Genomic DNA, 55,712 nt, shown 5'->3' on the forward strand with positions numbered 1-55,712 from the left:
GGGGAGGTGGGGGGCATGGGGGGCGTGGTGTTCATACGGTCGCTGCCTCCTTCCGCGCCGCCGCCTCGGCGGCGACGTCGTCGCGCAGTGCCGCCAGCGGCCCGCTCAGTCGCTCCACGACGTCGGGGTGCAGGGCGGCGAGGTTGTAGGCCTCCCGGACGTCGGCCTCGACGTCGAACAGCTGGGGCATGTAGGCGGTCTGGCCCGCGCCGAAGGCCACGTGGAGCTTCCACCGCCCGCTGCGGACGGCGTTGGGGTGCTGGTCGAAGAACAGGTAGACCGGCCCCCGCTCCGGCGCGGCGCCCCCGGAGAGCAGGGGGGACAGGTCCTCGCCGTCGAGGTCGTCCGGCGGGTCGACGCCGGCGAGCGCGCACAGCGACGGCGTCAGGTCCAGCAGGGAGCGTGGTGTCCGGTCGCGGGTGCGCCGGGTCACGCCCGGCCAGGAGGCGAGGAACGGCACCCGCACGCCGCCGTCGAAGACCTCGGGCTTGCGGCCCCGCCGGTCCTGGGTGCGCCCCTCGTAGCGCGGGCCGTTGTCGCTGGTGAGGATCACCAGCGTGCGGTCGGTCAGGCGCCCGCGGTCGAGGTGGCGCAGCAGCACCCCGAGGTAGTGGTCGAGCTGCTCGACCGCGTCGCCGTAGGCACCGGCGGCCGAGGCCCCGTGGAAGCGCGGCTCGACCCGGTAGGGGGCGTGCGGGGCGAGGTGGGAGAGCACGGCGAGGAACGGCCCGTCGCGCTGCTCGTCGACGAAGTCGAGCGCCGCGTCGGTGAGACGGCGCGCGGCCGACGCCGAGTCGGTGTCGTCCTCGACGACCGTCCGCCCCTGGTGCCAGGCCAGCGGTGCCACGTCGGTGCCGTGGAGGGTCCCCTCGAAGCGGTCGAAGCCGTGGTCGAGCGGGTGCTGGCCCGCGCCCGTGCCGAGCCGCCCCTGGCCGAACAGCCCGGTCGCGTAGCCTGCCCGCCCGAGCAGCCGGGCGACGGTGGCCGCCTCGGGCGGCAGGCCGGCGTCACCGCCGGGCTCGGTGGACGCGGGGAGGCCGTAGCGCGCCCCGTAGCGGCCGGTGAGCAGGCCGGCCCGGGAGGGCGTGTCGGTCGCGGCGGCGGCGTACATCGCCTCACACACGACGCCCCGGCGCTCCAGCCGCGCCGCCGCGGGCGTCCGGATGAGCCGCGACCCGTAGGGGCTGAGGTCCCCGATTCCCAGGTCGTCCGCCAGAACCACGACAACGTTCGGTGGCACCATGGCCCCGCCTCTCTCTTTCTGACAGGAACACGGCGAACGGTAGGTGACTTTCGTCAGGCACCCAAGACCTTTAACAAAGAATCAATGCACTTTCTAAACTACGCGGCGAAAGTGCTCGTGACTCCCCGTCACCCCGGTGCGCCCGTGCGGGGATCGCGTTCCTGCCGATGCCCCCTCGCGGTCGCCGTCACGGTCGTCGCCACCGGCACCGATTCCCGCACCCGCGCGTGCCCGGCCACGCGAGCAGCGCCGGGGCTCCCGCCCGCACCCCGGCGGTTCACGCGCTCCCGGAACCGGAGGTCGCCTCGGCCTCGCTCGTCCGGCACAGCGCGTCCTGAAACCCGTCGGCCCACGTGACCAGGAGCACGCCCACCGCCTCGTCGCAGCCCAGGATGTCCCACATCGATCCGGCCGACGCGGGCGCGGGCTCGACGGTGGCCGTCCCTCGGTACGTGTCCTGCGGACCTCCGAGGTCGGCGAGGCTGCTGCACTCCAGCTCCACCCGGAACCGGCCCGCCCCCGCGCCCGCGCCCCCGCTCTCGTCCTCGTCCTCGTCCTCGATGGAGCCGAAGCAGACCTGGTCCTCGCCCAGGGCGGAGTAGGGACCGGGACTGCCCACCGAGTCGGCGTCACCGTTCCTGTCGACGAGGAGCGTGTAGACGGCACCGTGGTCCGACTCGGCCGGCATCCACCCCCCGGCGAGGTCCTCCACCCCGACGTCCGTCGGGGTGGGCGTGGGGCTCGGGCTCGGCGGGGGAGATGGTCGCTCTCCCGCCGTGGGCGTGGGGGACGGCGTCGCGGCGGACGGGTCATCACGCGCGGCGCCGTCGTCGTCGGAACATCCACCGAGTGCCAGTGCGGCGAAGGCGACGGCGGCGGCTGCGGCCATGGACACGGGTCGTCTCATGACTCCGTGATAACGGGACCCGCCGGGGAGGGGTCCCCCACGCCAACCGCCCGTCACGCACGGGGTGCGGTGGGCTCAGCCGCCGTGGACGACCTCCACCTCCCAGTCCGGGCGCTCCTGGGTGTGAAGGCGCCAGTAGTGCTCGGCGATGTCCCGCGGATCGAACGCCGTGCCCGGCGCGACCGGTCCGGCCACGGTCACGGTGGCCACGTGGACGCCCGACGGCCCGTACTGCGTGTCCAGGAGCGCGACGAGCGCGCGCACCCCGGCCTTGCCGAGCGAGAGGCTCACGTACTCCGGCCTGGGTTCGGGCATGCCGCCGGTGACGATGATCGAACCGCTCCCGCGTCGCGCCATGGCCGGTGCGACGTGGGCCGCGGCGGTGAGCGCTCCCACCACGTTGACCGCCCAGGCTTCCAGGTGGCCTCGCGCGGACAGCTCGCCAGGCCGGTCGGGGCGGACGAGCGCCGCGTTGTACACCAGGGCGTCCGGCGGGCCGAACTCCCGCGTCGCCGAGTCGAGGGCGGCCCGCAGCGCCGTCTCGTCGGTGCTGTCAGCGGTCAGGGCGAGGACGCGCGGGCCGACGGTCTCCACCGCTTCGGCAACGGCCGCCGCAGTGCGACGCGTACGAGCGACGAGGGCGACGGGAAACCCCTCACGCGCGAACCGGCCGGCGACTGCCTGCCCGATCCCCGGCCCCGCTCCGATCACCACAACTCCCGACATCACTGCTCCCTCGTCCGTCATCGTCAGCGGTCTCGGGAGCAAGCTAGGGTCTCTCATCGATGTGAGGGTCAAGAGCGGGACGGGACCGGATGAGAATCGGCGAGGTGGCACAACGGACCGGGGTCAGCCATCGGCTGTTGCGCTACTACGAGGAGCAGGCGCTGCTGAGGCCCACGCGGCGTCCCAACGGCTACCGCGACTACACCGAGGCGGACGTCGCGACGGTCCACCACATCCGCACGCTGCTCGGAGCCGGCCTGAGCACGGCCGTCATCGCGCGCCTCCTGGACTGCGTCCACCAGGCCGGCGAGAAGATGGTGCTGTCGTCGTGCCCGGGGACGGTCGACCGTCTGCGCCGCGAGCAGGCCCGCATCGCCGAGGTGGTCTCACAGCTCCAGGCCTCCCAGCGAGCCCTCGGCGCCCTCCTGGCCACCGTCGAAGAGCCGCTGCCGACGCCGTCGACCAGCTAGGGACCCGCCACGCGCACCGGCGGGATCGCCGTCACGAGACGGCACGCGAAAGCCCCCGCTGGTGATCACCAGCGAGGGCTTCGACCTTGGGTGGACCTGAGGGGATTTGAACCCCTGACCCCCTCGTTGCGAACGAGATGCGCTACCGGACTGCGCTACAGGCCCGAAGGACGCTGCAAACTCTAGCACCCGGGTGGTGGCGGGCAGAAATCCGTTACTCGCCGGAGGCGCGACGGCGGGGGCGGTGGTCGTCGGCGTACTGGTCGAAGAGGGGGGTGCGGCGCGGGGTGGCGTCCTGGGAGGGCTGGTCGGGCGTGGCCGGCTTCTGGGTGGCGGAGCCGGCCGTGGTGGAGCGTGCGGCGCTCCAGGTGTCGGGCGCGTCGAGGTCGACGCCCCGGGTGGTGCGGGGGGCGACCGGGGCGTTGACGTACGTGGGCAGCGGCACGGGCGCCGGGTCCCACGTGTCGGGCTCCTCGCCGGGCGCCGCGCCGCCCCGGGCACGCTGCTGGTCGACCCACTCGGCGTGGTCGGTCTGCTCCACGACGGCACGGGCGGGCCGCTCCGGGGCGGGGCGGGCCGGCCGGGCGGGCCGCTCCGGGCGGTCCAGCCGGTCCGCGCGGTCCGGCCGGTCCAGGTGGTCCGGGCGGGGCTCGGGGCGGGCGGCGGCGCTGGCCTGGGTGCGCTCCCGCAGCCGCCGCGCGGCCTCCTCGGCGCGGCGGCGGTCGATCGCGACGGCGTAGCGGCGGCGCTCCTGGCGGCCGATGTGGACGAGGTAGGCCAGGAGCAGGACGGCCGGGACGCCCGGCAGCCACAGCAGCCCCGGGCCGGAGGAGAGGGCGACGATGCCGCCGAGCGTGAAGGCGAGGAAGAGCACCATCGTGGTGCGGCGGCGCCGCGCCAGCACCCGGGCGCGGGCGGCCGTGCGCGAGGTGTCGCCCGAGGCCGGGCCGGACGGGCCGGTCCCGCCGGACCCCGCGGACCCGCCGCCGGTGGCGGGGCGGACGTTCGTGACCGGCTCGGCGAAGTCGCGGACGTCCGCCGAGACGTCGACCGGGACGTCGACCTGGTGGTCGGCGGGCACGTCGGCCAGCCCGTCCTCGACGTCCGCCCCCTCGGGGAAGGCGTCGCTCGGCGCCGGCGCGTCGTCGTCCGCGTCGTCCCCGGGCGCGGCGGTGCCGCCACGCCTGCCGCGCGTCAGCAGCCGCAGGGCGGTGCTGAAGCGCTCCGTCGGGCGGGCCTCGTTGAGCTCGTCCTGCCGGCGGAGCCACATCGGTACGAGATACGCGGCCCACGCCCCGACGATCACTGCGAAGATGAGGCCACTGCTGCTCACGCTCACACGGTAGAGCGATTCCCGCCAGCGCATAGGCCAAATCGGGCGGTGTGTCGCCCGAACCGGTGCTCAAGACCGGTGATTCTTCGAATTGTTATCTGGCGGCTCCCTCGCTCGAGCGACGCTTGAGTGCGGGGAGACGGCGGGCGGGAACGGGCCGGAAGGCGGGGAATCCGGCGGCATATCGAACAGATGTATTATTTCTGCTGGGTCTGCGGCCGGTCCGAGATCCGCTGGTGCCAGCGTGTGAGCAGGCCGTCGGGCACTTCCTCCGCCGTCAGGGCGAAGACCAGGTGGTCACGCCAGGCGCCGTCGATGTGGAGATAGCGGGGGCGCACGCCTTCTTCACGAAATCCGAGTTTTTCCACCACGCGGCGACTCGGGCCGTTCTCCGGGCGAATACAGATCTCGATGCGGTGCAGACCGAGCGTGCCGAAACAGTGGTCCGCGGCGAGCGCGACCGCCGTCGGCATAACGCCGCGCCCGGCCACCGCGCGGTCGATCCAGTACCCGATATGGCCCGCGCACATCGAGCCCCACGTGATTCCGGCGACCGTCAGCTGACCCACCAGCCGCCCCTCGTAGGTCACCACGAACGGCAGCATCCGCCCCGCCCGCGCCTCGGCGCGGAGGTGCCGGGCCATCTGGCGGAACGTGGGGCGGCGCGGCGGCAGGTGCCCGGGTGGCGGGGGCGGGATCGTGGCCTCCCAGGGGCGCAGCCAGTCGCGGTTGCGCTGGTTGATCTCGCGCCAGGCGCGCTGGTCGCGCGGCCGGATCGGGCGCAGCCGCACCGGGCCGTCGACCAGCTCCACGGGCCAGTGTGAGGTCAGGGGATGCATCGGTCTCCCGCGCGTCACGCCGTGCGCGGCGGGTGGTCGCCGCCGCGCAGCTGGTCCACGGCGTGCCGCAGCAGCGGACGCAGCACGGCGAGGCCGTCGCGCACGCCGCCGGTGGAGCCGGGGAGGTTGACGATGAGGGTGCTCCCCGCGACGCCGGAGACGCCCCGGGAGAGGGCCGCGGTGGGCACCTTCGCCTGGCCGGCGGCGCGGATCGCCTCGGCGATGCCGGGCACCTCGCGGTCGAGGACCCGGCGGGTCATCTCCGGGGTGCGGTCGGTGGGGGAGATGCCGGTGCCGCCGGTGGTGAGCACCACGTCGTATCCGGCGGCGACGGCGGCGCGCAGGGCGTCGAGCACGGGCTCGCCGTCGGGGACCACCTCGGGGCCCGCGGTGTCGAAGCCGAGCTCGGCGAGGGCCTCGGCGAGCAGCGGGCCGGTGGTGTCCTCGTACACGCCCGCGGCGGCGCGGTTGGACGCGGTGAGGGCCAGCGCGCGGTAGGGGCCACCCGGGCCCGGGCCGGGGCCGGTCGGGCCCGTGGGCTCCGTCGGGCCCGCGGGCTCCGTGGGGTCCGTCATGGGGCGGCTCTCCGCCACGTGCCGGAGGCGCCCCCGGCCTTCTCCTCGACGCGGACGTCCGAGATGACCGCGCCCCTGTCGACCGCCTTGACCATGTCGACGACGGTCAGGGCGGCGACGCTGACGGCCGTCAGCGCCTCCATCTCCACCCCGGTGCGGTCGGTGGTGCGCACGCTCGCGGTGATCTCGACCGCGTCGTCGGCGACCGACAGGTCGACCGTGACGCCGGAGACGGCCAGCGGGTGGCAGAGCGGGATCAGCTCCGGGGTGCGCTTGACGCCCATGATCCCCGCGACGCGGGCGGTGGCCAGCACGTCGCCCTTGGGCACGTCGCCGCTCCGCAGCAGGGCGACGACCTCGGGCGAGACCAGCACCCGTCCCGAGGCGGTGGCGGTCCGCGCGGTGACCGCCTTGTCCGAGACGTCGACCATGCGGGCGGCCCCTGCCTCGTCGAGGTGCGTGAGTTGCGGGCTGCTCATGACGGCTTACGTTACTCCGCGTCCGGCTCGGGGGTGAGGGCGTCCAGCGGCAGCACCGTCAGCTCGTCCCCGTGGGCCACGGCGGTGGTGTCCTCCGGGACCTCGACGAGGGCGTTGGCCTGCGCCAGCGCGGCGATCAGGTGCGAGGAGGCGCCGCCGACCGGCTCGACGGTGCCGACGGTCCCGCCCGGCGCGGGCGGGGTGTACCTGCCGCGCAGGAACTGCCGCTTGCCGGCCGGGGAGGAGGCGATGGCGCCGGCCAGCCGCGCCCTGACGCGGGGGCGGTGGATGCGCTCGGGCGGGTGCCCGGCCAGCAGGAGCAGGGCGGGGCGGACGAACAGCTCGAAGGAGACGTAGGCGCTGACCGGGTTCCCCGGGAGGGCGAAGAGCGGAACCGGTGGCGTCGCCGGGGTGGCCGTGGGGTCGCCGACCAGGCCGAAGCCCTGTGGCTTTCCCGGCTGCATCGCGAGCCGGCGGAACGACACCCCGCCGCCGAGCCCGTCGAGGCCGGGCTCGGTCAGCGCCTCCTTCACGACGTCGTACGCCCCGACGCTGACGCCACCGCTCGTGATGACCAGGTCCGCGCGGGCGAGCTGGTCCGCCAGGGCGGCGCGGAACGCGGCCGGGTCGTCCGCGACGGACGCGGCCCGGTACGCGACGGCGCCGGCCTGGCGGGCGGCGGCGGTGAGCATCGGACCGTTGGAGTCGTGGATCTGGCCGGGGCCGAGGGGCTGCCCCGGGGCGACCAGCTCGCTGCCGGTGGAGAGCACGACGACCCGCGGCCGGGGCCGTACCGTGACCGCGGCGCGCCCGACGGCGGCGACCAGGCCGAGACGCGGCGGGGTGAGGACGGTGCCGGCGGGCACCGCGAGGGTGCCGGCGGTGATGTCGCTGCCGCGCGCACGGACGTGCTGCCCGGCGGTGACCGGCCGGAAGACACGGACCTCCACGGGGCCAGGAGAGGGCGAGCCGTCGCGGTGCGGCGTCATCGAGCCGTCGGTCCACTCGACGGGCACCACCGCCTGCGCGCCCGGCGGCAGCGGCGCGCCCGTCATGATGCGCGCGGCCTGCCCCGGGCCGACGGTGGGGGGCGTGCTGCCACCGGCCGCCGACTCGCCCACCACGGTGAGGACCGAGGGGAACTCCTCCGTCGAGCCCTCGACGTCGGCGGTGCGCACCGCGTACCCGTCCATGGAGCTGTTGTCGAAGGGCGGCAGCGCGTGGGGCGCGGTCACGTCCTCGGTGAGGACGCAGCCCACGGCGTCGGGCAGGTGCAGCTCGATCGGGTCGAGCGGGCGCACGGTGCGCAGGATGTCGGCCAGGTGGTCGTCGACGGACCAGACGTCGCCGTCCGCCCTCCCGCCACGCGCCGCGTCCCGGCGGCCCGTGCCGTGGCCCGCGCCGTGGCTCGTCCCGTGGTCCGTGCCGTGGTCCGCGGGGTGATTCGTGGCGTTCGTGGTGGTGTCACTCAAGGCGGGGCAGCTCCTCCGCGACGTAGTGGCGCAGCCAGGCACGGAAGTCGGGCCCCAGGTCGGGCCGTTCCGCGGCGAGGCGGACGATCGAGCGCAGGTAGTCGCCCTTGTCGCCCGTGTCGTAGCGGCGGCCGGTGAAGATCACGCCGTGCACCGGACCACCGAGGGACGGGTCGGCCGCCATGGCCTGGAGCGCGTCGGTGAGCTGGATCTCGCCACCGCGCCCCGGCGGGGTCTTCCGCAGCACCTCGAAGACGCCGGGGTCGAGCACGTACCGGCCGATGACCGCGTAGTTGCTGGGGGCGTCGGCGGTGGACGGCTTCTCGACCAGGCCGGTGACCCGCCGGACGCCATCCCGGTCGACCGGCTCGACGACGGCGCAGCCGTAGAGGTGGATCTGCTCGGGCGCCACCTCCAGCAGCGCGATGACGCTGCCGCCGAACTCCTGCCGCACCTCCGTCATCACCGTCAGGAGCGGGTCGCGCGGGTCGATGAGGTCGTCTCCGAGGAGGACGGCGAAGGGCTGGTCCCCGACGTGCGGGGCGGCGCAGAGCACGGCGTGTCCCAGGCCCTTGGGGTCGCCCTGCCGCACGTAGTGCATGGTGGCCAGGTCGTTGGACTCCTGGACGAAGGAGAGGCGCTCGTCGTCACCCTTGCGGTGGAGCGCCTCCTCCAACTCGTGGTTCCGGTCGAAGTGATCCTCGAGGGGCCTCTTGTTCCGGCCGGTGATCATCAGGACGTCGGTGAGGCCGGCGGCGGTCGCCTCCTCCACCACGTACTGGATGGCCGGCCGGTCCACCACGGGAAGCATCTCCTTCGGAGTGGCCTTGGTGGCCGGCAGGAAGCGCGTGCCAAGACCGGCCGCGGGAATGACAGCCTTGGTGATCCGGGGGCGAGGAGAGGTCATGCTGGTCACTGTAGCCAGCGGGGCCGACAGCGCCCATGAACGCCGTGGCAGTGCGTCGTGAACGAGTCACCCGGCCCGTCGGGAGACGTGTCACGGGCGAGACGCGGGTCGGGGCGCGTGACGGGCCGTGCGACGGCTCCGGTGACGGGCCGTGGGACGCGCCGCGCGAGGAGTCGTGTCCGAAACGGGCCGGTCGGCGGTGTCGGGCGGGACGTGTGGACAGTAGGGCCGAAGGAGAGGGACGACGGCATGGGCGAGGGCACACACGCCGGGTCGGCGGAAGGTGGCAATCCGCTGGGCGAGGGCGGAGACGAGGCCGCCGCGGCGGTGCGCGGCCGCAAGCGGGAGGTGCGGCGCGACCTGCTGGCGGTCAGGGCCGCGATGACCGACGACGAGGTGACGCAGGCCGCGGAGGCGTTGGAGCGCCGGACTCTCGGGCTGCCGGAGCTGTCCGGGCTGGCGCCGGGCTCGACCGTCGCCGCGTACGTGTCGATGGGCAGGGAGCCCGGCACCCGTGGCCTGCTGGCGGCCCTGCGGCAGCGGGGGGTGCGGGTGCTCCTGCCGGTGCTGCGGGAGGACCTGGACCTCGACTGGGCGGTCTTCGAGGGCACGGGACGACTGGTCGGGACGGACCCCGCGTTCTACGGCGGGCGCGCGGGGCTGTTGCAGCCCAGCGGGCCACGGCTGGGGCGGGAGGCGGTGCTCGACGTGTCGGCGCTGCTGCTGCCGGGGGTGGCGGTGGACCGCCACGGGGTGCGGCTCGGGCGGGGCGGCGGGAGCTTCGACCGGGTGCTGGCCCGGCTGGCGGCGGCGGGGGCGCGGCCGGCGGTGGCGCTGCTGGTGTACGGGCACGAGGTCGTCGACGAGCTGCCCCGCGAGGCGCACGACCGGCCCGTGGGCCTGGCCGTCACCCCGGAGGGCGTGCACCGCTTCCCCTTCGCGGCCTGATCCCGCCCGCTGGCCGCTTCGCGGCAGGTCGCCTGCCGCCGGGCACGTCCCACCGGGCGCTTCCCGGTTCCTTCCCGAGCCCGCACCACGGCGGCGTGCGGCGGCGGCCGTCGGCCAGCGGCGGCCTGGGACGGCGGCGGTCAGGGACGGCGGCGGTCAGGGACGGCGGCGGTCTGGGACGGCGGCGGTCAGGAGGACGGCACCAGCGTCAACGTCTGCTCCGTCCGCCCGTCCACCGCCTCGGCACCGTAGACCCACGGCAGGTACTCGCCCCGCGCCCACAGGTCCGTCTGGTCGGTGTAGTTGTCGTGGTACGCGTGACCCGACGCGCCGCCCAGGTTGATCCACAGCGACTCGTCGAAGTCCGCCAGGCTCACCACCATCCGCATCGACGGCACCCACGTGATCTCGTAGTTCCCCGCCGCGTTCCAGCCGCTCGCGTCGACCGCGTCGGCGCCGCCGGAGAGGTTCCACGGTCCGCGGTTCAGCAGCCACTGCACCGGCCCCGGGCCCTCGGTGCCCAGGGTCTGGTTGTTGAGCATCAGCCGGTGCAGCCGGCCCCAGTTCCAGGTGTCGACGTCCTTGCCGAGCTCGGCCGTCATCTCCCACCTCGCGTCCCGCATGGCGCGGCGCAGCAGGTCGTCGCGGCTGTTGACCTCGTCCAGTCCCATGGCCGGGTTGGCCGGCGCCTGCCACCAGTGGTTGTCCGGGTCCTCCAGGATGCCCCGGACCACCTGCATCCACCGGTCGCCGCCGTCGGGCTGCGCGGTGTCGGCGGAGCGCTGGCCGCACTCCTCGACCAGCCGGGGGCGCCCGTTGGCGTCCTCCAACGGCAGGGAGTCGTCGGCCGGACGGACCATCAGGCACTGGCCCTCGACGCGCAGCTCCTTCGGCAGCTTGTTGCCGAACGCGAGCTGGAGGACGTTGGCCCAGACGGCGTTGAAGTACGCGGCGGCGGGGGAGTCGGCGTCCTGGGAGTAGTCCCAGCCCACCAGCAGGTCCTGCGCCTCGCGGACGTACTCGTCGTGGACCTCCAGGTCGAGGAGGTAGGGGGTGAGGACCTCCGCCATCTCGTTGTGGTTGTCGAGCTGGATCTCCTGCATGTCGGTCATGGAGACCTTGCCGCCCTGACCGATGGTCTGGAGGATCAGCTCCTCGATGCGGTTGCTGCGGACGCCGTAGGTCCAGTCCTCGGTCAGGTGGTGGTCGTACGTGTCCGGGTCGATGACGGCCTGGTTGGCGGTGACGATGTATCCACGCTCCGGGTTGTACTCCCAGGGCAGCTCGTCCTGCGGGATGAAGCCGGTCCAGTCGTAGGAGGAGTCCCAGCCGGGGGAGGGGTAGCGGCCGTCGCCCTCGCCGCGGATGGGGATGGCGCCCGGGGCCTGGTAGCCGATGTTGCCGGCGGTGTCGGCGTAGACCAGGTTCTGGGAGGGGACGGCGAAGTCGCGGGCGGCGGCGCGGAACTCGTCGAAGGTGCTGGCGGTGTTGATCCCGAAGACCGCGTCCATGGTGTTGGACGGGGTCAACGCCGTCCAGTTGAGGGAGACGGCGTAGCCGCTGCCTCGGTCGGGGGCGTCGACGTCGACGGGCGCGCTGCCGCCGGCGTCGGCGATCTCCTCGTCGCGGTCGGAGATGATCGGGCCGTTGACGGTGGAGCGCACGGTGATCTCGTGGGAGCTGCCGCCGGCCACCTCGATGACCTCGGTGCGCGTGTCGTAGGGGATCCACTCGCCGTCGCGCAGGTAGTTGCCGTCGTCGAGCGACTCCAGGCGCAGGTCGGTCACGTCGGCGGCGAGGTTGGTCATGCCCCAGGCGATGGTGTCGTTGTGGCCGATGACGACGCCCGGCATGCCCGAGAAGGTGAAGCCGGCGACGTCGAACGGGCACGCCTCGCTGACCTCGTTGCAGTGCAGGCCCATCTGGTACCAGACGGAGGGGAGCGACGGCGCCAGGTGCGGGTCGTTGGCCAGCAGCGGCAGGCCGGTGGTGGTGTACTCGCCGGAGACGACCCAGGAGTTCGATCCGATGCCCGCGCCGTTCGGGCCGAGGAGCGTCGGGATGTCGCTGATGGTCTCGGAGACCTGCGCCAGCTGGGTGGAGACCCCCTCGTAGGCGTCCTCGCCGGTGGGCGGCACGGTGGAGGAGGACTGGGCGACGTCGTCGCCGGGCTCGGTGACGATGGGGCGGTGGTCGTCGTAGGGGTAGTCGGGGTAGAGCTCCTCGATCTCCTCGGGGCTCAGGCGGCTGGCCAGCAGGGAGCGGTCGATCTCGTCCTGCATGTTGCCGGTCAGGTCCCAGGCCATGGCCTTCAGCCAGGCGACGGAGTCGACCGGGTGCCAGGGCTCGGGGGAGTAGTCGTTCTCGAAGCCGAGGGCCGCGTACTCCACGGACAGCTCGGCACCGCCGCGCTCGTCGAGGTAGGCGTTGACGCCGGCGGTGTACGCCTGGAGGTACTGGCGGGTCTCGGGCGACAGCTCGTTCTCGTACTCCTGCCGCGCCACGTCGTGCCAGCCGAGGGTGCGCAGGAACGCGTCGGTCTCGACCTGGCCCGAGCCGAACATCTCCGACAGGCGTCCGGCGGTGACGTGCCGGCGGACGTCCATCTCCCAGAAGCGGTCCTGGGCGTGGACGTAGCCCTGGGCGCGGAAGAGGTCCTCGGCGGAGTCGGCGTACAGCTGGGGGATGCCGTTCGCGTCGCGCTTGACGGTGACGGGGGCGGTGAGACCGTCGAGGGTCAGCTCGCCGCTGACCTGCGGGAAGGACGCCCGGACCGTGCTCACGCTCCAGTAGGCGCCGTAGCCGAGGCCGGCGAGCAGGAGCATGACGACGACGATCACGATCAGACGAGCGCGTCGCCTGGGCCTTGGCTTCGTGGCACGAGGCATCGGGTGTACGTCCTTTGGGTGCTTCCCGGGCGGCACGGCGGTTGAAGGCAACCATAGACATACGCCCTGAGGGGTGAGCCTACGGGGAGTCACGCGGCCAGGTCACAGCGTTCATATGCTGGTAAATTCTCCGCAAAGCAGGCGAATTTGATCGAGCCCGACCGGGTTCGTGCGTGACCACGCGGCACGGTCCGGCGGCGCGTGACGTGACACGTCACGTGGCCACACGTGGGACCGCGGGCGCGGACGCGCGCGCACGGGCCCGCGCGCGGGTACGCGTACGGGAAGGAGTGCGGGCAAACGTGCACACGTGCGGGCACACGTACCCGTACGGCCCACCCCGAGCCCCCGAAACCCGAGCCCCCGAAACCCGAGCCCCCGCGACCCGAGACCCGAGGGAGGAACGCCGCTGACCGTCGAACGCCTCAACGTCCTCCTCCTCGCCGGCGCGCTCGTCCTGCTCGTCGCGGTGGTCGCCGTGCGCGTGACCACCCACAGCGGGCTGCCCTCCCTGCTCCTCTACCTCGCCATCGGCATGGGCCTGGGCGAGGACGGCCTCGGCGTGGAGTTCGACGACGCCGAGCTGACACGGGTCCTCGGCTACGCGGCGCTCGTCGTCATCCTCGCCGAGGGCGGTCTCAGCACCCGCTGGCGCGACATCCGCCCCGGCATCCCCGCCGCGGGCCTGCTCGCCACCGTCGGCGTCGGCGTCAGCGTCCTGGTCACGGCCGCCGGAGCCCACCTCCTCGTCGGGCTCAGCTGGGAGACGTCGCTGGTGCTGGGCGCCGTGCTCTCCTCCACCGACGCCGCCGCCGTCTTCTCCGTGCTGCGGCGGGTGCGGCTGCCGCGCCGGCTCTCCGGCGTGCTGGAGGCCGAGTCCGGCTTCAACGACGCCCCCGTCGTCATCCTCGTCGTCGCCCTCTCCGAGACGCACCCGCGCGGCGAGGAGTGGTGGGTGATGATCGGCGGGATGGTGGTGGAACTGGCCATCGGGCTGGTGGCCGGGCTCGTCGTCGGGCGGCTCGGCGTGCTGGGGCTGCGGCTGGTCGCCCTCCCCGCCGCCGGCCTCTACCCGATCGCCGTGCTGGCGCTGGCCGTGCTGGCGTACGCGGGCGGCGCGCTCGCCCACGGCTCCGGCTTCCTCGCCGTCTACGTGGCCGCGCTCATCCTCGGCAACGCCCGCGGCCTGCCGCACCGGCCCGCGGCGCGCGGCTTCGCCGACGCGATGGCGTGGGTGTCGCAGATCGGGCTCTTCGTGCTGCTGGGGCTGCTGGCCGACCCCTCCGAGCTGTGGCCGGACCTGTGGCCGGCGGTGGTGGTCGGCACGGTGCTGTCGGTGGTGGCCAGGCCGGTGGCGGTCATGGTGTGTCTGGTGCCGCTGCGGTGGAGCTGGCGGGACCAGGCGATGCTCAGCTGGGCCGGGCTGCGGGGCGCGGTCCCGATCGTGCTCGCCACCATCCCCGTCGTGGCGGGGGTTCCCGAGAGCGAACGGATCTTCGGGATCGTCTTCGGTTTCGTCGTGGTCCACACGATGCTCCAGGCCCCCGCCCTGCCCTGGGTGGCGCGGCGGCTGCGCCTCGTCGGCGAGCTCGACGAGGCGGAGGACGTCGACATCGAGTCCGCGCCGTTGGAGCGGCTGCGCGGACATCTGTTGTCCGTGTCCGTCCCGCGGGGGTCGCGGATGCACGGCGTGGAGGTGGCGGAGCTCAGGCTGCCGCAGGGAGCCGCGGTGACCCTGGTGGTGCGGGACGGCAGGAGCTTCGTGCCGCAGCCCTCGACGGCCCTGCGGCGCGGGGACGAGCTGCTGGTGGTGGCCACCGACCCGGTGCGGGACGCGGTGGAGCGGCGGCTGCTGGCGGTGAGCCGGGGCGGCAAGCTCGCGCGCTGGCTGGGACAGGGCGGGGGCAGCACGGGGCTGCGGGGCTGAGCTGGCGGTGTGGACGTCGGTGTGGCCGACGCTGTGAGGGGGTGGGCGGCCGGCGTGAGTAGACGCAGGGGGTAGGAATGTTGCACGATGGAGCGTCGTTAGCACTCCCACACCCAGAGTGCCAGGAGGAATGACGTGCCGACGTACCAGTACCAGTGCACCGCGTGCCAGGAGGGCATCGAAGTGGTGCAGAAGTTCACCGACGACTCCCTCACGGAGTGCCCCAGCTGCCAGGGGCGGCTCAAGAAGGTGTTCTCGGCGGTCGGCATCGTCTTCAAGGGCTCCGGCTTCTACCGCAACGACAGCCGTAACACCTCCTCCTCCCACACGGGCGGTTCCGGCAGCAACGGCAAGGCGTCGGACAAGGCCACGGGCAAGACGGGCGACAGCTCCTCCTCGGGTTCGTCCGGGTCCTCGGGGTCCTCCGGGTCCGGCAGCTCGTCCTCGACCTCGTCCTCCTCGTCCTCGTCCTCGTCCTCGACCAGCACCGCCTCCGCCGCATGAGCGCGCCCGCCGCGCCCGCCGAGGGCGCCGCGGCGGCCGACATCGGCGTCATCGGCGGCTCGGGGTTCTACTCGTTCCTCGACGACGTGACCGAGGTCACCGTCACCACGCCCTACGGGCCGCCGAGCGACTCGCTGTTCGTGGGCGAGATCGCCGGCCGGCGGGTCGCCTTCCTCCCCCGCCACGGCCGCGGCCACGGCCTGCCGCCCGCCCTCATCAACTACCGCGCCAACCTCTGGGCGCTCCGCTCGCTCGGCGTCCGCCAGGTGCTGGGTCCCTGCGCGGTGGGCGGGCTGCGCCCCGAGTACGGCCCCGGCACCCTGCTCGTCCCTGACCAGCTGGTGGACCGCACCCAGGGCCGGGCGCAGACCTTCTTCGACGGGTTGCCCCGCGAGGACGGCCAGCGTCCGAACGTCGTGCACGTCACCTTCGCCGACCCGTACTGCCCGGTCGGCCGGAAGGCCGCGCTGGGTGCCGCGCGGGACAGCGGCTGGGAGGCGGTCGACGGCGGCACGATGTGCGTGATCGAGGGCCCTCGCTTCTCGACCCGCGCCGAGTCCCTCTGGCACGCGGCGCAGGGCTGGTCCGTCGTCGGCATGACCGGCCACCCGGAGGCCGTCCTCGCTCGCGAGCTGGAGCTCTGCTACACCTCGCTCGCCCTCGTCACCGACCTGGACGCGGGCGCCGAGGAGGGGGAGGGCGTCTCCCACGCCGAGGTGCTGGCGGTCTTCGCGCAGAACATCGACCGGCTGCGCACCGTGCTGTTCGACGTGCTGGCCCGGCTTCCGGAGAACGGCGACCGCGACTGCCTGTGCGCGACGGGTCTGGGCGGCCAGGACCCGGGCGTCGAACTGCCCTGACGCCCCCGAGGCCCGGCGCCTGACCCTTGACGGCGGCGACGGCCGGACGGCCGTTTCCGGTCCGCCACCGACCTCGCCACCGACCCCACCCCGCCACCGCTCCCTGTCGCTGCCGTCGTTCGGCTTCCGGTCTGTTCCCGAAAGCCCGGCCGGTGGAGGCGGGGCTGGGCGGGGTTCTCACCCGTCGGGGTGACGCCGTTGTCCACAGCCGCGGCCCCGTCCACGGGCCGCTGCGGTCCTCGCCGCGTCACGGCAGGGTGGGGGCATGAAAGCCGTCCACGCGCCGCGGCGCCCCGCCTCCCCGCCCCCGCCCTCCCCGAGCTCCGCCCGCACGTCGCCCGCGTCGGCGGTGCCCGCGTTCCGGCCGGTGACAGCCTCCTCCTGCATGGGCGGCGGGTGGCTTCGGCGCCGCGTGCGGCGCGCGGTGCGGCGCGGCCGGCGCACCCTGGCCATCCCTCTCGTGCTCGCCGCTGTCACGCTGGTCGTCGTCGGTGCGCACTGGAGCGCCGGCGAGCCGCGGCGAGGATCCGCCGGCGCCGGGCTCGCCGACGGATCGGCGCGTGACGGCGCGCGCCCCGCCCGGTCCGAGCCCGCCGGAGGCGAAGGTCCCGGCTCCCTGGTGGCGGCGCCCGTCCGCATCGGCGACCCGGCCGCGGCGCGTCTCGTGCGGCCGGGAGACGTCGTGGACGTCCTCGCGGCCTCGCCCGAGCGGGCGGCGGCGCGCGTCGTCGCACGTCGGGCCCGGGTCGCCGAGGTCCCCGACGGGCGGTCGGCCCCGGGTGAACGGGGCGCGTTGCTGGTCGTCGAGGTGTCGCCCGCCACCGCTGCGAAGCTCGCCGGAGCCGCCGTCAAGGAAGAGCTGACGATCACCCGATGGGGGGCATGAGGTGGACAGGGGCGACGTCGCTCAGGCAGCGTGTGCGGCGATCGCACGCCCCCCGGCGCCGCCCGGGGCGAGAAGGGAGACGAGACAGCACGGTGAGCGAGCAGCAGAAAGGGTTCGTCGCGGGCGTCAAGGGAGTCCTGGGGGGATTCCAGGCGTTCCTGACCCGCGGGAACGTGGTCGAACTGGCCGTCGCCGTCGTGATCGGCGCCGCCTTCACCAGCATCGTGAACTCGGTGGTGACGGGCATCATCAACCCCCTCGTCGGCGCCTTCGGCACCCAGGATCTCGGCAGGTACCAGTCCTGCCTGCGGGGCCCGTGCGAGGTCAACGAGGCGGGCGAGGTGCTCTCCGGCATCCCGATCCGCTGGGGTCTGGTGATCAGCGCCACCCTGACCTTCCTGATCACCGCGTCCGTCGTCTACTTCCTGATGATCCTCCCGCTCACCCGGTACCTGGAGCGTCGCCGGTCGAAGGACGAGGAGCCGGAGGGCGGCCCGACGGAGCTGGAGGTGCTGATCGAGATCCGCGACGCGCTGCGCGCCCAGCGGGCGGCGGGTGTGGAGGGCACGGACGGCGCGGACGGTCCCGCCGAGATCGTCACCGCGCGGCTGGCCGCGCAGCGCGACGGCGAGGACGTGAACCGCTCCTCCTGAACCGGGCGGCAGACCGGTCGGTCCCTCAGCCCGTCCCGCAGCCGAGTCCTGTCGAGCCGAATGGGGGTGGGCGCCTGAGCTGGCCCCTCGCCCGGCTCAGCCACCCACCCCGCGGTCCGACCGCCTCACGGACGTACGGGTCGTGCCGGGTGCACCGGGCGCACCCGGCGCACCGCCCCGTGGCCCCCCGGACCCACCGGACGCGCCGGAATCCCGGCTCCGGCCGGGGCGCCGGGGACCGTCACAGGTGGTGCGGTGGGCGCTCCTCCAGGAAGCGGGCGAGGTCGCGCGCCCCGCCGGTGCCCTCCTCGGGCCGGTCACCCCAGCCCCGGTCGGTGTCGTCCGCGGCGGGCCGGTCCAGCGGGTCGTCGAAGTCGAACGCGGCCAACGGGTCCGGCAGCGAACGCTCCGGAGGCGGGGTGGTCATGCCCCCAGCGTACGGTCCGACGCCGAGCACCCCGTCCGGCCCGGGGCCGCCGAACGCCAGCGCCTCGTGCCACCACAGGTCGCGCCCCGGCTCCCACGGCACGGGACGCGGCACCTGCGGCACCACGATCACGGTGTGCACCTCGGGACAGCCCCACAGCGCCCGGTCGATCCCGGCCTTGACGTCCCACAGCCCCATCGGCGTCCGGGAGGCGTCGGCGGTGACCACCACCCGCGCGCCGCTGGAGCGGATCCTGTTGCGGACGAACCCCAGGTGGTCGCCGACGGGCAGGGTGATCCGCAGCGCCCCGAGGCGGATGCAGGCCAGGGTGACGACCACGGACTCCAGGCACATCGGCAACGCGACGGCCACCGAGTCGCCGTCGCGCACGCCGAGCCGGCTCAGCGCCTCGGCCGCCTGCTCCCCCTGGCGCTGGAGCTGCCGATGATTGAGCACGTCGGCGGGGCCGGTGTGCCGGCGCTCCTCGGCGTACCCGTCCCCCTGGTCAAGGTCATCCGGTGACATGCCGGGCAGCATCGCTGTCCCCGATGGACGTCGGATAAACGTCCGCTGGATGGCCTGTCGAGGACGGATGTGAGGACGGTTCGGCGGGGACGGCGTCCGCGCGCCGGCACTCGCGCCGGCCGGGGGCGGGCGATCCGTTCACGGGCCCGGTCCCGGGCCGCGCGGTCACGCGGTCACGCGGTCACCGCGCCCCTGATGGGTCTTCCCGGGCCACGCGCGTGGTACGCATGAGCCCATGCGTGAGGAGAGTAACGGCCCCGTCCGCCCCGCGACAGGCCCCGCCGACGCGCTGACGGACGTGGCGGGGCTGCGGGTGGGCCACGCGCAGCGGGTCGGCGACGGCTGGCTGACCGGGTGCACCGTGGTCCTCGCCCCGGACGGCGGCGCCGTCGCCGCCGTGGACGTGCGCGGCGGCGGCCCCGGCACGCGGGAGACGGACGTGCTCGACCCGCGGAACCTGGTGGAGCGCGTCGACGCGGTGCTGCTGACGGGCGGCAGCGCGTTCGGTCTGGACGCGGCGGGCGGCGTCGTCGCCTGGCTGGAGGAACAGGGCCGCGGTTTCCTGATCGGCCCCGACCCGTCCCGGGTGGTGCCGATCGTCCCGGCCGCCGTCCTCTTCGACCTCGGCCGGGGCGGGGACTGGCGGGCCAGGCCGGACGCGGCCATGGGTCGGGCGGCCGTGGCGGAAGCGGCCCGCTCCGGGCCCGGCGCGCCGGTCGCCGAGGGCAACGTCGGCGCGGGCACGGGCGCGAAGGCGGGCGGGCTGAAGGGCGGCGTCGGCACGGCCAGTGCCGTCCTGCCCTCGGGCGTCACGGTCGCGGCCCTGACGGTCGTCAACGCGGCCGGCTCGCCCGTCGACCCGGCCACCGGAGCGCTCCACGGCGACCCCGCGACCCGCCCGGCGGCGGGCGCGCTGGCCGAGGCGGGCCGGCGCCTTGAGGCCGCCCGGCGGGAGACGCACGCCCGTGCCGCGGGCGCGACGCGCGCCCCGTTGAACACCACCCTGGCGGTGGTGGCCACCGACGCGGTGCTCACGCGGCCGCAGGCGCAGCGCATGGCGGGCACCGGCCACGACGGGCTGGCGCGCGCGGTGCGTCCCGTGCACCTGATGACCGACGGCGACACGGTCTTCGCCCTCTCCACCGGCACGGGCACCGCTGCCGGTACGGGCACCGGCCCGGCGTCCCTGCCGCCCGTCGAGGCGGTGGCGTTCTTCAACGAGCTGCTGGCGGCGGCGGCCGAGGTCGTGACCCGCGCGGTGGTCAGGGCCGTCCTCGCCGCGGAGACGGTCGACACCCCCGGCGGGGTCCTCCCCTCCTACCGGGACGTGTACGGCTGACCGGCGCCGCGCGACCGGCGCCGCCCGACCGGTGCCGGCTCACCACCCACCCACCGTCCGGCAGCCGCGAGCCGCGAGCCGCGAGCCGCGAGCCGCGCCCCGACAGCAACGGCAGGGCCCCCACGGCGTGGATGCCGTGGGGGTCCTGCCGCGGGAGGTGCCGGGCGAGCGGGCGCTCAGTGCACCATGACCGGCACGGCGTCGGCCGACTTGCCGAGCTCGCCGTCCGTGCCCTCGCCGCCCGCCGCTGCCGCGTCGCTCTCGCTACGCCGGCCGCTGAGCAGCACGAACGCGATCACGGCGGCGGCCATCACGATGGCGAAGCCCCACCAGATCGCCTCGTTGTAGCCGTGCACCATCGCCTCGTACTGGAGCACCGTCTGGCCGCCCTCGCCGGTGGCGTCCGACGCGTGCGCCGTGAGGTACGAGGCGGTCGCGCTGGCCGCGATCGTGTTCAGCAGCGCCGTGCCGATCGCGCCACCCACCTGCTGCGAGACGTTGACCATCGCCGAGGCGACGCCCGCGTCCGTGGGCTTGACCCGGTCGATGGCCAGGCTCATGCCGGGCATGAACGCCGTGCCCAGGCCGAGGCCGAGCAGCACCTGCGCGGGAACGACCACGCCCCAGTAGGAGGTGTCCAGGCTGAGCTGGGTCAGCAGCAGCATGCCGAGCGCGCCGACGGCCAGGCCGGGCGCCATCAGGTACCGCGGGGGCACCCGCGTCACCAGCTTGGCGCCGATCTGGGTGGAGCCGATGACCATGGCGATCACCATCGGCATGAAGGCGAAGCCGGTCTTGATCGGCGAGTATCCGCGCACGACCTGGAGGTAGAAGGTGAGGAAGAGGAAGAGGCCGAACATCGCGATGACCGCGAGGCCCAGCGAGAGGTACGCCCCGCCCCGGTTGCGGTCGGTGATGACGCGCAGCGGCAGCAGCGGCGACTTCACCCGCGACTCGACGATCACGAAGGCCGCCAGCAGCACCGCCGAGAGGACGAACATCGCGACCGTGACGGACTCGGTCCACTCCTCGTGCTCGGCGCGTGCGAAGCCGTAGACCAGCGCGACCAGGCCCAGCGAGCCGAGGATGACGCCCGGCACGTCGAGGGTCGAGCGGTTGCGGGACTCCACGGGCTCGCGGATCACCGCGATGGCGCCGATGGCGGCGACGGCCGCGAACGGGATGTTGACGTAGAACGTCCAGCGCCAGTCCAGGTACTCGGTGAGCGCGCCACCCAGCAGCAGACCCACGGCCGCGCCGGCACCCGCGATGGCACCGAAGACGCCGAACGCCTTGGCGCGCTCCTTGGCGTCCGTGAAGAGGATCGAGAGGAGCGAGAGCGCCGCCGGGGCGAGCAGCGCGCCGAACACGCCCTGGAGGGCGCGGGCCGCGAAGAGCATCAGTTCACCCTGGGCGGCACCACCGAGCGCGGAGGCCGCGGCGAAACCGATCAGGCCGATGACGAAGGCCCGGCGGCGGCCCCACAGGTCGGCCACCCGGCCGCCGAAGAGCAGCAGACCACCGAAGGCGAGGGCGTAGGCCGTGATGACCCACTGCCGGTTGCCGTCGGATATTCCGAGGTCGAGCTGGGCCGAGGGAAGCGCGATGTTCACGATCGTGCCGTCGAGCACGACCATCAGCTGCGCCAGGGCGATGAAGATCAGGGCCTGCCACCGCCGGGGATCAGCCCCGGCGCGAGTCTGGCTCGAGTCGGATTGAGGTGGCATGAAGTTGGCTACCTTACGTTGCGAGGGATCGAACGGGTCAGGGGTGACGCGTTGGTCTCCGGTAGACCGGCGGGGCGCCGAAAAATCAGCGCAGGGTGCCCCGCCGGTTCCGGATCGGGTGTCGGATCGGGTGGTTTCGGTCTCGGATCCCGGTCGTGGATCGGCGGCTTCGCGGATCAGCGGAGGCCGGGGTCCGGTGTCGGTGGCTCGCGGTCGGGTGGCGGCGCCGGCACAGGGGGCGGCGCGTGCCGCCCGCGCGAGCGCCGTCGGGCTTCGACGTCAGGCCGTGGTGCCTCTCCCTTGAGGCCGGGGCCTTTCCGGATGTCTCGTACGCGTCTCGGCCTGGGCGCGGTGCTCGGCCTGGGCGCGGTGCTCGGCCTGCCCCCGGCGCGGGGACGGGCCCCCGGGCCGTGGCCTGGCCGGGTGCCGGGAGTCCGGGCCGGCCTGTGCCTCGGGCCCGGGCTCCGGCCTGGGCTGGCGTAGGTCGGCTCTGAGCTCGGCCATCTCCAGCGCCGAGCCGGGCAGTTCGGACCGGGCCGGTGCCCGCAGGCCGTCGAGGAAGACCTGGAGGTGGCGCCGGGCCATCGTCGTCGGGCACGCGCTCCCGTCGCCGGGCAGCGGGCGCGTCAGCCGGGAGACCGCGACGAGGAGGTCGGCGGTGCCGATGTCCCCGCGCAGCTGGCCCGATCGCCGTGCCCGTTCCACGAGCCGTCCCGTGAGCTCGAACGCCCGCTCGCGGGCCGCCACGAGCTCGGGGTGCTCGGTGTCGATGCCGGAGTCGAGGATCAGCATGCAGAGCGCGCCGACGCGCTCCTCCGAACTGCTCAGCAGTGCTTCACTGAGGGCCTCGAAAGGATCACGGTCTTCCTCCAGCAGGGTTTCGGTTCGCTCCATGATCCGCCGGTTGACATAGAGCAGCACGTGGAACAGCAGCGAGCTGCGGTCCGGGAAGTGCCGGTACAGGGTGGCATTGCCGACCCCGGCGCGTCGAGCGATTTCGTCCAGGGCGACCTCCGCGCCGTGCTCCACGAACGCGTCCCGCGCGGCGGCGAGGATGCGCTCCCGGTTGCGGACGGCGTCCGCGCGCAGCCTCGGCGTCGGTGCCGGTGCGGCGATGGCCGGGCTCGCGGCGACGGTCACGGCGGTCTCCCTGAGGGGTCGTCAGTCGGTGCGGTGGACGACCGGGGTCCGTGCCGGCGTTCGGTGGGCCGCGACCGTCCGAACCGTTAAACGGGGACGCCGTCCCCACATATTTCGCGGCGGGGTGTGTCGTGTGTCACAGACTGACAGATGGCAGCCCCTGACATGGCGAACGGCCGGGCTCGGCCCGGCCGTTCGCCATGTGTGGTCAGCAGCGGAGCGCTGCGACGAGGTGATGGGGGTGGCCCACGCGGTGGCCGACGCGAAGTAGCCGACGCGGTGGCCGACGAAGCCACGAGGGGCTACGACCGGGGCCACCAGGCGGGCGCTCCGCCCGCGTGCCCCGGCCCCCCGCGCCTTCGGCCTTCCCCCCGCGGCGGCGTTACGCCGCGGCGTCGAAGCCGGAGTCGCTGGCCATCCGCTTCAGCTCCAGCAGTGCGTGCTTCTCGATCTGCCGGATCCGCTCCCGGGTCAGGCCGTGCTGCTTGCCGACCTCGGTCAGCGTCCGCTCGCGGCCGTCCTCGATGCCGTACCGCGCGCGGATGATGGACGCGGTGCGGTGGTCCAGGCGGCTGATGAGGTCCTCAAGGCCCTCGCGCCGCATCATCACCAGCACCGACTGCTCCGGCGTGGCCGCCGAGGTGTCCTCCAGCAGGTCCCCGAACTGCGTCTCGCCCTCGTCGTCCACCGACATGTTCAGGCTGACGGGGTCACGCGCCCAGTCCAGCACGTCCTGGATCCGCTCGGGCGAGGAACCCAGCTCGTCGGCGATCTCCCTCGGCTCCGGCTCACGGCCGTGCTCGCGGTTGAACTCGCGCTGCACGCGTCGTATCCGGCCCAGCTCCTCCACGAGGTGGACGGGCAGGCGGATCGTGCGCGACTGGTCGGCGATCGACCGCGTGATGGCCTGCCGGATCCACCACGTCGCGTACGTGGAGAACTTGAACCCCTTGGAGTAGTCGAACTTCTCGACGGCGCGGACCAGGCCGGCGTTCCCCTCCTGGATCAGGTCCAGCAGGGGCAGACCGCTGCGCGGATACCGGCGAGCCACCGCGACGACCAGGCGCAGGTTCGAGCGGATGAAGACGTCCTTGGCTCGCTCTCCCGCGGCCACCAGCGTCTCAAGCTCCTCGCGCGTGGCCGAGGCCCCGGCGCTGCCCTCCGCCGGCTGCTCCTCGCCCGCGAGAATCCGCTCCGCGTACAACCCCGCCTCGATCGCCAGAGACAGCCGCACCTCCTCCTCCGCGTCGAGCAACGGGGTGCGGGCTATCTCGTCGAGGTACATCCCGACGAGGTCACGCTCGGTGGCGTCCCGCTCCGCGCTGCTGCCTGTGGTGGAACGAACACTGCCCGTCACTCCGACACGGTCGTCCATGTCGGGACGCCGGGCGACGGCACGGGTTGCCATACGTGCTCCCTTGCGAATGATCGAACTTCAGGACCCTGGATCGGGATGCTCCCTCGCCTCCCGAGTCCGTAACGATCTAACGATGGGAATCGGGACAGAATTCCCAAGCAGCGCATCTTTTTCTGGCGGTGCGGTATCCTGCCCGCTCGCACATGCCCGGGTCCTCCCTCCCCACATCCGTGAAGACGAACGACAGGCGCCGATAGTTGCGCCTCGCGCGCTCGGCTTCGTCGTACAACGGGTCGCGATCCGGGTACCCACCCGACTCGCGGGTACGCAGCCCTCCCCTGCGAACGCCCGCCACACCCTCGCGTACTCCCGCGTCCTCCCCACGCTCTGGCCCGCGCCCGCGACCTGCCGTGCGCCCCCACCCTCTTGGTAGGTTGCCGTCCGGCGGGAGGGCGGGCGAGGGACAGGGGCGCGGGGACACGATGGCCAGGGGTGCTGGGCCGAGAGGCCTCGGAGGCGACGGGGGCGGCCCGAGCGGCAGACTCGGCCGGGACGGTCACGGCGGCCGGGACGGAAGATTCGGCCGGGACGGCCGGGAGGCCCGCAGCGTGCTCAGCGCGGCCGGCGGCCGACTCCCCACCGACGTGCGCGCCTGGATCTCACGCCGCCGCAACACCGAGCTGGCCCTGATCGTTCTCGCCCTGCTGATCGTCACCTTCGGTCACGCCTCGGTCGGCCTCGCCCGGGAGGAACGCGTCCCCAGCGGCCTGCCCGCGTACGCCGGCGGCCTGTCCGCCCTCGCCCTCGCCGCGCACCTCGTGGTCCGCCGCGTCGCCCGCCACGCCGACCCGTTGATCCTGCCCGTCACCGTGCTGCTCACCGGGCTCGGCCTCGTGCTCATGGACCGGCTCGACCACGACTACGCCCTGCACTACGGCTCCGAGCCCGTCGCCCCCGACCAGGTCATGTGGACCGTCATCGGCGTCGTGCTGCTCGTCACCACCCTCCTGGCGCTGCGCCACCACCGCGTGCTCCAGCGCTACACCTACCTCGGCATGGCCGTCGCGATGCTCCTGCTGATGGCGCCCGCCCTCTTCGGCGCCGACCAGTACGGCGCGAAGCGCTGGATCACCGTGGGTGGGATGTCGGTGCAGCCGGGCGAGTTCGTCAAGGTCATGATCGTCGTGTTCTTCGCGAGCTACCTCATGGCCAACCGCGACGCCCTCGCCCTCTCCGGCCGCCGCTTCCTCGGCCTGGCCCTGCCCCGCGGGCGGAACGCGGGACCGGTGCTGCTGGTGTGGGCGGTCAGCCTCGTCGTCCTCTTCTACGAACGCGACCTCGGCACCTCGCTGATCTTCTTCGGCGTCTTCGTCGGGATGCTCTTCATCGCGACCCACCGCACCAGCTGGGCGCTGCTCGGCGTGCTGATGTTCGCCCTCGGCGCCGCCGTCGTCGCCGCCACGCAGCCGCACGTCAAGGGCCGGGTCCAGGCCTGGCTGGACCCCATGGCGATCTACCTGCCGCCCGAGCAGCGCCCCGACGGCCTGGTCTCCGACCAGTCGGCGCAGGCCCTCTTCAGCTTCGGCTCCGGCGGGCTGACCGGCACGGGCCTCGGCGAGGGCCACTCGTACCTCGTCGGCTTCGCCGGGCGCAGCGACTTCATCCTCGCCACCGTCGGCGAGGAACTCGGCCTGGCCGGCGTGACCCTCGTGCTGATGCTCTACGTGCTGCTGATGCAGCGCGGCCTGTCCGCCGCCCTCCGCACGACCGACCCCTTCGGCAAGCTGCTGGCGGCCGGGCTGTCGGTGGTCCTCGCGCTCCAGGTCTTCGTCGTGGCCGGTGGCGTCACCGGACTCATCCCCCTCACCGGGAAGGCGCTGCCGTTCCTCGCCCAGGGCGGCTCCTCGACGGTGGCGAACTTCCTGCTGGTCGCGCTGTTGATCCGGGTCAGCGACAGCGCCGGCAGAGCCTCCACCGAACCGGCCGGTAACGCTACGATCCTGACACCCGCCATCCGTGACCGACCCGACGGGCGCGACCGGCGTGACCGGCGCGACCGACGTGACCGGCCCGACCGACGTGACCGGCCCGACCGACGACGCCGGGCGAACGGGCCCGACCGGCCCCCACGGCCCGACGAGCGCGACCCGCGCGACCAACCCGACGCGCGACCAGCCTGACGAGGGAGCACCAGGACCATGACCTTCAGCCCCACCAGCCTGCGTGACGACGCCGCCTCCCAGACCGACGAGCTGATACGGCTGCGCCGCGCCCTGCACGCGGTCCCCGAGGTCGGCCTCGACCTCCCCCGCACCCAGGAGACGGTGCTCGCCGCCCTCGACGGGCTGCCGTTGGAGATCACCACCGGCCGTGGCCTCAGCTCCGTCACGGCGGTGCTGCGCGGCGGCGCGTCGGGCTCCGGCTCCGGCTCGGGCTCGGGGGAAGGGGGCGAAGGAGGCGAAGGGCGTGGGGCGCGGTGCGTGCTGCTGCGCGGCGACATGGACGCGTTGCCGCTGACCGAACGCACCGGCCTGCCGTTCGCCGCCCCCGCCGGCACCGAACGCATGCACGCCTGCGGCCACGACCTGCACACCACGATGCTGGTCGGCGCCGCCCGCCTGCTGGCCGCCCACCGCGAACGGCTCGCCGGCGACGTGATCTTCATGTTCCAGCCGGGGGAGGAGGGGTACGACGGCGCGGGCCACATGCTCGCCGAGGGTGTGCTCGACGCGGCCGGGCCCGACCGCCGCCCGGTGGCCGCGTACGCGCTGCACGTCACCTCCGGCATGTACCACGCGGGCGTCCTCGCGGCGCGCGGCGGGCCGCAGTTGGCGGCCTCCAGCGTCCTGGACGTCACGGTGCGCGGGGCCGGCGGCCACGGTTCGCAGCCGCACAAGTCCCGCGACCCGATCCCGGCCGCCTGCGAGATGGTCACCGCGCTCCAAACCTGGATCACCCGCAGCTTCGACGTCTTCGACCCGGTCGTTCTCACGGTCGGCCGCTTCCACGCCGGGACGGCGACCAACATCATTCCCGACACCGCGCGCTTCGCCGCCACCGTTCGCAGCTTCTCGACCGCGAACCTCGCCCGGCTGCGCGAGGGCCTCGTCGCGGTCTGCGAGGGCGTCGCGGCGGCGCACGGCCTGACGGTCGAGGCCCGTTTCACCGAGCAGTACCCGGTGACGGTCAACGACGTGGGCGAGGCGGCCTTCGCCGCCGACGCGGTGCGCGAGACCTTCGGCGAGGAGCGGTACGTTCCGATGGAGAACCCGATCCTCGGCGCGGAGGACTTCTCCCGCGTCATCGACGAGGTGCCGGGCGCGATGCTCTTCCTCGGCGCCACCCTCCCCGACCGCGACCCGGAGACGGCCCCGAGCAACCACTCACCCCTCGCGGCCTTCGACGAGTCCGTCCTGCCGGACGGCGCCGCCCTCTACGCCGAACTCGCCACCCGCCGCCTCGCGGCGGCGTGAGGGCACGCCCACGACCTGGGCCGGCGGCCCAGGTCGTGGCCTCGCGGATCGCCGGAAGGGCCGCGTCGTCGCGCGATCGAGGGCCCGCCTGACCGAGGGCCCGCGCGTCGCGTCCACGGCGGCGCGTCAGTGGCAGTGGCCGTGCCGGCCGAGGGTCTCCACGGGCGTCGCGCCGGGGCGGGTCCACTGCGGCACGGGCCGACTGGTCGGCCCCCACGTGGCGTTCCCGTCCGCGTCCGAGCGCCAGTACCAGCAGGGCTCGTTCCCTTCGGGCCAGCCCTCGGGCTTGTCCTCCCACGCCTCGCCGCGGCCGTAGGGCGTCATGTCGAGCAGGGCGAAGGTCCCGTTGGCCGGCTCGTTGCCCCGGCCCGTCGTGGAGTAGGTGAGGAACACGCGGTCGCCGTCGCGCAGGTAGGAGGTGAGGTACCCCATGTCGCCGCCGACCGGCCCCTCCACGTCGCGCACGGAGTACCAGGGCTGGGTGTAGCCCATGAACGCGACGTACGGCGCCACCTCCTCCCACCGGCCGGTGGTCACGACGGCGAACGAGACGCCGCGCGCGTTGAGATAGACGGCGTCCCTCAGGTGCCAGGCCGTGGTGGTGCAGCCCTCGCACTGCCCCTGGGGCGGGGCGCCGTCGTACCACATGTGCTTGTAGACGACGAGCTCGTCGCGGCCCTGGAACAGCTCCAGGAACGGCACCGGGCCGTCGGGACCGACGACCTCCACCGTCCCGTCGAACTCCACCATCGGCAGCCGGCGGCGCGCCGCGGCGATGGCGTCGCCCTCGCGGGTGTGGGCCTTCTCGCGGACCAGGAGCTCGTCACGGGCGGCCTGCCAGGTGGCCAGGTCGACGACGGGCGGGCGACCGGTCGACGCGGTGGCCGGCTCGTCCGGTGTGGTGGTCATGGTGTCCTCCGAGGTGTCCTCGTACCGGGCGCCGTCGCGGCGCCCGCGTGGTGGTCACCGGTACAGACCCGCGACCCCACCGGAACTCATCGCGGCGCGAGCCTCCCTCCCGACCCGGCCCGTTCCATGACGGGAGCACCCCCTCGCCTCCCCGTCCCTCCCGCCCGCTGATCCAGTCCCGCTCGGCCCGCTATGCTGTGCGCGAAGCCTCAGTAGCTCAGGGGATAGAGCACCGCTCTCCTAAAGCGGGTGTCGCAGGTTCGAATCCTGCCTGGGGCACAACGGAGAACACCCCGGAGCGATCATGCTCCGGGGTGTTCTGGCATCTGCGTCCGGTTCCGTGCGCCGGCCGGCGGCGGGGCCTCGGGGGTTTCCTCACTCTCCACGACGCGGAGGTACGACCACCCCACACGCGGCGTGTGTCCCAGGTGGCGGTCGCGTGGCCGTGCGGTCGGGGCCGCGTTTCGGTGGGGGTGTGGTGGGCTACTCGCGCGGCATGAGTGTTTCGCAGCGGACGCGCAGGGGGGCCCGGGCCGTGCGGGGAGGGCCCGAACGTGTGGTGTCGGCGGTCGACCGCCTGGAGGGGTGGTCGGGTGCCGACCGGCTGATCGGCGCCCTTCGGGCCGCCGTGCGGGCGGCGCCGCTCGGCCCCGCCCGGGATGTGCTGCACGGTCGGTGGATCGGGCACCCCGCGCACCCCCTGATGGTGCAGGTGCCGGTGGGCACCTGGCTGTCGGCGGCGGTGCTGGACCTGTTGCCCGGGCAGCCGCGTGGGCAGCGGGAGCTGATCGGGCTGGGCGTCGCGACCGCCGTGCCCGCCGCCGTGGCGGGCTGGACGGACTGGGCCGAGCTGCACCGGGAGCAGCGGCGCGTCGGACTGGTCCACGCCGTGTCGAACCTCGCGGCGGTGTCGCTCTTCGCCGGCTCCTTCGTCGCCCGCGGCCGTGGGCGGCAGGGAGTGGGGAAGGCCCTGTCGACGGCCGGGCTGTCGGCCGTCGCCGTGGGCGGAGCGCTCGGCGGCCATCTCGCCTACCGGCAGGCGTCGGGGGCCAACCACGCCGAGCACGTCCCCCACGTGGTGACGCCGGGCTGGCACGTCCTCGGGAACGTGGACGACTTCCCGCCCGAGCGGGCGGTGCGGCGGCGGATGGACGACGTGCCGGTCATGGTCGTCAGGGAGGACGGGGACGCCGTCCACGTGCTGGCGGACCGGTGCAGCCACATGGCGGGGCCGCTCTCGGAGGGCGAACTCGCCGACGGTTGCGTGCGCTGTCCCTGGCACGGCAGCACGTTCCGGCTGACGGACGGGTGGAACGTGCAGGGCCCGGCGACCTCGCCCCAGCCGGCGTTCGACGCCCGGATCGCCGACGGGCACGTCGAGGCTCGGCTGCGCGAGAACGCGTGACGACAAACGCGTGACGCCAAACGTGTGACGACGGCGACGACGGGACGGCGGGGCTTCAACGGGGACGGTGAGGGCGTGGCGGGCCGATGCGTACCTCGCGAACGGCCTCCGCGTAGTGGACCACCGGGTCCGCGGCGGGTGCCGGCAGCCCGACCGCCTCCAGGAGCGTCTCGTCGATGCCGTCGAGCGTCGCGGTGCGCAACGGCCACGGCTCGTGGCACACCGGGACCTCCCAGAGGACGCCGAGGTGGCGGGTGTAGGCGCGCCACCTCCCCGTCAGCCAGACGTCGCGCTCCGAGGGCCGCAGTCGCTCGCCCGGCCGGACGGTGAGGGCGTACGACGGCCCGCCGCGGCCGCGTCGGGCGCCGCTGTAGCGCACCGTGCGGCCGGCATCGCCGGCGTCGTGGAGGGTGACGGCCAGGTCGGCCCAGTGGTACGGGGCTCCCACGGTGGCGCGCGCCGCCAGCGTCGTCGGGCTGCCCGCCTCGATGTCCAGGAACCACAGGCCGTCACGTCCACCGGGCCCCCTGACGTAGGTGCGCAGGTTCGTCTCGGCGAACGTGAGCAGGCCGGGCAGGCCGGGCGGCAGGCCGAGTGGCCGGACGTGTGCCATGACGAACGGCGTCAGGCTCACCCACGCCCGCCCCTCGAACGCGTCGACCGCGAGCCCTTCCGGAAGGGTGCGTCGCACCTCGTCGATCCCGAACGGCCAGTGGACGAACGTGAGCGTGGTCCACTGGGCGCGCAGCACGGGCAGGCGCGGGTCCTCCTCGGGCGACTCGGACACCATGCCTCCCGGGTGCCCCCGTGGCCGCCGGCTACGCGTGGCCGGTGGCGTGGAGACCGGCCACGTCCCAGGCCCAGGCCCAGGCCCAGGTCGAAGGTCGCTGGTCCGCGCCGGGCGGGCGTAGAAGGATGAGGGGCGTGTCCCCTCCTCCTCCCTTCGACGTCGACGCCTTTCTCGCCCAGCCGCTCACCGCGCGCGTCGCGACGGACGGGCCGACGGTGCGGCCGGTGTGGTTCCTCTGGGAGGACGGGGCGTTCTGGGTCCTGACCGGGCCGTGGACCAGGCTGTACCACCGGGTCGAGGCGGACGCGCGGGTGGCGCTCGTCGTGGACGTGTGTGACGTCGCGACGGGTCTGGTGCGGCAGGTCATCGCTCGCGGGCGTGCCGAGCTGGTGCCGTTCGACGTGCCGCGGGGCCGGCGCAAGCTCGTGCGGTACCTGGGGGCGGACGAGTCGCGCTGGGACTCCCGGTTCGTGCGCTATCTGCGCGACGACCCGGCGGAACGCGGCACGGTGTGGCTGCGGCTGACCCCCTCCTCCCTGACGGCCCATGACCTGAGCTACGGCGTCGCCGTTCCTCCGCCCCCGCACTGACGGGCCCCGCGGGCCTCCGGGGAGCGTGGAAGGGGAACGCGCGGGACGCGGGGGGTCGCGGAACCGCACCATGACGGCAGGGGGACGGGGGCGTTGGCCGTGGGACATACTGCGGCGATGTCAGGTTCACACGGGCGCCGGGGCGCGCTGGCAGTCGTCCGGAACGCGTTCGCCTCCGCCCTGGTCTCCGTCCTGGTCTCCGTCCTGGTCACCGTCCTGGCCGTCGCGATGGCCGCCGCGACGGCGGTGGTCGCGGGCGCGGGGCACGCCAGGGCGGCGGACGGCGAGGTGCGCGACGAGACCCAGGCGTACGCCCACGTCCCGCTGCGTGCGCAGGAGCCGTACGCCAGCACCCCCGAGTGGCTGGTCCTGGACTTCGCGTACGACGGGCCCCAACGCCCCGCCGAGCTCAGCGTCGACGCCTCGGGGATCGAGGGTGTCGCCGTCGTCGAGCGGGGGGCGGACGGCTGCCGTCCCCGGATGCCGTCGTTCGGCTGCGAACTGCCCCTCCAGTCCGACGACGTCGCGTTGAACAGCCAGGAGTTCCTGCTCAGCCCGGCGGCGGGCGCGGAGGCCGGCGACCGGGGCACGCTGCGCTACGTCCTCAGGCCCGAGGGCCTGCCCGCCGTCCGCGGCAGTGTCACCGTGATCGCCGGGCGGCCGGAGCTGCGGGTGAACGAGGGCGCGACGCTCGCAGGGAGCCGCGCCGGCGACGCCCTCGACGTGCCCGTGACCGTCCGCAACACCGGGGACGTCCCCGCCCGTGGCGTCGTCCTCGTCATGGACGGCGACGGCGACCTGTCCGCGACGACCCGACACTCCAACTGCCGTTACTCGCGCGACGCCAGCATCGTCCAGTGCCTCCTCCCCGACGCCGTCATCGCGCCCGGCGAGACGCTGCGGGTGACGCCGACCCCGCGGGTGAGGTCGAGCGACGACGCGCTGGACGAACGTCTCTCCTACGGGGCCTGGGCCTTCCACACCCACGGGCGCCACCCCGGGAGCCCGTGCTGTGTCGACGACCCCGACCCCGCGCTCACCCCGGGCGACGCCGAACCGCTCGCCCTCGCGCCGGACCCCGAGGGCGGCGCGGGGACGACGTTCACGCCGGACCGCGAGCCGGCCGAGGCCGAGGTGCCGGTGCGCAACGCGGCCGACGTCGAGGCGATCGGCGCGTCGTTCCGGGGCGGGGAGGTCGGCAGCAGCCACCGGGTCCGCGTCGGCTTCCGCAACAACGGGCCCGCCGAGACGGGCGAGATTCGGACGGTGTTCGTCGTACCGGCCGGCACCGAGGTGACGGAGGCGCCGTACGACCCGGAGGCGGAGGCGGAGATGCTCGACCAGGTCTGTCAGACGGAGGACGAGGGTCGCAGCTACGTCTGCCGCCAGCACGCCGACGTCGGCCAGGAGGTCCGCTACGCGTTCACGCTGCGCGTCACGCGTGCGGGCGGCGCGCCCGGTTGCGTGTCCGTCTCGGCCTGGAACGGTCCCGTGGGGAGCGACAGCGAGCGCGTCAGGGACCCGAGGAGCGGCAACGACACGGCGGTGGTCGAGGCGGCGGGGGAGGGCGGCTCCGCCTGCGCGGTGGCGGAGGCGTGGGAGACGGGTGCCGGCGGTGCCAACGGTGCCGGCGGTGAGGGCAGCGAGGACGGTGGGGGCGACGGGGGTGGCGGCGGGTGGGCCGTCGGTGTCGGCGTCCTGGTGCTCCTCGGCGTGGCGCTGCCGGCAGCGGTGGTCGTCGTGAGGCGTCGGCGCGCGACGGCGCCGTGACGGGTCCCCGACGCTCCCCACCCCACGCCGGGCGGCCGTCGCGCTCGGCCCCTGCGCCCGGACGGTGCCGACCGCGTGCTGATCGACGGCGTCAGGCCGTCCGCTTCCGGCACCTCCAGCGCGGACAACGTCCTTCAGAACTCCCCGCCATGCCCCGGCTCGGGGGAAGCGGAGGGGGTGGGAGGAGGCGTTTATCCCTTTCGTTCCCGGTAAGACGATGTCCATGTCAAGAATTCCGAGACTGAGTGCGGCGGCGGCGACAGCCGTCGTGGCCGACATCGTCGCAGGCATCATCGGACTCTGGATCATGCTGTACGTTCTCGAAGCCAATCGCGCGAACGGCTTCGTCGACCTCGTCCACGACGCGGCCGACTGGCTCGCGGGCTGGTCGCGCGACATGTTCGTCGTTGAGCCCGACTGGTGGCGGGTCCTGCTCAACTACGGGATCGCCGCCGTGGTCTACCTGGCGGTCGGGCACGCCGTGGCCCGCCTGGTGAAGCGGGCCTGAGGTGCTGGTGCGGGCCTCGTACGGGTGCCGAGCGCCCGTCCCCGCGCCCGCGCCGGGCCGCCGTGCGTTTCCGCGGGCACACGGCGAAGGGTGCCGCGTGGAGGACGGGGAATTCCGCCGACCGTCTGACCGTCGAATTCCGATCACGGTCTCGGTCATCGTCCCGAAATCTGTTTCTGGTGCAGGTGTCGATATCCGGCGCGGAGGGGCGCACGTCGAATTCCGTCCGTGATCGCTCACCACGTCGCTCACCAAGGGGAAGCAGGGTTTCCCGGTCCTCCCGGTCCTTCCGGTCCTCCCGGCGCGCCGGGCGGGTCACGCAGCCCGCCGGCCGCGCCGGGTGAGGCGGTGCCAGAAGTGGCGGCGGCGCGGGTGGACCGCACGGCCGAGGCGGCGGCCCAGGAGGAGGGACCCGAGGAGGGCGCCACCGGCGTTGAGGATGACGTCGTCGATGTCGAAGGCCCGGCCGGTGATGACCGTCCCCTGCGCCACCTCGACCACGACCATCACCACGGCGGTGAGCACCACCACGCGCAGCAGCCCTCGGGCGCGCGGGGCCAGCACCGGCAGCAGCACCCCGAACGGCACACCGAGGAGGATGTTCCCACCCAGCTGCCGGACGGTGTCGACGAAGGCCGGCTGCTCCAGGTACTCGCGGATGGAGGCGCCCGGCCGCAGGTTGTTGTGGGTCAGCGGTTCGGAGGCGGTGGAGGTCTCCAGGGTCAGGCGGGCGAGCACCACGGCGAAGGCCACCATGGCGGCGAACGCCAGCAGCATCGCGAGCACGCGCACCACCGGCGGCGCCGGGGGGCGTTCCGCCGGCCGCCCCCGGGACCTCCTCCCGGCGGCGGCGGGGGCCGGGCCCGCCTCAACCTCCGCCGTACGCGCTCCCGTCGCGGGTCGACCCCTGCGCGCGGCGTGGGGACCACGCTCGCTCGGCGGTCGCCGGGTCATGGCGTGAACCTTCTCTCGGCTGTCGGTTCTCGGCGGTCGGTTCTCGGTCCCGGCTCTCGGCCTCGTGCCCGGAACGTGGCGGAGCCGACGGGCGGGTGCTTCGGCTCGCGGTGGCGAACCGGGGGCGCGCTACGGGCGGAGGGCGGAGTGCCGCGTCCGAGGAGGGCGGGGCGCCGGCCGTCGGCCCGGGGGCCGTCGACGGGGAACGACACGGCGGGGCCTGGTCCGACGGTGGGGCCGCTCGGTCACCAGCTGTTCGAAGAGGCCCTGGGCGCCGGCGAGGGCTCCACGCAGCTCGGACGTCCTCCCCTCACCCGCGCGCACCCGGTCCGCCGCCGCGCACAGCTCGCGGAAGCCGTCGAGCTGCTCGGCGTGCCGCACGGACAGGGCGTTGCTCGTCTGCTCCACGTCGCCGTGGGGGATGCCGCGCTCCCTCGCGAGGCGGAACATCAGCCCCTCGGCCTGGACAACGGCCGTGGCGGGGGCACTCGGCCACCGGGCGTGTATCTCGGACCACTCCACCTCGTACCGCTGGCGCGCGGCCGGGTCCAACTCCCGCAGCGGCAGGTCTCCGTACCGGTACAGCCGCTCGCTCAGCTCCCTGCGGGCGGCCCTGACATCCCCCTCGTGCCGCCTGACGGCCCGTGTGAACTCCGGACCGAAGCGGCGGCGCAGCGCGCGACTGCTCTTCAGCACGGTGGGGAGGAGGACGAGCGCCGCGATGGCGGCTGCGACGGCACCCAGGATGATCGCTGTCCCGGCGGACATGATGGTCTCCTTCCGGCGGTGGCTCCCTCTCGTGAGGCGGACGTTACTGTTTCGTTACCCGACTTCGTCGAGCCTAACCGTCCGTTGTGACAAGGAGTGACGCCGTTCGCCCCCCGGCTCGTCCCCCACGCGCGTGCCCGGATGCCTGACGCGCGGCGCCACCTGCGGCGATGGCGGCGTCGTCGGAACGGGCGGGCGTGCCGAGGCCCCACGTACGTCGGTGATCTCACGCTCCGTCACGGTCCGTGGGTCGGCGCTGCCCCCGGGTGCTCAGGCCCCTGACGGCCCGTCGTCGCGGAACTCGCCGCTCTGGATGCGCTCGGTCAGCTCCGCGGCCAGCTCCTTCACGACGGCCAGGCCCTCCCGCCCCCAGCGCCGCGGCTCGTGGTCGACGACCCAGATCGTGCCGAGCGCGATGCCCGAGGGGTCCATCAGCGGGGCGCCGAGGTAGGACCGGACGTTCAGCAGGTCGACGACGGGGTCCACCGAGAAGCGCGCGAAGTCGTGGATGTCCTCCAGCACCAGCGCCCTGCGCCGCGCCACCACGTGCGGGCAGAAGGCCATCTCCGAGGGCAGCGCCCGCTCCTCGGAGTCGGCGCCGTCCTCCCGCCCGGCTCCGGACTCGGCCGGCGGCGGGGCGGCACCGTCCTCGGGGACCGGGGGCTCCTCGCTCGGCGGGGCGTGGAGACCGGCGAAGTACTGCCCCCGGTCGTCGATGAGGTTGACGCCGGCCAGGGGCGCCTCCATCCGGAGCGCGAAGTCCCGCGAGACGGCGTCGAACGCGGGGACGGGCCGGCGGCCGCCGATCCCCAGCTCCGCCAGCCGCCTGGCACGCGCCGGCCCGTCGGCGTCCCGGGGACGCAGCACCAGGTGGCGCAGGGCGATGCCGGCCTCGTCGCCGTGGGCGAGTACGGCGGCCGTGGCGCCGCCGACCTCAGCGGGGCTGGACGGCGTCGTCATGGGATCTCCTACTCTCGATGAGGTGTTCCACCAGGCGCACCAAGACCAGGATGCCGGAGCCGGCCACGCGCGCGTCGCACACCACGACCGGGACGTCGGCGCCCAGGTCGAGCGCGTCGCGCACGTCGTCCGGCCGGTAACGGTGGGCCCCGTCGAACTCGTTGACCGCCACCAGGAAGGCTATGCCCCGGCGTTCGAAGAAGTCCACCGCGGCGAAGCAGTGGTCGAGCCGGCGGGTGTCGGCGAGGACGACCGCGCCGAGGGCCCCGACCGACAGCTCGTCCCACAGGAACCAGAAACGTTCCTGGCCCGGCGTCCCGAAGAGGTACAGGATGTGCCCCTGGTCGAGGGTGATGCGGCCGAAGTCCAGGGCGACCGTCGTGGTGGCCTTGTCCTCCACCCCCTCCAGGCGGTCGGTGGCGGCGCTGACCTCCGTGAGCAGCTCCTCGGTGCTGAGCGGCTCCGTCTCGCTGACCGCGCCGACGAACGTCGTCTTGCCCACGCCGAAGCCACCCGCGACCACGATCTTGAGCGCCGTCGGCAGCGTGGGCACCGGCGGCTCAGAGTCGTTTACGGAGGCCATCCAGCACCGCCTTCAGTAGTCCGATGTCGATCATGTCGTGCTGCTGTGGCGCCGGGACGAACGCGCGGGTGGTGACGGCGTCGAGCTCGACCAGGTCGGACAGCAGCACCTTGACCACCGCCGCCGGCAGCCGCGTGTGGGCGGCGATCTCCGCCACGGTGACGGGCCGCCGGCACAGGTCGAGCACCTGGGCGTGACTCAGCCCCAGCGTGGTGTCCCCGGCCCGGCCGGTGGCCACGACGAGGTCCATCAGGTCGAACGGCGTCGAGGGCCTGGTCCGTCCGTCGCTCACCGCGTACGGACGGATGAGCTGCCCCGCCGCCTCGTCGAGCCACGGCTCGCCGCCCCGGTCCCGCATCCGTCCCCGCTACCCTGGCGGCTGCCGGTCGGGCTGCCGGTCGGGCGTCGCCAGGTGTGGCCGGACGCTCTTGATCAGCATCGCCATCTCGTACGCCAGCACCGAGGCGTCCGCCTCCCGTCCCGCGATCACCGCCAGGTACGTGCCGTGCCCGGCGGCGGCGACGAACAGCAGCGAGGTGCTGAGCTCGGTGACGATCTGTCGGACGTCGCCCCCCGAGTCGAAGCGCTTGCCCGCGCTGCGGGCCAGCGAGTAGAACCCGCTGGCCAGCGCGGCGAGGTGCTCGGCGTCGTTCCGTTCCAGGCCGTGCACGGCCCTGACCAGGCCGTCGGAGGACAGCAGCAGCGCGCTGCGGGTGTGGGGGACGCGCTCTGTCAGGCCGCTGAGCAGCCAGGACAGGTCCTTGTGCTGGTCCGGTGAGGGCTCACGCGCCATGGGTGTGTCGCTCCTTCGTTTTCACTTTCCGCCTGGGGCTCCCCGAGGTGTCGACGTCCGCCGTGCTCGCGTGTCCTCTGTCGCCGGGCGGACTCACGTCTGCCTCACGTCTTCTCACGTCTGCCGCGCGTCGTGCGCGCCGTGGTTCGGGGCCTCCTCGGCCTGCCGGAAGCCGTCGCGGAACGCGGCCAGCAGCCCCGGGTCGTGCGCCACGTCCTCCGGCGCGGGGTCGCCGGTGACCGGGGCGTCCCGCAGCTCGGACGTCAGGTGCTCCTGGCGGCGGCGCCTGGGCAGCGGGGGCGGGGAGTCGGCGGGGGAGGTGGACGGGGCCTCACCTGCCGGCCCGTCCGTCGGCCCGTCCGTCGGCCCGTCCGCTGCCGTCGGCTCCACCGCGGGCCGTGCCGGGGCCAGGGCCGGGGCGGGGCCGACGGGCGGGTCGGGGAGGAGGGCGTCGGCGGGCGCGTGGCCGGACGGCCCGACGGACGGCGCGTCGGCGGACGGCCCGGCGGTCGACCGCCCGGTGGTCGACGCCTCACCCAGCACCGCGTGCGGCAGGACGAGCACCGCCTGCGTGCCGCCGTAGATGTTGCCCTTGAGCTCCACGCTCAGCCCGTGGCGCCGTGCCAGGACGGACACGACGTAGAGTCCGATCCGGCCGTCCAACAGCCGCTCGTCGAGCGGTGCCCGCGCCGTGGAGGCCAGCAGCGCGTTCAGCCCGCTCCGGTCCGCCGCCGCGATGCCGAGGCCCCGGTCCTCGACCTCGATCGCCAGGCCGGCCGTGACGGGCTGCGCGCTCAGCAGCACCCGGGTCTGCGGCGAGGAGTACGTCGTGGCGTTCTCGGCCAGCTCCGCGAGCAGGTGGACCACGTCGGCGACGGCGTGGCCGCGCACGGTGCCCTCGATGGGCGGGACCAGCTTGACCCGCCAGTACTGCTCGATCTCGGAGACGGCCGAACGCAGCACGTCGGCGACGCTGACGGGCCGTGTCCACTGGCGGCGGGCGACGGCGCCGCCGAGCACCGCCATGTTCTCGGCGTACCGGCGGACCCGGGTCGCCAGGTGGTCGACCTGGAACAGGCCCCTGAGCAGTTCGGGGTCCTCGACCTGGTTCTCCAGCTCGTCCAGGAGCGCGATCTCGCGGTGCACCAGGGACTGGAGGCGGCGGGCGAGGTTGTCGAGGACGTCGAACCGCGCCTGCTCCGCCTCGCCGCGCGCCTCCTCGCCCCGGGGGCGGGAGACCCCGCCGGCCGTCGCCAGCTCCCGCAGCGCGGACCTGGCCGCGCGGCGGGCGGCGGCGATCTCCTCGGTGAGCCGCCGCAGTTCGCGGTCGCGCGAGGCCGCGGGGCCGGCGGCGTCGACGGCCGTGTCGATGTCGAGGGTCACGTCCTGGGGGAACGTCACCTGCTCGCCGCGCGCCAGGCGCCGCAACGACGCCGCGCTGTCGGCCTGGCCGCGCGCGGCCAGGCGGCCCAGCTCGGTGAGGAGTGTCTCCCGTCGCGCGGCGGCGCGCGTGTGGACGACGGCGGCGAAACCCGCCGCGCCCACGACGGCGACGGTCACCAGGGCCGCTAACCCGGCCACGGTCCAGACGGCGGACTCACCGACGCCCGTCAGGCTGCCCCGGCCCGCCACCACCGCGGCCGAGGCCACGGCGACCACCGCGACGACGCCGGCCGGCACGGTGGCCAACAGCACGACGCGGTGGCGGGATATGGCGGACGGGACTGACGATTCACCCATAACTTCCCACATCTGCCCACTGGTTGATCGGTCTGGGCAACATCTTGGCGACGGGAGTGCGCTGGAGGACTCTACTCGGTGTGGCGCCCCTGTGTGAGATGAGTCACCGGACGGTCGGCCCTGTCGCGTGGAGGTCTGGCGAGGCTGATGTGTGCGGCGGATGTACGCCCAGGTGGGAGGGGGTGAGCCGCCGGGAGGCGGGAGGGTCGGGAGGGAGCGGCCGGGGAAGCGGCGGCCAGTGAAACGGCGGAAGGAAGGCTCGGAAGAGAACGGTGGGAAGAGAACGGTCAGAAGAGGGCGGTCAGAAGAGGACGGTCAGAGAAGAGGGGTAGCCAACGAGGTCGGCTACCCCTGTGGGACCGGGTCAGTCGCCGTCGAGCTCCACGTCGACGCCCAGCTCCTCCAGCGCGTCCTCCGCCGCGTCGGCGACCTCGCCGAACGCGTCGTCGAGGACCTCGTCGAACGCCTCTTCCATGACTCCTCCTGATCGTCAAGTACCAAGAAAACAGGGCAGGTTGATGCTACGCCGGGCCTCCGTGTCGCGTTGTGGGGGTCCGGACGGCGAGGATGGCCATGTCGTCGTGTCCGTCTCCCGGATGGTGGCTGGCCAGGGTGTCCACCAGGTCGGGCAGCGGGAGATCGACGTGGGCGGTGGCGAGGGCGGCGAGCTCGGCCAGGCCGTCGTCGATGCTCGCGTGGGCGGCGTTCTCCACCAGGCCGTCGGTGACGAGGACGAGGGTGGCGCCCGGCGGGAACGCGTGGGTGTGGTCGGGCCGGTCGAGGGAGGAGTCGACGCCCAGCGGAAGGCCCGGGTCCTCGGTGAGGTACTCGGCGTGGCCGTCGGCCGTGACCAGCAGCGGCGGCACGTGGCCGGCGGAGCTCCACCGCAGCGCCCACCCGTCGACTCCGGACTCGATGCGGACCAGGCAGGCGGTGGTCACCGGCAGGTCGGTGATGGTCAGGAGGGTGTGGTCGAGCCGGGCCAGGACGGCGCTGGGCGGCTCCCGTCGTTCGAAGAGCAGGGCCCGCATCATGCTGCGGGTCTGGGCCATGGCCGCCGCTGCGCTCAGGTCGTGCCCGACGACGTCGCCGATGATGATCCCCACGGCGTCGTCGGGCAGCAGGATCGCGTCGTACCAGTCACCGCCCAGGCGGCCGGGCTCGGCCGCCGGCTGGTACGCGGCGGCGGCGGTGAACGGCGTCAGGTCGGGCAGGGTCGGCAGGAGCAGCCGCTGGAAGAGCTCGGCGCTGTCGCGGACACGGGCGAAGAGGCGGGCGTTCTCGATGGCGATGCCGGCGGCGCCGGCCAGCGCCACGATGACCTCCTCGTCCTCGCTGTCGAAGGGCCGGCCGTCATGCCGCTCGGAGAGGTACAGGTCGCCGTAGACCTCGCTGCGGACTCTGATGGCGACGCCGAGGAGGGTCCGCATGCTCGGATGGCCGGGCGGGAAGCCGACGGATCCCGGGTGGGCGCGGATGTCGTTGACGCGCATGGGCTCCGCGGCATGGATCACCTCTCCGAGGACGCCGGCGCCGTGAGGGAAGTCGATCCCGGCCAGGGCGGCGCGCTCCTCGTCCGACAGGCCGGCGGTGATGAACTGCTCCAGCTGCTCGCCCGACTCGTCGAGCACGCCGAGCGCGCCGTAGCGGGCGCCGACGAGGTCCATGGCGGTGGTGACGATACGCAGCAGCAGCGACGGCAGTTCGACCTCGCGGCTGATCGCCACCACCGCGCCGAGCAGGCCCTCGACCCGCCGCTTGGCCTCGGTGAGCTCGCGCAGGCGCTCCTGCTCCCCGCCGAGCTCGTCGCTGTCGTGTACCGCCACGTGACGCAGCGTAGGGAAGGGGAGGGGTGGCCGGGGGACGGCGCGCCCGGGCTCCCACCCCGGCCGTCACGCCGTCGACCGTGCCGTCACGCCCGGCCGTGTGCCGCGCGGGAGCGGCGGGCGGCCGAGTCCAGCGCCACCGCGAGGGCCAGGACCAGCCCCGTGATGATGAAGCGGAACGACGAGTCCAGGTCCAGCAGCGTCAGCCCGTTGGATATGGACTGGATCACCAGGATGCCCAGCAGGGCCGCGAACGCCCCGCCCCGCCCGCCGAAGAGGCTCGTGCCGCCGATGACCGCCGCCGCGATCGCGTTGAGGTTCACGTCGCCCGCGCCGCTGGCCTGGTTGGCGGCGGCCAGGCGGGACGCGGAGAGCAGCCCGCCGAGGGCGGCCAGCGAGGAGCACAGCACGAAGGCCGACACGTACGTCCGCCGCACGTTGATGCCGGCGCGACGGGCCGCCTCCGCGTTGCCGCCGACCGCCAGCAGCGAACGGCCCCACGCCGTCCGCGTGAACGCGTAGTGCATCACCAGCACCAGGATCACGAAGCTGACGAACATCCAGCCGAAGCCACGGGCCCGGTTCAGGTACCAGGCGGCGAAGCCGAGGCCGAGCAGCACCGCCACGCTCCGCGCCACCAGCAGCCGCGTCGAACGGGCCGACAGGCCGGCCGCGCGGCGGGTCCTCGCCAGCGTGTGCCCGGTGACGAAGAGCCAGCCGGCGGCGACGACGACCAGCGCGTAGCTCAGCCAGGCCGGGACGAACGCGAGCTGTGCGAACTCCACGAGCGGCGAGTCGTAGGGGATGTTGATCGCGCCGGTGTCCCCGAGGAGGTAGAGCTGCACGCCGAGGAAGCTGAGGAGCCCGGCGAGGGTCGCGACGAAGCTCGGGACGCCGAGGCGGGTCACCATCTGGGCGTACACCCAGCCGATGGCGCAGCCGGTGCCGATGGCGGTGACGATCGCCAGCGGCAGCGGCCAGCCGGCGTCGACGAACGTGACGGCGGTCAGCGCCGCCGACAGGCCGCTGACCGAGCCGACGGACAGGTCGATCTGCCCCACCAGCAGCACGCAGACCACGCCGAGCGCGATGACGCCGACGGGGACGCTCTCCATCAGCAGGTTCACCAGGTTCGCGCTGGAGAGGAAGACGGAGTTCAGCGACTGGAAGACCACGCAGATCACGAGGAGGCCGGCGAGGATCGGCAAGGCGCCGAGGTCGCCGGAGCGGACGCGGTCGGTGAGGGCGGACAGCGCGGCCCGCGCGCCCCTGCCCTGGCGCAGCCGCTCGTCGATCAGGTCGAGCGGGGTGGCGGCGGCGGCCTTCTGGGTCCCTGCGGACCCGGTGGCCCCTGCGGACCCGGTGGCCCCTGCGGCCCCAGTGGCTCCGGCGGCCCCAGCCGCCCCCGGGGATCGGGCGTCAGTCATCGGCGGGCTCCTCCCGGCGGTTGGGGCGGCGCGGGAGGGCGGTGCCCGTGGCCCCGACGATCGCCGCGACGATGTCCTCGGAGGAGACGTCAGCGGTCGCGAAGACGCCGTTGTTGCGGCCCAGCCGCAGCACGGCCACCCGGTCGGCGACCGCGCGCACGTCCTCCATGTTGTGGCTGATCATGATCACGCCGAGCCCACGGTCGCGGAGGCGCTCGATGAGGTGGAGCACCTCCGCCGTCTGCGCGACGCCGAGGGCGGCGGTCGGCTCGTCGAGGATGATGACCCGCGGGTCGCCCAGCAGCGAGCGGGCGATCGCGACGGTCTGCCGCTGCCCGCCGGACAGGGCCGCCACCGGCACCCGCACCGACGGGATCTTCGCCGACAGCTGCCGCAGCAGCTCCCAGGAGCGGATCTCCATCGCGACCTCGTCCAGCCGCGCCCGGCGCAGCTCCCGGCCGAGGAAGAGGTTCTCGACGATGTTGAGGTTCTCGCACAGCGCCAGGTCCTGGAAGACGGTGGCGATGCCGAGGGCGTGCGCGTCGGCCGGGCTCGCGATCGTCACGGGACGGTCGTCGAAGGTGACGGTGCCGGCGTCCGGGCGGTGGACCCCGGCGAGGACCTTGACCAGCGTGGACTTGCCCGCGCCGTTGTCGCCGACGAGGGCGAGGACCTCGCCGGCGGACACGTCGAGGTCCACCTCGGTGAGGGCCGCGACCGCGCCGAAGTGCTTGCTGATGCCCCGCAGGGACAACACGGGTGAGGATGAGGAGGCTGCCATCGCCACGTCCTAGCCGACGTCGATGCCGGCCGCCGCGCAGGCGTCCGCGTACTGGGGGGTGCAGACGTCGGCGGGCGTGATCTGCTCGGACTCGGCCAGCACCTCGGCGATGTTGTCGAGCGTCACGACCGTGGGCTCGAAGAGGCGCGAGGGCGTGTCGAAGAGGGTCGTGTCGCTCTCGGGCGTCTCGCCCTGGACGAACTGGTACGCCACCTCGGCCGCCGCCTCCGCGACGATCTTGATCGGCTTGGAGATGGTGTTGTACTGGTCGCCCGCGACGACGCGCTGCGCCGCGGCCACCTCGAAGTCGTTGCCCGTGACCGGGGGAACGCCCGCGCCCGCGGCCTTGAACGCGGCGATCGCGCCGCCGCCGGTGCCGTCGTTGGCGGCGACGACGCCGGCTATCCGGTCACCGAAGCGGGTGATCTGGCCGCTGACCCACTCCTGCGCGTCCGCCGGCGCCCAGTCGGGGGTGTCGTACTCGGCGAGCAGTTCGAAGCGGCTGTCGTCGATCGCGTTGTGGATGCCCTGCTTGATGAGGCCGGCGGCGGCGTCCGTCGGGGAGCCGTTGACCTGGAGCAGGCCGCCCTGCGCGCCGGTCTCCTCCAGGTGCGCGACGAGGGAGTCCCCGATGCTCTCGCCGATCGCCTCGTTGTCGAAGGAGATGTAGAAGTCGGGCGGGGTCTCCAGGACGGGGCGGTCGTAGGCGATGACGGGGACGCCCTGGGCCCGCGCGGTGTTGACGACGCTGGCGGCGGCCGTGGAGTCGACCGGGTCGATCACGATCACGTCCACGCCCTGCGCGAGCGCCGAGTCGGCCTGCTGCTGCTGGCGGGAGGCGTCGGCGCGGGCGTTGTTGTAGATGACCTCGCAGCCGGGGCACAGCTCCTTCATCCGTGCCTCGAACAGCGGGCTGTCGTACAGCTCGTAGCGGGTGGAGGCGATGTCCGGCATCAGGAACGCGATCTTGGCGTTCTCCGGGTCGCCGCCCCCGCCACCGGCGCCTTCGGTGCCCTCGGAGGAGCAGGCGGTCGCGGTGGCCAGGGCCAGGAGGGCGGTCGCCGTGACGGCGAGGGGTCGGCGCATGGCGGGGGTCCTTTCGGCTTCGTCTTCGTCGAGCGGTGGGGTCGGGGAGCGGGGGAGGTCAGCGGGCCGTGGCGTCGTCAGGCCGTGGCGTCGTCAGGCCGTGGCGGTGCCGGGGAGGGGGTGACGAGGCGTCGGTTGAGGGAGAGGAGGGAGACGGGGAGCGTCGGGTCTGCGGGGACGGCCAGTTCGGTGACGGCGACGTTGTCCAGCCGGGGGAGGATCCGCCGGTAGGCGGCGACGGGCAGGCCGAGCAGTGAGCACAGCGCGAGCCGCAGCAGCGTGCTGTGCGCGACGACGAGCACCGGGTCCGTGCCGCGCCGCCCGTGTCGGCCGGCGACCGCGCGCAGCGCCGCCGCCGCCCGCGCGGCGGCGTCCAGCGGCGGCTCTGCGCCGGGGAACGGGTTCGCCACCGGGTCGGCGACGAAGCGGCGCACCAGCTCGGGGTCGCTCGCCGCGACCTCCGCGCGGGTGCGGCCCTCCAGCTCGCCGAAGTCGACCTCGCGCAGCTCCGGCACCACCTCGACCGGCAGCCCGAGGGCCTCGGCGGCCGGCGCCGCGGTGCGGACGGCGCGGCGCAGCGGGGAGCTGACGACGGCCCGGACGCCCTCGGCGGGCGCCGCGTCGGCCAGGGCCGCGACCTGCCGCAGGCCGTTCGCGGTCAGCTCCGGGTCGCTGCGCGCGCCGGCGTACCGGTTCTCCCGGTGCCACACGGTCTCGGCGTGCCGCACCAGCAGGAGCCGGCCCACGCCGCCGCCGTCCGTCCCGCTCACGCGGTCCGTGCCGTCCGTCACGGGGTCACCGCCGGCGGGTTGGCGTGGTGCAACGGCGGCTCGCCGCGCAGCCAGCGGCCGGCCTCGGCCGCGACCATGCGCGCCGCGCGCCGCGCGACCATGCGGCTGGCGCCCGCCAGGTGCGGCGTCAGCACGAGGTTGGGCGCCCCGCGCAACGGATGGTCCGCCGGCAGCGGCTCGACGTCGAACACGTCCAGTCCCGCGGCGAACAGGTGCCCGCCGTGGAGGGCCGCGGCCAGCGCCGCGTGGTCGACCAGGCCGCCACGGGCGCAGTTGACCAGCACGGAGCCGCGCGGCATCGCCGCCAGCTCGGCGCCGCCGATGAGCCCTCTCGTCTCGTCGGTGAGCCGGGCGTGGAGCGACACCACGGAGGAGGAGGCGAGCAGTTCGGGCAGCTCCACCCGCCGCGCCCCCGGCGGCAACGTCGCCGGGTCCACGTACGGGTCGGCCACCAGCACCGTCGCGCCGAGCGCCACCAGCGCCGCCGCGACCCGCCGGCCGATGGCGCCCGCGCCGACGAGCCCGACCGTGCTGCCCGCGATCTCCAGGCCCGTCTCGTCGTACGCGTACAGCCCGCTGTCCCAGCGGCCCGCGACCGTGCCGGCGTGCGCCTGCGGGATGCGGCGCATGGCGGCGAGCATCAGGCCCAGGGTGTGCTCGGCGGTGGACTCGGCGTTCCGGCCGGGGGTGAAGGTGACGGCGACGCCCTGCTCGGTGGCCGCCGCGAGGTTGGCGTTGACCGGGCCGCCCCGGGAGACGGCGAAGAGTTCGAGGTCGGGGCAGGCCGCCAGGACGCGGGAGGTCAGCGGCGCCATCTGGGTCAGGCAGACCCGCACCCCGGAGAGCGCCTCGATCAGCTGCTCCTCGGTGCCCGACGCCTCGTCGACCTCGGCGACCCGGCCGAACGGCACGTGGGGCCAGGGCAGCTCCAGCTCGCGGACGTCCCAGGCGGCGGGGTCCGTCTCGGCGTGGAGCGCCTCGACCAGGAGCCGGTTCAGCACGAAGTGATCGCCGGCGGCCAGCACCGGAATCGGTTCGGTCATGGTCGTTCCTCTTCTTCCGTCGCCTGGTCGCGTTCCGTCGCCTGGTCGAGGTGGGTGGGGGAGGGAGGGGGGACGTGGGTGGGGGGTGAGAACCGTGGGTCGAGCCAGCCGCGTTCGACGAGGCGCGCGAGAAGGTCCCGGTAGGGCTCCTCGTGGGCGGCGCTGCGCGCCGGGTCCGGCGTGAGGGTGCCCTCCAGCCGCACCAGGCGGCGGGCCGCGCCCGGGATGTCGCCGCCGAGCGCGCCGGCCGCGAGGACCGCCATGCCGAGCGCCGGCTCCGGGTTCGACGGCAGCCGCACGGGCACGCCGAGCACGTCGCACCGCAGCTGGTTCCACCACGGGTTCCGGGCCGCGCCGCCGGTGAACGCGACGGGGCCGCCGACGTCCGAGCCGGCCGCCGCGAGCACCTCGAAGGAGAGCCGTTCGACGTACGCCACCCCGGCGCAGACCGCGGCGAACACCTCGGCGGGCTCGGCTCCCGGAGGGAAGGCCATCGGGCCGTCGCCGAGGAAGCCGCGGGCCGTCGGCGCCACGAACGGGAAGCGTTCGCCGTGCCCGGCCAGCGGATAGCACACCGGCAGCCGGCGTCCCTCCCGCTCGACGCGCGCCGCCGCCGCCGTCAGCGCGTCGAGCGCGCGGGCGTCGGCGTCGGGGAAGAGCAGGCGGACCGCGCCCGCGCCCGTGCTGGAGGCGCCGCCGGGCAGCCACAGCTCGTCGTGGGGCGCGCGGTGGGAGTAGACCGCGCCGGTCGGGTCGTGCGGAAGCGAGGCGCTGACGCCCTTGAGGGCGAGAGTGGTGCCGAGGACCGAGTTCCACTCGCCGACGCCGAGCGCCCCCGCCGCCAGCTGCGCGGCGCAGCCGTCGGTCATGCCCGCGACGACCGGGGTGCCGGCGGGCAGCCCGGTGCGGGCGGCGGCGGCGCGGCACACCGTCCCGAGCACGGTGCCCGGCCGCACCACCTCGGGCAGCGACGCCGGGTCGAGTCCGAGCCGCGTCAGCACGGCCTCCGGCCACCGCTCCGCGAGCAGGTCGTAGCCGGTCTTCAGGGCGTGGCTGGAGTCGCTGGCCACGGGCCGCCCGACGAGCGCGGCGGTCACCACGTCCGGCTGGTGCGCGAACCGCACACCGCCCGTCAGCAGGCCCCGATCCCGCCACCACAGCAGCTTCGGCAGCGCCCAGGCCGGCTGCATGCGGTACCCGAGGCGCTGCCACAGCCCGGCGCCCGCCCGCTGCGCCTCGGCCGCCGCGTCCGTGCCCGCGCGGCCGTCGTCGTACATCAGACCCGGCGTCAGGGGGGTGCCGTTGGGCCCGGTCAGCAGGCCCGTGCCGGAGGTGGCGCACACCGCGAGGCCGCCGACCGCCCGCAGGGAGGCGGGGTCGAGCGCCGTCGTCAGCGCGGCGAGCGCCTCGGCCGTCCGCTCCCACCAGCTGGCCGGGTCCTGTTCGTGGCGCGGTCCCTCGCGGTGGCTGCGCAGCGGCCGGGAGGCGGCGGCCAGCGTGGCGCCGTTCGCGCCGTCGACGGCCAGGGCCCGCACGCTCTGCGTGCCGAGGTCGACGCCGATCCAGACGGGCTCAGGCATCGGCGCGCCAGCCCGTCCAGCGGCTCGCGGCCAGCTCGCGCGTGGCGAGGAACTCGGCGTGGTCGCGGTCGTGGACCTCGCGCGCCTCGGGCGACGGCTCGCAGCGCCGGCGCCGGCGCACGAGGGCCGCCGCGGCGGAGGACAGCGAGGGGTGGTCGCCGAGCGCGGTCAACGCGAAGACCAGCGCGCCCTTGGCGCCGACCTGGCTGTCCTCGGTGGTGACCGTCTCCACGCCCGTGACGTCCGCGATCAGCTGGCACCACAGCGCGCTCGCCGCGCCGCCGCCGCACAGCGCCAGCTCGGCGGGCCGGTGCGGCGCGGCGGCCAGGCAGTCCCGGATGACGTGCGCCAGCCCTTCGAGCACGGCGCGGGCGAGGTGCTCGCGGCGGTGGGTGAAGAGCAGGCCGGTGACCAGGCCGCTGGCCGACGGGTCGAGGAACGGCGCCCGCTCTCCCGCGGGTGAGAGGTACGGCAGCACCCGCAGCCCGTGGGAGCCCGGCGGCACGCGGGCGGCCAGCTCCGACAGCTCCGCGTGGTCGCGCAGGCCGAGCAGCTCGACGGTCCAGTCGAGGACGCCGGTGCCGGCGAGGGTGGGGAAGGCGCGCATCAGCAGCGGCGGCGCGCCGAAGTCGAGGGTCAGGCCCGCGGGCTCGCCGTCGGTGTCCAGCGCGGCCTGGTCGACCAGGATCTCGGTGCAGAGCGTCGTGCCGAGGACGCAGGTGGCCTGGCCCGCGGCGGTGGTGCCGTTGCCCAGCGCGGTGGTGACGATGTCGTACGGCGCGAGGACGACGGGCGTGTCCGGGGGCAGGCCGAGGGCTTCGGCGGCGTCGCCGGCCAGGGGGGCGGTGCGGTCGGAGCCGGTGAGGAGGGGCGGCAGGAGCTCGCGGTGCTCGGTCAGGCCGTAGGCGGCGAGGAGTTCGTCCGAGTACGCCGGCCCGCCGCCGCGCCCTGCGGCGTTCCCTCCCGCGGCGTCCCGTTCGGCGGCGCCGCGCAGGTCCAGCCAGGGGGCCGAGGCGTCCGACGGGTCGAGGCCGAGCACGCCCGTCAGGCGCAGGTACAGCCAGCCGCCGCAGGTCAGGACGGCGTGGGCGGCGGCGAGGGCGTCCGGCTCCTCGACGGCGAGGGCGCGGAGGATCGCGTTGGGCAGGCCGGCGTTGGTGAGCGAGGCGTTGCGGCGGAAGGCGCGCTCCAGCACACCGTCGGCGCGCCAGCGGCGGACGAGGTCGGCGGCGCGGGCGTCGTTCCACAGCACGGCCGGGCGGACGGGCCGGTGGGCGCGGTCCACCAGCCACGCGCCGTCGCCCTGCGCGGTGAGGGCGAGGAGCCGCACGGGCGGCGCGCCCGTCCGCTGGTGGGCCTCGCGGACGGCGCCGACGACGGCGGCCCACACCTCGTCCATGTCCTGCTCCGCCCGCTCCGGGCGCGGGTGGCGCACGGCGGTGTCGCGGTGGGCGACGACGAGTTCCCGCCCGGCGGCGTCGAAGACGACCGCCTTGATGACCGTGGTGCCGGCGTCCACGCACACCGCGACCGGTTCGTTCAGCGCCATTGCCAAACCCTCTCGGAGCGAGCCAGAAGCACCGGTATGAGACCGCGCCCCGCAGAAGATCGCAACTTTTAACACTGACGGTGTGTCACCTCAGCGGGCATGTGTCGAAAGCCCAGGTGAGAGGAGTGCGTGGAGATAACGAACGGGTCACGGAGCGGTCGAACTTCACATGACATCGCATCGCCGACGGCGAGCGGAGGTGACGGGAACGGCCGGGAGCCGGCTCCGCCGCGATCGGGAGGCCGGGCGGTCAGGCGGCGACGGGCACCACGTCGACGCGCGCGCCCCTGGCCCGCAGCTCGCGCACCGTCTGCCGCGGAGCGCGGTCGTCGACCACCACCCGGTCGAGGCCACTGACGGCCACGAGCCGGTGCGGCGCCCTGCGGTCGAACTTCGTGTGGTCGATCAACGCGACGCTCCGCGCCGCCGAGGCGATCAACGCCCGCCGCGTGATCATCGTGTTCAGCGACTGGACGTAGCAGACGCCCTCGACCACCGCCGTCGTGGACAGGAACAGCACGTCGGGCCGGAAGTCCGCGGCGGCCTCCGCCGTCGCCTGGCCGAGGAAGGAGTCGTACGACGCGTCGTACCGCCCGCCGAGCCCCACCAGCTCGATGCCCGGCTGGGCCGCCAGCGCCCGGATCACCGGCAGGAAGTGCGTGACGACCGTCAGCGGCGCGCGTTCGGGCAGCAGCCGCGCCAGCATCAGCGAGGTGGTGCTGTCGTCCAGCGCGATCACCTGCCCCGGCTCCACCTCGCTGGCCAACGTCTCCCGCGCGATGGCCTCCTTCGCCTCCACCTGCGCCTGCATCCGGTGTTCGAGGTCGCCGTGGAAGGTGGTGGTCGGGGCGCTGGTCGCGCCGCCGCGCACCTTGTGCAGGAAGCCGCGCCGCTCCAGCGCGTCGAGGTCGCGGTGGACGGTCATGATGCTCACGCCGTAGCGGCGGGCCAGCTCGTCCACCCGCACGAAGCCGGCCTCGGCCACCTGCCGCCGCATCGCGACCCGGCGCAACTCCGGGTTGCGCCGAGCGCCTTCGGCGGCCATCGGATCCCTCACCACGAAGCCCAGCATCGCACGCCCCCGCCCCGCCCGTGCGGGCTTCGCGGCCCTCCCCGGCCCCTCCCGGCACACCGTCCCGGGGTGCTACGTGTACAGCCGGGCGATCTCCGTCGCGTAGGACGTCGCGACCGCGTGGCGCCTGACCTTCAGCGACGGCGTCAGCAGCCCGTTCTCCTCGCTGAACTCGCCCGGCACGATCACGAACCTGCGGATCGACTCCGCCCGCGACACCGCCTCGTTCGCGTAGTCCACGGCCCGCTGCACCTCCGCCCGCACCTCCGGGTCCTCGCACAGCTCCGCCACCGGCGTGTCCACCGGCCGCCCGCGCACCGACAGCCAGTGCGCCACGGCGTCGGCCTCCAGCGTCACCAGCGCCGCGACGTAGGACCGGTTGTCGCCGACGACCATGCACTGCCCGACCAGGGGGCGGCTGCGCAGCCGGTCCTCCAGCAGGCTCGGCGAGACGTTCTTGCCGCCGCTGGTGACGAGGATGTCCTTCTTCCGGCCGGTGATCGTCAGGTACCCCTGCTCGTCCAGCCGCCCGAGGTCGCCCGTGGCGAACCAGCCGTCCTCGCCCAGCGCCTCGCGCGTGGCCGCCGCGTTGTTCCAGTACGAGTCGAACACGATGCCGCCGCGCACCAGCACCTCGCCGTCGTCGGCGATCCGCACCTCCGTGCCGGGAACCGGCTGCCCCACCGTGCCGGGCCGGGGCGCCAGCGGCGGGATCAGCGTCGCGGCCGAGGTGGTCTCGGTCAGGCCGTACCCCTCGTAGACGAGGATGCCGCAGCCGTAGAAGAAGAGGTTCAGCCGCCGGTCCAACGGCGAGCCGCCGCTGATCGCGTACCGGATCCGCCCGCCCAGCGCCGCCCGGATCCGCCGGTACACCAGCAGGTCGTACAGGCCGCGCGCCAGCCGCAGCCCGAGGCCGGGCCCCGGGCCCGTCCCGAAGTACGCGCGCAGCGAGGCCTCCGCGTACGCCACCGCGACCCGCTCGGAGCGGTCGAAGGAGGCGCCGCGCCCGATGCGTTCGGCCTGGGCCCGGCCCGTGGCGTGGATCTTCTCGAAGACGTACGGCACGCCGACGAGGAAGGTGGGCCTGAAGGAGGCGAGCTGCGGCCGCAGCTCGTCCGGCTTCACGCTGGGGCAGTGGCCGATCTCGATCCGGGCGGCGAGACAGGCGATCTGGATGGTCCGGCCCAGGATGTGCGCCAGCGGCAGGAAGACGAGCGTCGAGGCCGCCTGGTGGGTGACCTCCACGAAGACGGGGTGGAGCAGTTCGACGAGGTTGGCCGCCTCGGCGTGGAGGTTGGCGTGGGTGATCACGCAGCCCTTGGGGCGGGCGGTGGTGCCCGAGGTGTACACGACGGTCGCGACGTCGTCGGGGGTCAGGGCGGCCCTGCGGGCGGCGAGTTCCGACTCGGGCACCTCCCGGCCCAGTGCGGCGAGCCGCGCCAGCGCGCCCGCACCCGCCTGCGCCTCGCCGCCGTCCCCGGTCCTGCCGGTCCCGCCGTCGGTCCCGTCGCCGTCGAGGCGCCACAGCGGCCGGCCGTCGATCACCGGCTCGGCCGTCGCGGCGTGCTCGGCCGTCTCGACGACGACGAGCCGCACGTCCGCGTCCCGCACGATCCACGCGACCTGCTCGGCCGAGGAGGTGGGGTAGATCGGAACGGTCTGACCGCCCGCCGCCCACGTCGCGAAGTCCAGCACGGCCCACTCGTAGCGGGTGCGCGACATCACCGCGACCCGCCCGCCCGGCTCCAGGCCGGCGGCGATCAGGCCGCGCGCCACCTCCGAGACGTCACGGGCGAACGCGGCGGCGGTCAGCGGCTCCCAGCTCCCGTCGCCCGCCGGCCGCCGCACGACGACCGCGTCGGGCGCCTCCTCGGCGTTGGTGAACGGCAGCTCGGCGAGGCTGCCCTTCGCCAGCGGCGCGACGAGCGCGGAGGTCCGCGCCTCGCGGACCGTGCCGTCGGCGTCGCGCTCGACCTCGACCGTCACGCGGTCGGCCAGGTCCGGGCGGCGGCTCGCCCTCTTCAGATCACGGCGGGCACCCACGTCGTGTCACTCCTTCGTGGCGTCGTCGGGGTCGGTCGGGGTCGGTGGGTTCGAGGGAGTCGTGGCGGCCGGGTGGCCTCGACGTCGGCTGCGGCGGTCGCGTGTGGCGGTCACGTGCGGCTGTCCCGTGTGGCGGTCACTCCACGGCGGCCTCGGGCGCCTGGAGCAGCGCCGTCACGCCCTGCCCGCCCGCCGCGCAGATCGAGACCAGGCCGCGCGCCCCGCCGCCGCGTTCGCCGAGCAGCTTCGCGAGCGTGGCCACGATGCGCCCGCCCGTCGCGGCGAAGGGGTGCCCGGTGGCGAGCGAGGAGCCCGTGACGTTGAGCCGCGCGCGGTCCACCGCGCCCAGCGGCGTCTCGCGTCCGAGCCGCTCCTCGCAGAACGCCGGGTCCTCCCAGGCGGCCAGGGTGGCCAGCACCTGGGAGGCGAACGCCTCGTGGATCTCGACCAGGTCGAGGTCGGCCAGGGTCAGCCCGGCCCTGTCCAGCAGCCGGGGCACGACGTAGACCGGCGCCATCAGCAGGCCGTCCTCGCGCGGCCGGTCGGTGAGGAAGTCGACGGCGCCGGTCGCCACGTGCGTGAGGTACGCCAGCACGGGCAGGCCGCGCTCGGCCGCCCACTCCTCGCTGGCCAGCAGGACCGTCGCGGCGCCGTCCGTCAGCGGCGTGGAGTTGCCCGCCGTCATCGTCTCGCCGAAGACCGGCTTCAGGCGGGCGAGCCGTTCCGGCGTGCTGTCCGGCCGCAGGTTCCCGTCCCGCGTCACCCCTCGGAAGGGCGTCAGGAGGTCGTCGAGGAAGCCGCGCTCGTAGGCGGCGGCGAGCCGCTGGTGGCTGGTGGCGGCGAACGCGTCCTGCGCGGCGCGGTCGATGTCCCAGGCGGCGGCGGTCAGCGCCGCGTGCTCGCCCATCGACAGGCCGGTGCGGGGCTCGGCGTTACGCGGGATGTCCGGCACGACGTGCCGGGGCCGCACCCGGGTGAGGGCCCGCAGCCGGCCGCCGAGCGAACCCGCCCGCCGGGCGCCCAGCAGGACGCGGCGCAGCTCGTCGTTGAGGCCGAGCGGCGCGTCGCTCGCGGTGTCGACGCCGCCGGCGACGCCGCACTCGATCTGGCCGAGGGCGATCTTGTTGGCGACGAGGATGACGGCCTCCAGGCCGGTGCCGCACGCCTGCTGGACGTCGAACGCCGGGGTGCGGCTGTCGAGCGCGCTGCCGAGGACGACCTCGCGGGCGAGGTTGAAGTCCCGGCTGTGCTTGAGGACCGCGCCGGCGGCGAACTCGCCGAGCACCTCGCCGGCGAGCCCGAACCGTTCCACCAGGCCGGCGAGGGCGGCGAGCAGCATGTCCTGGTTGGACGCGGTCGCGTAGGGGCCGTCGGCGCGTGCGAAGGGGATGCGGTTGCCGCCGAGGATCGCCACCCGCCGGCTGCCGGAGCCGAGCGCCTGCGCCGCTGTCATACCGTCGTCCCCACTTCCGTGCCGGTGCCGGTGTCGGTGTCGGTGTCGGTCCGCGTGTCCGTCCGCATGTCCGGTCCCGTCCCCGCTTCCCCGAGCCGCATCGCGTTGCTTAACCTTTCAGTAGACTTACCCTCTGGTAGGGAGGATTGCAATGGCCGATCGCTATCTCGCCTTCGCCAACAGCCGCGCGGGCCGCCTCGTCACCCGCCGCCTCGGGCTGCCGCGCCCCGTCGAGCTCGCCCGCCACCAGGCGGGCGCCGCCGTCGCCCGGGGTCCCGTCGTCCTCGGCGGCGCCCCGGGCGCCGACGGCGACGGCGACGGCGGCGGCCGGCTGACCAAGGCGCTCCGCGCCGCCCTGGAGTCCTGCGACGCCCGGGTCGTCGAGACGTCCCGAGACGTCGAGACGTCCCCGGCCGGCGAGAACGCCGAACGGCCGGGCGCCCTCGTCTTCGACGCCACCGGCATCACCGACAGCGAGCGGCTGGCCGAGCTGCACGCGTTCTTCCACCCGCGCATCCGTAGCCTGACCCCCTCCGGCCGGCTCGTCGTGCTCGGCACGCCGCCCGAGCGGGCCGCCACCCGGGCGGAGGCCGTCGCGCAGCGCGCGCTGGAGGGCTTCGTCCGCTCCGCCGGAAAGGAGCTGCGCGACGGCTCGACCGCGCAGCTCGTCCTCGTCGCCCCCGGCGCGGAGGACACGATCGAGGCCACCCTCCGCTTCCTGCTGTCGGCCCGTTCCGCCTACGTCTCCGGCCAGGTCGTCCGCCTCGGCACGGGCCCCGACGCCGCTCCCGCGCCGGCCCCCGCCGACTGGGACCGGCCGCTCGACGGCCGCACCGCCCTCGTCACCGGGGCTGCCCAGGGCATCGGCGCGGCCGTCGCCGAGACCCTCCACCGCGACGGCGCCCACGTCGTCTGCCTCGACGTCCCCTCCCAGGCCGAACCCCTCACGCGGCTCGCCGAACGGCTCGGCGGCACCCCGGTGCTGCTCGACGTCACCGAACTGACCGCCGAGAACGCCGCCGAGCGGCTCACCGAGGCGGCCGGCGGCCTCGACGGCCTCGACGTCCTCGTCCACAACGCGGGCATCACCCGCGACCGGACGCTGGGCCGCATGGACGCCCAGGGCTGGCGGCAGGTGCTGGAGGTCAACCTCGCCGCCGTCGAGCGCATGACGACCGGCCTGCTGCCCCTCCTGCGCGACCACGGCCGCATCGTGTGCACCTCCTCCATCAGCGGCATCGCCGGCAACCCGGGCCAGACCAACTACGCGGCCAGCAAGGCCGGCGTCATCGGCCTCGTCCAGTCCCTGGCCGCCGACGAGACGCTCGCGGCGCGCGGCGTCACCGCCAACGCCGTCGCCCCCGGCTTCGTCGAGACCCGCATGACGGCCGCCATGCCGTTCTTCCTGCGCCAGGCGGGCCGCCGCCTCAACAGCCTGAAGCAGGGCGGCCAGCCCGTGGACGTCGCCGAGGCCGTGGCCTACCTCGCCTCGCCGGGCAGCGGCGCCGTGACCGGCCAGGTGCTGCGCGTCTGCGGCCAGGGCCTGCTGGGGGCGTGACGTCGTGAGCGCAGCCCCCACCGTCCGCGTGCGCACGAGCCCGCCGTCCCTGCTCCCCTCCTACGCCCGCGCGGTCCTGCCGGCGCGGCGCGGCGGCCCGGGGCGCGAGGACGTGCCCCGCCACGCCC

At 74.4% G+C, this 55,712-nt stretch carries 49 protein-coding genes, 2 tRNA genes and 1 pseudogene (1 of these 52 running past the window's edge); 17 read left to right on the plus strand and 35 right to left on the minus strand.

Going from position 1 to position 55,712, the window contains the following annotated elements; translation table 11 throughout:
- Window positions 1-31: 31 nt before the first annotated feature.
- From ACTWP5_RS21000 to ACTWP5_RS21010, 3 genes are all read right to left on the minus strand, one after another.
- Window positions 32-1,243, minus strand: coding sequence for a sulfatase-like hydrolase/transferase (locus tag ACTWP5_RS21000; RefSeq protein WP_443222588.1), 1,212 nt, complete (start codon window positions 1,241-1,243; stop codon window positions 32-34).
- A gap of 277 nt (window positions 1,244-1,520) precedes the next feature.
- Window positions 1,521-2,150 (minus strand): hypothetical protein, encoded by a 630-nt coding sequence (locus ACTWP5_RS21005; protein WP_443222589.1) that lies wholly within the window; start codon window positions 2,148-2,150, stop codon window positions 1,521-1,523.
- Window positions 2,151-2,225: 75 nt separating this feature from the next.
- Window positions 2,226-2,876, minus strand: a complete 651-nt coding sequence (locus tag ACTWP5_RS21010) for an SDR family NAD(P)-dependent oxidoreductase (protein WP_443222590.1) — start codon at window positions 2,874-2,876, stop codon at window positions 2,226-2,228.
- A gap of 89 nt (window positions 2,877-2,965) precedes the next feature.
- Between ACTWP5_RS21010 and ACTWP5_RS21015 the strand changes: the two genes are divergently transcribed.
- Entirely contained in the window at window positions 2,966-3,346 is a 381-nt protein-coding gene (locus tag ACTWP5_RS21015) for a MerR family transcriptional regulator (RefSeq protein WP_443222591.1), read from the plus strand.
- 91 nt (window positions 3,347-3,437) lie between these two features.
- Here the strand turns inward: ACTWP5_RS21015 and ACTWP5_RS21020 are convergent.
- The 7 genes from ACTWP5_RS21020 to ACTWP5_RS21050 all read right to left on the minus strand — a co-directional run bounded on the left by ACTWP5_RS21020 (window position 3,438) and on the right by ACTWP5_RS21050 (window position 8,951).
- A tRNA-Ala gene (locus tag ACTWP5_RS21020) sits at window positions 3,438-3,511 on the minus strand.
- A gap of 49 nt (window positions 3,512-3,560) precedes the next feature.
- On the minus strand, window positions 3,561-4,679 hold the full coding sequence (gene sepX / locus ACTWP5_RS21025; protein WP_443222592.1) for a divisome protein SepX/GlpR: 1,119 nt from the start codon (window positions 4,677-4,679) through the stop codon (window positions 3,561-3,563).
- A 197-nt stretch (window positions 4,680-4,876) separates the two neighbouring features.
- On the minus strand, window positions 4,877-5,518 hold the full coding sequence (locus ACTWP5_RS21030; RefSeq protein ID WP_443222593.1) for a GNAT family N-acetyltransferase: 642 nt from the start codon (window positions 5,516-5,518) through the stop codon (window positions 4,877-4,879).
- 14 nt (window positions 5,519-5,532) lie between these two features.
- Window positions 5,533-6,093 carry a MogA/MoaB family molybdenum cofactor biosynthesis protein gene (locus ACTWP5_RS21035; RefSeq protein WP_443222594.1) on the minus strand — a complete coding sequence of 187 codons (561 nt, stop codon included), beginning with the start codon at window positions 6,091-6,093 and terminating at the stop codon, window positions 5,533-5,535.
- A complete protein-coding gene (moaC, locus tag ACTWP5_RS21040) occupies window positions 6,090-6,572 on the minus strand; it encodes a cyclic pyranopterin monophosphate synthase MoaC (protein ID WP_443222595.1) in 483 nt (160 codons plus the stop codon). The genes ACTWP5_RS21035 and moaC overlap by 4 nt, the downstream gene beginning before the upstream one ends.
- A gap of 11 nt (window positions 6,573-6,583) precedes the next feature.
- A complete protein-coding gene (glp, locus tag ACTWP5_RS21045) occupies window positions 6,584-8,044 on the minus strand; it encodes a molybdotransferase-like divisome protein Glp (RefSeq protein ID WP_443222596.1) in 1,461 nt (486 codons plus the stop codon).
- Complete coding sequence (locus ACTWP5_RS21050) at window positions 8,037-8,951, minus strand: UTP--glucose-1-phosphate uridylyltransferase (RefSeq protein ID WP_443222597.1); 915 nt, start codon at window positions 8,949-8,951, stop codon at window positions 8,037-8,039. Before ACTWP5_RS21050 ends, glp begins: the two co-directional genes overlap by 8 nt.
- A 249-nt stretch (window positions 8,952-9,200) precedes the next feature.
- On the opposite strand from ACTWP5_RS21050, the gene ACTWP5_RS21055 reads away from it, so the two are divergent.
- On the plus strand, window positions 9,201-9,899 hold the full coding sequence (locus ACTWP5_RS21055) for a 5-formyltetrahydrofolate cyclo-ligase (RefSeq protein WP_443222598.1): 699 nt from the start codon (window positions 9,201-9,203) through the stop codon (window positions 9,897-9,899).
- Window positions 9,900-10,087: 188 nt separating this feature from the next.
- Here the strand turns inward: ACTWP5_RS21055 and ACTWP5_RS21060 are convergent, their stop codons facing one another.
- The gene (locus ACTWP5_RS21060) at window positions 10,088-12,787 is read right to left on the minus strand and encodes a penicillin acylase family protein (protein WP_443222599.1); all 2,700 of its coding nucleotides are present in this window, start codon (window positions 12,785-12,787) and stop codon (window positions 10,088-10,090) included.
- A gap of 409 nt (window positions 12,788-13,196) precedes the next feature.
- Here ACTWP5_RS21060 and ACTWP5_RS21065 point away from each other — a divergent pair, with 409 nt between their 5' ends.
- The 5 genes from ACTWP5_RS21065 to ACTWP5_RS21085 all read left to right on the plus strand — a co-directional run bounded on the left by ACTWP5_RS21065 (window position 13,197) and on the right by ACTWP5_RS21085 (window position 17,617).
- Window positions 13,197-14,714 (plus strand): potassium/proton antiporter, encoded by a 1,518-nt coding sequence (locus tag ACTWP5_RS21065; RefSeq protein WP_443222685.1) that lies wholly within the window; start codon window positions 13,197-13,199, stop codon window positions 14,712-14,714.
- Between the two features lie 135 nt (window positions 14,715-14,849).
- A complete protein-coding gene (locus ACTWP5_RS21070) occupies window positions 14,850-15,218 on the plus strand; it encodes an FmdB family zinc ribbon protein (RefSeq protein WP_443222600.1) in 369 nt (122 codons plus the stop codon).
- Entirely contained in the window at window positions 15,215-16,078 is an 864-nt protein-coding gene (locus ACTWP5_RS21075) for an S-methyl-5'-thioadenosine phosphorylase (RefSeq protein WP_443222601.1), read from the plus strand. Before ACTWP5_RS21070 ends, ACTWP5_RS21075 begins: the two co-directional genes overlap by 4 nt.
- A gap of 265 nt (window positions 16,079-16,343) precedes the next feature.
- Window positions 16,344-16,964 (plus strand): hypothetical protein, encoded by a 621-nt coding sequence (locus tag ACTWP5_RS21080; protein WP_443222602.1) that lies wholly within the window; start codon window positions 16,344-16,346, stop codon window positions 16,962-16,964.
- A gap of 137 nt (window positions 16,965-17,101) precedes the next feature.
- Window positions 17,102-17,617, plus strand: coding sequence for an MscL family protein (locus ACTWP5_RS21085; RefSeq protein ID WP_443222686.1), 516 nt, complete (start codon window positions 17,102-17,104; stop codon window positions 17,615-17,617).
- 241 nt (window positions 17,618-17,858) lie between these two features.
- On the opposite strand, the gene ACTWP5_RS21090 is transcribed toward ACTWP5_RS21085, so the two are convergent.
- A complete protein-coding gene (locus ACTWP5_RS21090; protein ID WP_443222603.1) occupies window positions 17,859-18,569 on the minus strand; it encodes an AMP-binding protein in 711 nt (236 codons plus the stop codon).
- Window positions 18,570-18,804: 235 nt separating this feature from the next.
- Between ACTWP5_RS21090 and ACTWP5_RS21095 the strand changes: the two genes are divergently transcribed.
- Window positions 18,805-19,908, plus strand: coding sequence for a P1 family peptidase (locus tag ACTWP5_RS21095; protein WP_443222604.1), 1,104 nt, complete (start codon window positions 18,805-18,807; stop codon window positions 19,906-19,908).
- 176 nt (window positions 19,909-20,084) lie between these two features.
- Here ACTWP5_RS21095 and ACTWP5_RS21100 read toward each other — a convergent pair whose 3' ends face one another.
- The 3 genes and pseudogenes from ACTWP5_RS21100 to ACTWP5_RS21110 all read right to left on the minus strand — a co-directional run.
- The gene (locus ACTWP5_RS21100; protein ID WP_443222605.1) at window positions 20,085-21,635 is read right to left on the minus strand and encodes an MFS transporter; all 1,551 of its coding nucleotides are present in this window, start codon (window positions 21,633-21,635) and stop codon (window positions 20,085-20,087) included.
- 279 nt (window positions 21,636-21,914) lie between these two features.
- The gene (locus ACTWP5_RS21105) at window positions 21,915-22,775 is read right to left on the minus strand and encodes a TetR/AcrR family transcriptional regulator (protein WP_443222606.1); all 861 of its coding nucleotides are present in this window, start codon (window positions 22,773-22,775) and stop codon (window positions 21,915-21,917) included.
- A gap of 382 nt (window positions 22,776-23,157) precedes the next feature.
- Window positions 23,158-24,078, minus strand: a pseudogene (locus ACTWP5_RS21110) (sigma-70 family RNA polymerase sigma factor); the annotation flags it as partial.
- 662 nt (window positions 24,079-24,740) lie between these two features.
- Between ACTWP5_RS21110 and ACTWP5_RS21115 the strand changes: the two are divergent.
- A complete protein-coding gene (locus tag ACTWP5_RS21115; protein WP_443222607.1) occupies window positions 24,741-26,312 on the plus strand; it encodes an FtsW/RodA/SpoVE family cell cycle protein in 1,572 nt (523 codons plus the stop codon).
- Window positions 26,313-26,330: 18 nt separating this feature from the next.
- Window positions 26,331-27,605 carry a M20 metallopeptidase family protein gene (locus tag ACTWP5_RS21120; protein ID WP_443222608.1) on the plus strand — a complete coding sequence of 425 codons (1,275 nt, stop codon included), beginning with the start codon at window positions 26,331-26,333 and terminating at the stop codon, window positions 27,603-27,605.
- Window positions 27,606-27,731: 126 nt separating this feature from the next.
- Here the strand turns inward: ACTWP5_RS21120 and ACTWP5_RS21125 are convergent, their stop codons facing one another.
- Complete coding sequence (locus ACTWP5_RS21125) at window positions 27,732-28,514, minus strand: DUF899 domain-containing protein (protein ID WP_443222609.1); 783 nt, start codon at window positions 28,512-28,514, stop codon at window positions 27,732-27,734.
- A 206-nt stretch (window positions 28,515-28,720) separates the two neighbouring features.
- Between ACTWP5_RS21125 and ACTWP5_RS21130 the strand changes: the two genes are divergently transcribed.
- Window positions 28,721-28,793: transfer RNA gene (locus tag ACTWP5_RS21130), tRNA-Arg, on the plus strand.
- A 217-nt stretch (window positions 28,794-29,010) separates the two neighbouring features.
- Window positions 29,011-29,919, plus strand: coding sequence for a Rieske 2Fe-2S domain-containing protein (locus tag ACTWP5_RS21135; protein ID WP_443222610.1), 909 nt, complete (start codon window positions 29,011-29,013; stop codon window positions 29,917-29,919).
- 55 nt (window positions 29,920-29,974) lie between these two features.
- Here ACTWP5_RS21135 and ACTWP5_RS21140 read toward each other — a convergent pair whose 3' ends face one another.
- Entirely contained in the window at window positions 29,975-30,709 is a 735-nt protein-coding gene (locus ACTWP5_RS21140) for a YqjF family protein (protein ID WP_443222611.1), read from the minus strand.
- 134 nt (window positions 30,710-30,843) lie between these two features.
- Here ACTWP5_RS21140 and ACTWP5_RS21145 point away from each other — a divergent pair, with 134 nt between their 5' ends.
- The 3 genes from ACTWP5_RS21145 to ACTWP5_RS21155 all read left to right on the plus strand — a co-directional run bounded on the left by ACTWP5_RS21145 (window position 30,844) and on the right by ACTWP5_RS21155 (window position 33,577).
- A complete protein-coding gene (locus ACTWP5_RS21145; RefSeq protein WP_443222612.1) occupies window positions 30,844-31,299 on the plus strand; it encodes a pyridoxamine 5'-phosphate oxidase family protein in 456 nt (151 codons plus the stop codon).
- 117 nt (window positions 31,300-31,416) lie between these two features.
- Window positions 31,417-33,069: a hypothetical protein gene (locus ACTWP5_RS21150; RefSeq protein ID WP_443222613.1), complete on the plus strand. Its 1,653-nt coding sequence runs from the start codon at window positions 31,417-31,419 to the stop codon at window positions 33,067-33,069.
- Window positions 33,070-33,286: 217 nt separating this feature from the next.
- Window positions 33,287-33,577, plus strand: coding sequence for a hypothetical protein (locus ACTWP5_RS21155; protein ID WP_443222614.1), 291 nt, complete (start codon window positions 33,287-33,289; stop codon window positions 33,575-33,577).
- Window positions 33,578-33,892: 315 nt separating this feature from the next.
- On the opposite strand, the gene ACTWP5_RS21160 is transcribed toward ACTWP5_RS21155, so the two are convergent.
- The 18 genes from ACTWP5_RS21160 to ACTWP5_RS21245 all read right to left on the minus strand — a co-directional run bounded on the left by ACTWP5_RS21160 (window position 33,893) and on the right by ACTWP5_RS21245 (window position 54,026).
- Window positions 33,893-34,531: a VanZ family protein gene (locus ACTWP5_RS21160; protein WP_443222615.1), complete on the minus strand. Its 639-nt coding sequence runs from the start codon at window positions 34,529-34,531 to the stop codon at window positions 33,893-33,895.
- Between the two features lie 129 nt (window positions 34,532-34,660).
- Window positions 34,661-35,299 carry a hypothetical protein gene (locus ACTWP5_RS21165; protein WP_443222616.1) on the minus strand — a complete coding sequence of 213 codons (639 nt, stop codon included), beginning with the start codon at window positions 35,297-35,299 and terminating at the stop codon, window positions 34,661-34,663.
- A 270-nt stretch (window positions 35,300-35,569) separates the two neighbouring features.
- Window positions 35,570-36,259: a GAF domain-containing protein gene (locus ACTWP5_RS21170; RefSeq protein WP_443222617.1), complete on the minus strand. Its 690-nt coding sequence runs from the start codon at window positions 36,257-36,259 to the stop codon at window positions 35,570-35,572.
- Window positions 36,234-36,842, minus strand: coding sequence for a GTP-binding protein (locus tag ACTWP5_RS21175; RefSeq protein ID WP_443222618.1), 609 nt, complete (start codon window positions 36,840-36,842; stop codon window positions 36,234-36,236). The genes ACTWP5_RS21170 and ACTWP5_RS21175 overlap by 26 nt, the downstream gene beginning before the upstream one ends.
- Entirely contained in the window at window positions 36,820-37,200 is a 381-nt protein-coding gene (locus ACTWP5_RS21180) for a DUF742 domain-containing protein (protein ID WP_443222619.1), read from the minus strand. The genes ACTWP5_RS21175 and ACTWP5_RS21180 overlap by 23 nt, the downstream gene beginning before the upstream one ends.
- A gap of 9 nt (window positions 37,201-37,209) precedes the next feature.
- A complete protein-coding gene (locus ACTWP5_RS21185) occupies window positions 37,210-37,635 on the minus strand; it encodes a roadblock/LC7 domain-containing protein (RefSeq protein ID WP_443222620.1) in 426 nt (141 codons plus the stop codon).
- Window positions 37,636-37,749: 114 nt separating this feature from the next.
- Window positions 37,750-39,375, minus strand: coding sequence for a sensor histidine kinase (locus tag ACTWP5_RS21190; RefSeq protein WP_443222621.1), 1,626 nt, complete (start codon window positions 39,373-39,375; stop codon window positions 37,750-37,752).
- 521 nt (window positions 39,376-39,896) lie between these two features.
- A complete protein-coding gene (locus tag ACTWP5_RS21195; protein WP_443222687.1) occupies window positions 39,897-41,210 on the minus strand; it encodes a PP2C family protein-serine/threonine phosphatase in 1,314 nt (437 codons plus the stop codon).
- A gap of 77 nt (window positions 41,211-41,287) precedes the next feature.
- Window positions 41,288-42,628 carry a sugar ABC transporter permease gene (locus ACTWP5_RS21200; RefSeq protein ID WP_443222622.1) on the minus strand — a complete coding sequence of 447 codons (1,341 nt, stop codon included), beginning with the start codon at window positions 42,626-42,628 and terminating at the stop codon, window positions 41,288-41,290.
- Window positions 42,621-43,409 (minus strand): ATP-binding cassette domain-containing protein, encoded by a 789-nt coding sequence (locus ACTWP5_RS21205; RefSeq protein WP_443222623.1) that lies wholly within the window; start codon window positions 43,407-43,409, stop codon window positions 42,621-42,623. Before ACTWP5_RS21205 ends, ACTWP5_RS21200 begins: the two co-directional genes overlap by 8 nt.
- 9 nt (window positions 43,410-43,418) lie before the next feature.
- Window positions 43,419-44,495 (minus strand): substrate-binding domain-containing protein, encoded by a 1,077-nt coding sequence (locus ACTWP5_RS21210; RefSeq protein WP_443222624.1) that lies wholly within the window; start codon window positions 44,493-44,495, stop codon window positions 43,419-43,421.
- 77 nt (window positions 44,496-44,572) lie between these two features.
- A complete protein-coding gene (locus ACTWP5_RS21215) occupies window positions 44,573-45,286 on the minus strand; it encodes a histidine phosphatase family protein (protein WP_443222625.1) in 714 nt (237 codons plus the stop codon).
- The gene (locus tag ACTWP5_RS21220; RefSeq protein ID WP_443222626.1) at window positions 45,283-46,329 is read right to left on the minus strand and encodes an NAD(P)-dependent oxidoreductase; all 1,047 of its coding nucleotides are present in this window, start codon (window positions 46,327-46,329) and stop codon (window positions 45,283-45,285) included. Before ACTWP5_RS21220 ends, ACTWP5_RS21215 begins: the two co-directional genes overlap by 4 nt.
- Entirely contained in the window at window positions 46,326-47,909 is a 1,584-nt protein-coding gene (locus ACTWP5_RS21225) for an FGGY-family carbohydrate kinase (protein WP_443222627.1), read from the minus strand. The genes ACTWP5_RS21220 and ACTWP5_RS21225 overlap by 4 nt, the downstream gene beginning before the upstream one ends.
- Window positions 47,902-49,458, minus strand: coding sequence for an FGGY family carbohydrate kinase (locus ACTWP5_RS21230; protein WP_443222628.1), 1,557 nt, complete (start codon window positions 49,456-49,458; stop codon window positions 47,902-47,904). Before ACTWP5_RS21230 ends, ACTWP5_RS21225 begins: the two co-directional genes overlap by 8 nt.
- Before the next feature lie 250 nt (window positions 49,459-49,708).
- Complete coding sequence (locus ACTWP5_RS21235) at window positions 49,709-50,503, minus strand: DeoR/GlpR family DNA-binding transcription regulator (RefSeq protein WP_443222629.1); 795 nt, start codon at window positions 50,501-50,503, stop codon at window positions 49,709-49,711.
- Window positions 50,504-50,602: 99 nt separating this feature from the next.
- Window positions 50,603-52,573 carry an AMP-dependent synthetase/ligase gene (locus ACTWP5_RS21240; RefSeq protein WP_443222630.1) on the minus strand — a complete coding sequence of 657 codons (1,971 nt, stop codon included), beginning with the start codon at window positions 52,571-52,573 and terminating at the stop codon, window positions 50,603-50,605.
- Window positions 52,574-52,709: 136 nt separating this feature from the next.
- A complete protein-coding gene (locus ACTWP5_RS21245; RefSeq protein ID WP_443222631.1) occupies window positions 52,710-54,026 on the minus strand; it encodes an acetyl-CoA C-acetyltransferase in 1,317 nt (438 codons plus the stop codon).
- Between the two features lie 151 nt (window positions 54,027-54,177).
- Here ACTWP5_RS21245 and ACTWP5_RS21250 point away from each other — a divergent pair, with 151 nt between their 5' ends.
- Window positions 54,178-55,584, plus strand: a complete 1,407-nt coding sequence (locus tag ACTWP5_RS21250; protein ID WP_443222632.1) for a 3-oxoacyl-ACP reductase — start codon at window positions 54,178-54,180, stop codon at window positions 55,582-55,584.
- 4 nt (window positions 55,585-55,588) lie between these two features.
- Window positions 55,589-55,712, plus strand: the 5' portion of a protein-coding gene (locus tag ACTWP5_RS21255) for a MaoC family dehydratase (protein ID WP_443222633.1). 815 nt of this gene lie beyond the right edge of the window; 124 of the gene's 939 nt are visible here — the first part of the coding sequence; it begins with the start codon at window positions 55,589-55,591; its stop codon lies off the right edge, out of view.

Source organism: Streptomyces sp. 4N509B (assembly GCF_052245655.1).
Lineage (GTDB): Bacteria > Actinomycetota > Actinomycetes > Streptomycetales > Streptomycetaceae > Streptomyces.

What these genes read in the sequence shown, in the direction of transcription:
- ACTWP5_RS21225 (WP_443222627.1), bottom strand. Translation starts at nt 47,909, where the DNA reads ATGCCTGAGCCCGTCTGGATCGGCGTCGACCTCGGCACGCAGAGCGTG.
- ACTWP5_RS21200 (WP_443222622.1), bottom strand. Translation starts at nt 42,628, where the DNA reads ATGACTGACGCCCGATCCCCGGGGGCGGCTGGGGCCGCCGGAGCCACT.
- ACTWP5_RS21190 (WP_443222621.1), bottom strand. Translation starts at nt 39,375, where the DNA reads ATGGGTGAATCGTCAGTCCCGTCCGCCATATCCCGCCACCGCGTCGTG.
- ACTWP5_RS21165 (WP_443222616.1), bottom strand. Translation starts at nt 35,299, where the DNA reads ATGTCCGCCGGGACAGCGATCATCCTGGGTGCCGTCGCAGCCGCCATC.
- ACTWP5_RS21210 (WP_443222624.1), bottom strand. Translation starts at nt 44,495, where the DNA reads ATGCGCCGACCCCTCGCCGTCACGGCGACCGCCCTCCTGGCCCTGGCC.
- ACTWP5_RS21155 (WP_443222614.1), top strand. Translation starts at nt 33,287, where the DNA reads ATGTCCATGTCAAGAATTCCGAGACTGAGTGCGGCGGCGGCGACAGCC.
- ACTWP5_RS21175 (WP_443222618.1), bottom strand. Translation starts at nt 36,842, where the DNA reads ATGGCCTCCGTAAACGACTCTGAGCCGCCGGTGCCCACGCTGCCGACG.
- ACTWP5_RS21140 (WP_443222611.1), bottom strand. Translation starts at nt 30,709, where the DNA reads ATGGTGTCCGAGTCGCCCGAGGAGGACCCGCGCCTGCCCGTGCTGCGC.
- ACTWP5_RS21000 (WP_443222588.1), bottom strand. Translation starts at nt 1,243, where the DNA reads ATGGTGCCACCGAACGTTGTCGTGGTTCTGGCGGACGACCTGGGAATC.
- ACTWP5_RS21010 (WP_443222590.1), bottom strand. Translation starts at nt 2,876, where the DNA reads ATGTCGGGAGTTGTGGTGATCGGAGCGGGGCCGGGGATCGGGCAGGCA.
- ACTWP5_RS21220 (WP_443222626.1), bottom strand. Translation starts at nt 46,329, where the DNA reads ATGACCGAACCGATTCCGGTGCTGGCCGCCGGCGATCACTTCGTGCTG.
- ACTWP5_RS21250 (WP_443222632.1), top strand. Translation starts at nt 54,178, where the DNA reads ATGGCCGATCGCTATCTCGCCTTCGCCAACAGCCGCGCGGGCCGCCTC.
- moaC (WP_443222595.1), bottom strand. Translation starts at nt 6,572, where the DNA reads ATGAGCAGCCCGCAACTCACGCACCTCGACGAGGCAGGGGCCGCCCGC.
- ACTWP5_RS21075 (WP_443222601.1), top strand. Translation starts at nt 15,215, where the DNA reads ATGAGCGCGCCCGCCGCGCCCGCCGAGGGCGCCGCGGCGGCCGACATC.
- ACTWP5_RS21120 (WP_443222608.1), top strand. Translation starts at nt 26,331, where the DNA reads ATGACCTTCAGCCCCACCAGCCTGCGTGACGACGCCGCCTCCCAGACC.
- ACTWP5_RS21055 (WP_443222598.1), top strand. Translation starts at nt 9,201, where the DNA reads ATGGGCGAGGGCACACACGCCGGGTCGGCGGAAGGTGGCAATCCGCTG.
- ACTWP5_RS21185 (WP_443222620.1), bottom strand. Translation starts at nt 37,635, where the DNA reads ATGGCGCGTGAGCCCTCACCGGACCAGCACAAGGACCTGTCCTGGCTG.
- ACTWP5_RS21030 (WP_443222593.1), bottom strand. Translation starts at nt 5,518, where the DNA reads ATGCATCCCCTGACCTCACACTGGCCCGTGGAGCTGGTCGACGGCCCG.
- ACTWP5_RS21235 (WP_443222629.1), bottom strand. Translation starts at nt 50,503, where the DNA reads ATGGCCGCCGAAGGCGCTCGGCGCAACCCGGAGTTGCGCCGGGTCGCG.
- ACTWP5_RS21015 (WP_443222591.1), top strand. Translation starts at nt 2,966, where the DNA reads ATGAGAATCGGCGAGGTGGCACAACGGACCGGGGTCAGCCATCGGCTG.
- ACTWP5_RS21060 (WP_443222599.1), bottom strand. Translation starts at nt 12,787, where the DNA reads ATGCCTCGTGCCACGAAGCCAAGGCCCAGGCGACGCGCTCGTCTGATC.
- ACTWP5_RS21160 (WP_443222615.1), bottom strand. Translation starts at nt 34,531, where the DNA reads ATGACCCGGCGACCGCCGAGCGAGCGTGGTCCCCACGCCGCGCGCAGG.
- ACTWP5_RS21125 (WP_443222609.1), bottom strand. Translation starts at nt 28,514, where the DNA reads ATGACCACCACACCGGACGAGCCGGCCACCGCGTCGACCGGTCGCCCG.
- ACTWP5_RS21230 (WP_443222628.1), bottom strand. Translation starts at nt 49,458, where the DNA reads ATGGCGCTGAACGAACCGGTCGCGGTGTGCGTGGACGCCGGCACCACG.
- ACTWP5_RS21090 (WP_443222603.1), bottom strand. Translation starts at nt 18,569, where the DNA reads ATGTCACCGGATGACCTTGACCAGGGGGACGGGTACGCCGAGGAGCGC.
- ACTWP5_RS21205 (WP_443222623.1), bottom strand. Translation starts at nt 43,409, where the DNA reads ATGGCAGCCTCCTCATCCTCACCCGTGTTGTCCCTGCGGGGCATCAGC.
- ACTWP5_RS21095 (WP_443222604.1), top strand. Translation starts at nt 18,805, where the DNA reads ATGCGTGAGGAGAGTAACGGCCCCGTCCGCCCCGCGACAGGCCCCGCC.
- ACTWP5_RS21050 (WP_443222597.1), bottom strand. Translation starts at nt 8,951, where the DNA reads ATGACCTCTCCTCGCCCCCGGATCACCAAGGCTGTCATTCCCGCGGCC.
- ACTWP5_RS21035 (WP_443222594.1), bottom strand. Translation starts at nt 6,093, where the DNA reads ATGACGGACCCCACGGAGCCCGCGGGCCCGACGGAGCCCACGGGCCCG.
- ACTWP5_RS21170 (WP_443222617.1), bottom strand. Translation starts at nt 36,259, where the DNA reads ATGACGACGCCGTCCAGCCCCGCTGAGGTCGGCGGCGCCACGGCCGCC.
- ACTWP5_RS21245 (WP_443222631.1), bottom strand. Translation starts at nt 54,026, where the DNA reads ATGACAGCGGCGCAGGCGCTCGGCTCCGGCAGCCGGCGGGTGGCGATC.
- ACTWP5_RS21135 (WP_443222610.1), top strand. Translation starts at nt 29,011, where the DNA reads ATGAGTGTTTCGCAGCGGACGCGCAGGGGGGCCCGGGCCGTGCGGGGA.
- ACTWP5_RS21080 (WP_443222602.1), top strand. Translation starts at nt 16,344, where the DNA reads ATGAAAGCCGTCCACGCGCCGCGGCGCCCCGCCTCCCCGCCCCCGCCC.
- ACTWP5_RS21005 (WP_443222589.1), bottom strand. Translation starts at nt 2,150, where the DNA reads ATGAGACGACCCGTGTCCATGGCCGCAGCCGCCGCCGTCGCCTTCGCC.
- ACTWP5_RS21150 (WP_443222613.1), top strand. Translation starts at nt 31,417, where the DNA reads ATGTCAGGTTCACACGGGCGCCGGGGCGCGCTGGCAGTCGTCCGGAAC.
- ACTWP5_RS21100 (WP_443222605.1), bottom strand. Translation starts at nt 21,635, where the DNA reads ATGCCACCTCAATCCGACTCGAGCCAGACTCGCGCCGGGGCTGATCCC.
- ACTWP5_RS21180 (WP_443222619.1), bottom strand. Translation starts at nt 37,200, where the DNA reads ATGCGGGACCGGGGCGGCGAGCCGTGGCTCGACGAGGCGGCGGGGCAG.